Here is a 57,671-nt window from a genome sequence, read left to right as displayed (position 1 = left end):
TGCTGTAATTGCTACAGGTTCAAAACCATCTTCTTTACCGTTTATCAAAATTGATAAAGAAAGAATTATCACCTCTACTGAAGCTTTGGCTTTAAAAGAAGTTCCAAAACACCTTGTAATTATTGGTGGTGGAGTAATCGGAATCGAGCTTGGACAAGTTTACCTTCGTTTAGGATCGCAGGTTTCTGTAGTGGAATTCATGGACAGAATTATTCCAGGAATGGATGCTTCTTTGTCTAAAGAATTGACTAAAGTATTGAAAAAACAAGGAATGAAATTCTACGTTTCCCACAAAGTAAAATCAGTTGAAAGAAATGGTGATGCTGTTGTGGTGCAGGCTGAAAATGCAAAAGGAGAAACCATTACTTTAGAAGGAGATTATTCATTAGTTTCTGTGGGACGTCGTCCTTACACAGACGGATTAAATGCTGACAAGGCAGGAGTGAAAATTTCAGACAGGGGACAAGTAGAAGTAAACGATCATTTACAAACTAACGTTCCTAATATCTACGCAATTGGTGATGTTGTTCGTGGAGCAATGTTAGCACACAAAGCAGAAGAAGAAGGAACTATGGTTGCTGAAATCTTAGCAGGTCAAAAACCACATATTGATTATAACTTAATTCCTGGTGTAGTGTACACCTGGCCAGAAGTTGCTGCAGTTGGACAAACAGAAGACCAGGTTAAGGCTTCAGGAACCGAATATAAAGTAGGAAGTTTTCCTTTCAAAGCGTTAGGTCGTGCAAGAGCAAGCGGAGACTTAGACGGATTTGTAAAAATCATTGCTGATGCTAAAACTGATGAGGTTTTAGGTGTTCACATGATTGGAGCGCGCACAGCTGACTTAATTGCTGAAGCTGTTACTGCAATGGAATTTAAAGCTTCTGCAGAAGATATTTCAAGAATGAGTCATGCACATCCAACTTTCGCAGAAGCGGTAAAAGAAGCGGCATTAGCAGCAACAGATAATAGAGCATTACACGTATAATTATTACGTTTTTTACTAATATCAAACCCGACATTTTAGTGTCGGGTTTTTTGTTTGAAAAGAGTATTTATTTACGATATAAAATGTAAAAACCAGGCATAATTCTGTAAAAATAGTTATCCGTTCAGTTGCTACCTTTGTTTCAATAAATAGATAACATCATGAAAAATAGATATATAATTCCGATTTTAATTGGAGCAGGAATTGCTTTTGTGTTTCATTCTTGCGGTTCAACTATACCAAAAAAGGCAACTGCAATCAGAAATTTTGACAAAACAAAGTATTTGGGAAAATGGTATGAAATTGCCAGATTAGATTATAAATGGGAAAAAAACCTGAACAACGTAACGGCGGATTATTCGTTAAATGGTGATAGTACAATAAAAGTTGATAATAAGGGATATAATGTCAAAAAAGGCAAATGGGAAGAAAGTGTCGGCAAAGCTAAATTTGTTGAAGAAGATACTGTTGGAATGCTGAAAGTCTCCTTTTTTGGACCTTTTTATTCCGGATATAATGTCATTGCCACAGATACAGAATATAAATACGCACTTGTAGCTGGTGAAAGCTTAAAATACATGTGGATACTTTCAAGAGAAACAAATATTCCAGAGAGCGTAAAAACTGATTTTTTGATGAAAGCCCGGGAAATCGGATATAATACTTCGGAGTTGATATGGGTAAAACACGACCAAGCAAACTAAAATAAGAAACCCGACATTTTGAAATGCCGGGTTTTTATTTTAACTCAAAATATATTTATGGAGTAAACACAGTTTTGTAGTTATCCCAATATCTGTAAATCAAAAATAAGTTGCCAAGGAATAATAATGCAGCAATTGGCAGACCTTCAGGTGCCAGAAAATAATTGATAAACAATATATTGATCGTAATCGGTAAGATCAATATATTGGCCAATGTTACAAAACGGCCTGTTACAAATGAAATACCACAAAGCAATTCTATCGTTTTTGCCAGGGGCAATAAATAAGTTGAGGCAACTAATCCCATATTGAAAGCCTTGAAATTACCTGTTGTTTCTGGTTCAGGAGCAAGTTTAAAGAAAAAACTAATCGAGGCAAAGAGCAGTAAGAGACCAATTAATACACGGACAATAATGGTAGCAATTTTCATAATACTAGATTTAATAGGTTAAAAAATATAATTTATTTGCTGATAAACATTTTTAAATCTAAACCTCGAATAAGAACAAAATCTGATTTAATTATGTTTTTATTGAGAATTTTACAATCAAAAGAATCCATTTTTAGGATTAATGAAGTACTATATCAAATATAATGAATTTTTTCTTATGAAATTGCTACTTATAATTTTGACTTTCTATTCCTTACTGTATTTTTTATAAAGGAAGAATCCGCCAAAACCAATCAAAATAAAAGGCCAAAGATTAATTAAGAACACAAAAACTGACTCAATAATGTACCAGCCATTTTTTAAAGAATCAAGAATTTGAATTCCTAAATTTGGCTTATAAGCATTGCTGTTTTTTTCACTTGCCATTATTTCTTGCCTGATGGTTTCGTTTTGGTAAAGCTGTAATGTTACTGTGCTAAAATTTATCTGATCTTGTAAGGATAAATTATCAATGGTACGATTGTCATTTGCTTCTTTTTGGTTTGCCAAAGTGTTTTCGGCTTCCATAATATCATTTATTTTTTTGCCTTTTTCATCAATTGCTTTTTCAACTCTTTTTTCGGTATTGGCACTTCTTTTTTGAGAAAGTTGATTTGATAATAATTTTAAAGAAATATCATCTGCCTTGATAATTCTAAAATCAAGAAAGTCAATTTGCTTAGCAATAGTTTTAATAACGGTATCAAGCTGCGTATTCGGAATACGGATCGTAATATTATTTTCTACTGTATACTTAGTAGTTTCGAGCGTACTGTCCTGACTGATTTTAGTTTTAATCTGATCATGGATATTGCTCTGTAAATTGGTGTAAGTAACAAAACCTCCAAATTTTGACACGGCATTTTCAATTGCATAAGTTGACTTGACGACGTTTTTAACCTTGAATTTGATATCAGCGGTTCGAATGAATTTGTGTTTACTGTCTTTTCTTTCGACAGCAGCCAAAGAGGATATTGCGGTGCTGTCAGTTGTAGTTGTGTAATCTAATGTTTCTTGGGAAGTGTCTGCTTTTTTACAGGAAAATAATACTGCTAGAATGATAAAGGCAGTCAGACCTAATTTTGCAATTGTTTTCATAAAGGTTTTTAAAGTTTGATTAATAAATAAAATATTTACACCATGTAAATGCAATTTTGCTGGTTAGAAATGCATGAGTAATTTTTCAATAAATAGACAAGAAAAGTTTTAAGAATTAGTGTTAATCCGATATACTAAAAAGTGTGCCAATAATTTTTTAGAATTGTTTTATTGAAGGATTTTTTTTGTCGTAATTTTGAAATCTAAAATTCATTCATTTTTGAGAGTTTCCATTCACAAGTACATTTCGGACCCAAGTCAGTTTAAGCAGCAACTTTTAAGTTGGTCACAACAATTTCGCGAAGTTGTTTTTTTAGATAGCAATACATATCCACAAGAATATTCAAGCTTTGATTGTATGTTGGCTGTTGATGCTTTTACGTCTTTAAAAACCGATTTTCATAATGCTTTTGAGGATTTAAAGCAATATCAGCAGACTACAAAAGACTGGCTTTTCGGTTATTTATCTTATGACCTGAAAAATGATACAGAACCTTTGAAATCATCCAATTTTGATGGGTTGCATTTCCCGGATTTGTTTTTCTTTCAGCCAAAAAAAATCTTTTTATTGAAAGAAAATCAACTCGAAATTCAATATTTGTTACTTTGTGATGATGAGATTGAAGATGATTTTAATGAAATAGTCGAAAGTCGAAAGTTAAAAGTCGAAAGTGAAGAATATTTAAAAATTCAACAACGTATTTCTAAAGAGTCATATCTTGAAAAAGTAAATAAAATACTTGAACACATTCACGCAGGAAATATGTATGAAGCGAATTTTTGCATAGAGTTTTTTGCTGAAAATGCCATTATTAATCCTTTGGAAAAGTTTCAAAAACTGAATGAGATTTCAAGAGCACCATTTTCAGTTTTTTTTAAAACCAACAAACATTTTTTGCTTTCAGCTTCACCGGAACGATATCTGAAAAAAGCTGGTGAAACCATTATTTCACAGCCGATAAAAGGAACTTCAAAACGATTTTCAGATATAAATGAAGATGAAAAGTCAAAACTAGATTTGGAATTTGATTCAAAAGAACGCGCAGAGAATATCATGATTACCGATTTGGTTCGGAATGATTTATCTCATACTGCACAAAAAGGATCAGTAGAAGTGGTAGAATTATGCAAAATTTACTCGTTTTTGCAAGTGCATCAAATGATTTCAACTATAACATCAAAGCTGGATCCTCAATATTCGCCAATTGATGTTTTAAAAACCACTTTTCCAATGGGAAGTATGACGGGAGCCCCTAAAATTTCGGTAATGAAAATTATTGAAAAGATGGAAGAAACGAAACGAGGTTTGTATAGTGGGGCAGTAGGTTATTTAACACCACAAGGAGATTTTGATTTTAATGTTGTAATCAGGAGTATTTTGTATAATCAGGAAAATCAGTATATTTCGTTTTCAGTAGGAAGCGCTATTACGGCTCAGTCTGTTCCGGAAAAAGAGTATGAAGAATGTTTACTTAAATCGAAAGCAATGTCTAAAGTATTGCAATCTTTCGATGTTATTTGAAAAATAATAACTTAAAAGTGTTTGTATATGAAGTTAATCTTAAGAACTTATAATTTAAAATTAAAACACACTTTTAGGATTTCAAGAAAAACTATTGATTTTCAGCCTTCACTAATTGTGGAATTACAAGAAGATGGAATTTCAGGGTTTGGAGAAGCAACTTCAAATCCGTATTATAATATTTCCATAGAAACTATTCAAAACGATATTGAAAAAAATAGAAATATTGTAGAGACCGCTTCAAATGAAACGCCCGAAGAGTTTTGGTCAAAGATTAGTTCGTTTTTTCAGGATAATCCTTTTGCTTTATGCGCATTAGACAATGCTTACAATGATTTGTATGCGCGAAAAAAAGGAAAAAAACTGTATGAATTATGGAATTACAATATTACACAGAATCCGCTGACTAATTATACAATTGGGATTGATAACATCGACAACATGATTGCTAAAATGAAAGAACTTCCATGGCCTATTTACAAAATAAAACTAGGAACTTCTGAAGATATAGCCATTGTAACCGAATTAAGAAAACACAGTGATGCTGTTTTCAGGGTTGAAGCCAATTGCGCCTGGACAGTTGATGAAACATTAGCAAATGCTAAAATTCTAAAAAAATTAGGCGTTGAATTTATTGAACAGCCTTTAAAATCAAATGATTGGGAAGGACAACGGGAAATTTTTAAAAATTCTGTTTTACCAGTTATTGGCGATGAGAGTTGTATTGAAGAAGGTGATGTTGCTAAATGTTACAATCATTTTCATGGCGTTAATATAAAGCTGATGAAATGTGGAGGAATTACGCCTGGCAGAAGAATGATTGCAGAAGCCAAAAAACTGGGTTTAAAAACAATGGTGGGCTGTATGACAGAATCTACGGTTGGGATTTCTGCCATTGCACATTTACTGCCCGAATTAGATTATGTGGATATGGACGGTTCGCTACTTTTGTCCGAAGATATTGCCAGAGGCGTTACGATTAAAAACGGCAAAACATATTATGCTGATGGAGCAGGCACCGGAGTAATTTTGTTCTGATATTTGCGTTTAAAATAATGTACCTTTGTAAAAAATTAGACAATGACAAATAACGATATCTTAAAAAAACTTCGTGTAGCTCTTATGCTTCGCGATGATCAAATAGTTGAAATTTTAGAATTGGTAGATTTTAGAATTTCAAAATCAGAATTGGGTGCTTTTTTCAGAGCTGAAGATCATGAAAATTATATGGAATGTGGTGATCAGGTTTTGCGTAATTTCTTAAACGGATTGGTAATTCATTTAAGAGGAACCAAGGAAAACCCGAAAAACCCAAATGACGTTTTAGCGAAACATAAGGCTGAAATACCGAAGAAAGAAACTTCTAAAGAAAGACCAGAATTTAAAGCGACTCTCAAAGATGCTGAAAAAGGAAGAGGCGATCAAAAACCTTCAAAATCAGGATCTGCAACTAAAAAGCCTTTCAAGAAAAACAATACGAAAACAGCCCCTAAAGTACAGGTTGTAGAAAAAGTAGTTTACAAAAACGGCAAGAATAAAAAATAATTAACCCTAAGTAGGTTAATCGCAAAGAGCCCAAAGGTTTACGTGAAGTTCGCAAAGCTATATTAATAAAGTTTTGCGAACTTTGCGTTTATATAAAATCTTGTAAGTATGAAATCCTTGCGAACTTTTTTGATAAAATAATTTCACAAAAAAATCCACTCCGTAAAACGGAGTGGATTTCTATATATAGCTAATTTCTTATTTGATTAAGATAATGCAGCTTTAACCTGGTCAGCAGCTTCCTGAAATTGAACAGCTGATAAAATTGGCATACCTGAATTGTCAATTAATTCTTTTGCAATTTCAGCATTTGTTCCTTGCAAACGAACTATAATTGGCACATTGATAGCGTCACCCATATTTTTGTAAGCATCAACAACCCCTTGCGCCACACGGTCACAACGAACGATTCCACCAAAAATATTAATTAAAATAGCTTTTACGTTAGGATCTTTTAAGATAATACGGAAAGCAGTTTCAACACGTTTTGCATCAGCAGTTCCACCAACGTCTAAGAAGTTAGCAGGTTCAAAACCAGCATATTTAATTAAATCCATAGTTGCCATTGCAAGACCTGCTCCGTTTACCATACATCCTACAGTACCGTCAAGATCTACATAGTTCAATCCTACTTCTTTAGCTTCAACTTCGATTGGGTTCTCTTCACGGATATCTCTCATTTCAGCATATTTTGGTTGTCTGTATAAAGCATTATCATCGATATTTACTTTAGCATCAACAGCCATAATTTTATTATCAGAAGTTTTCAAAACCGGGTTGATTTCAAACATAGAAGCATCTGAACCAATGTAAGCATTGTATAAAGAATCGATAAATTTCACCATTTCTTTGAAAGCATTTCCGGAAAGACCTAAGTTAAAAGCAATTCTTCTTGCCTGAAAACCTTGTAATCCAACAGATGGATCAACTTCTTCTGTAAAAATTAAGTGTGGTGTGTGCTCAGCAACTTCTTCGATATCCATTCCACCTTCAGTAGAATACATAATCATGTTGCGTCCTGTAGCTCTATTCAATAAAACAGAAACATAAAATTCAGAAGTTTCACTTTCACCAGGATAGTAAACATCTTCAGCAACTAAAACTTTGTTTACTTTTTTACCCTCAGCAGAAGTTTGAGGTGTAATTAATTGCATTCCGATAATTTGTCCTGCAATTTCTTCAACTTGCTGCAAGTTTTTAGCTAGTTTAACTCCACCACCTTTTCCACGACCACCTGCGTGAATTTGTGCTTTAATTACATGCCATCCTGTACCAGTTTCGGCTGTTAATTGTTTTGCAGCGGCTACAGCTTCAACTGCATTATTAGCTACAATTCCGCGTTGAATGCGTACTCCGTAACTTGCTAAAATTTCTTTTCCTTGATATTCGTGTATGTTCATAATATAGAATTTGTCTGGTTCTGAATTTATTTCAGAATAAAAGTGCGACAAAAGTAGCAAAATTGAACTGAAAACTAAAATCTTTTTTAATTAATAATAAACCAATCTCACTTTGTTAAATAAATTTCCTGTAAAGTCAAATAAAGGTTAAATAAACGAACATCAATTGTTAATTTTAAATCACTACATCGTTTTAGAATTAACATAAAAGCAACGTATTTTTACTACGAATTGTTGATTTTTCTTAATATAATTTAAAACGAATTGTGATTTTGGTAATTCACAATGCTTTCTGTAAAATTATTATCATTTAAGAAGCGTTTTTCTAATATTCCTATAAAAGTGTAAGGCAAAGTGTAATTTTGGTACATTATGTTTAACGAAATCTCTATTTTTGTAAAAAAAAAATATCAAGAATGAAACTAAAAGAACAAGGCCTTTATTTGCCAGAATTCGAGCATGAAAATTGCGGAGCTGGTTTTATCTGCAATCTTAAAGGAGAAAAGACAAACCAAATTATTCATGACGCTCTTGAAATTCTAGTTAAGCTGGAGCACAGGGGTGGAGTGAGTGCTGATGGAAAAACAGGAGATGGAGCTGGACTTTTAATTGACATCCCTCATGAATATTTCAAAAGGATATGTGATTTTGAATTACCTGCTGCACGTGAGTATGCTGTTGGAATGGTATTTTTACCAAAAATAAGAAATCAATATGATTTTTGTAAAGATATTTTTGAAAAAGAAGTCAAAGCACAAGGACTTTCTGTTTTAGGATGGAGAGAAGTCCCGGTTGACTCTTCTCAACTTGGTGAAATTGCATTGGCATCTGAACCAACCATCGAACAAATATTTATTGGAAAAAACGAAGCAATTGATGATGCTGTTTTTAAAGCTAAATTATACGCAGCACGTAAGATTACGGAGCATAATATCAGAAACTCAAAGATATCGCAAAGCTCATATTTTTATCTTCCAAGTTTATCTACTACGACTATAATATATAAAGGTATTATTATGCCTGAAGATATTGGTCCGTATTATACCGATTTACAGCAAACAGATTTGGTTACTCGTCTTGCATTAGTACACCAGCGTTTTTCTACAAATACAATGCCTACCTGGGAACTGGCTCAGCCATTTAGATACATGTGTCAAAATGGAGAAATCAATACTTTGCGTGGGAATGTGAGCAGAATGCGTGTTCGTGAAGAGATTATGAAAAGTGAGGTTTTCGGACCACAAATTGATAAATTGTTCCCTATCATTTTACCTGGAAAATCAGATTCTGCTTCTATGGATATGGTGGTAGAATTGTTAACGCATACCGGAAGATCATTGCCTGAAGTAATGATGATGATGATTCCTGAGGCTTGGGAAAAACACAAAACAATGTCTCCAGAGCGTAAAGCATTTTATGAGTATAATGCTTGTATTATGGAGCCATGGGATGGCCCTGCTTCCGTGCCTTTTTCGGATGGTGATTATGTTGGTGCTTTATTAGATCGTAATGGACTAAGACCTTCAAGATATACTGTTACCAAAAGCGGTAAATTAATTATGGCTTCTGAAATTGGAGTTGTAGATATTGATCCTGAAGATGTAGAAAGTCATGGTAGATTAGAACCGGGGAAAATGTTCCTTGTGGACATGAACGAAGGACGTATCATTAATGACGAAGAAATTAAAAGCAAAATTGTTTCTGAAAGACCTTATCAGGAATGGTTAGACCAATATAGATTACACTTAAGAGATGTTCCTTCAACTTCGGAGGTTTGTCCTATAGAAACTATTGATTTACCTACAAGAGAACGTCTTTTTAATTATACACTAGAGGATATTCAGGATATGATTACGCCAATGGCCCAAACTGGTAAAGAAGCTTTGGGATCAATGGGTATTGATACACCTCTTGCAGTATTATCAGACAGACCACAGTTAATTCCTAATTACTTCAAACAATTATTTGCGCAGGTTACCAATCCGCCTTTGGATGGTATTCGTGAGGAAATTGTAACCGATATTGCTTTAAACTTAGGTCAGGATCGTAATATTTTTGATATTACAAGTAAACAATGCCGTAAATTAAGAATCCAGAATCCTGTTATCTCCAATGGAGATTTAGAGAAAATCAGAACGATTTCTATAGATAATTTCAAAGCAGAAACTTTCAAAATTTTATATCCTAAATCAGAGGGTATGAATGGTTTGGAAAATGCTTTGGACGCTATTATTGTTCAAATCACAAAAGCGGTAGAACAAGGTACAAATATCATTATACTTTCTGACAGAGGGGTTAATAAGGAGTTTGCACCAATTCCTGCTTTATTGGCTTGTTCGTATGTAAATCATCAAATGAACCGTTTACGCAAGCGTTCTTATTTTGATATTATCATGGAATCTGCAGAGCCGCGTGAGCCGCATCATTTTGCTACTTTATTTGGATATGGCGCCAGTGCGATCAATCCTTATATGGTAAATGAAATTATTCGTGTTCAGGTTCAGGAAGGATTTATTACCGGAATTCCAGAACAAAAAGCAGTTGACAATTTCAATAAAGCGATTGGTTCAGGAATTTTGAAAATCATGAATAAAATTGGAATTTCAACATTACACTCATACAGAGGTTCTCAGATTTTTGAAATTGTTGGATTCAATTCCAAATTCGTTCAAAAATATTTTCCATATACCGCTTCAAGAATCGAAGGTATCGGATTGTATGAAATTGAAAAAGAAATTACAGAAAGATATAAATATGCTTACCCTGATAAACTAATTGCAAACCGATTGGGATTAAATATTGGAGGAGAATACAGATGGAGACGTAATGGAGAAAGACACTTGTTTAATCCTACTACTATTGCCAAATTACAGCAAGCTGTTCGATTGAGTGATCAGGATAGTTATGATGTGTATTCAAATACAATTAACGATCAGGCTAAGAGTTTAATGACAATTCGTGGATTATTCGAATTTGACAACTTAGATCCGATTCCGTTAGATGAAGTAGAGCCATGGACAGAAATTGTGAAACGTTTTAAAACGGGAGCAATGTCTTACGGATCTATTTCAAGAGAAGCACATGAGAATTTAGCAATTGCTATGAACCGTATTGGAGGAAAATCCAATTCTGGTGAGGGAGGGGAAGACAGAAAGCGTTTTCAGCCGGATGTGAATGGAGACAGTCGTAATTCGGCTATCAAACAAGTTGCTTCGGGACGTTTTGGGGTTACTTCTCACTATTTGTCAAGCGCAAAAGAAATTCAGATTAAAATGGCTCAGGGAGCTAAGCCTGGAGAAGGTGGTCAGCTACCTGGAGAAAAAGTATTGCCATGGATTGCAGAAGCACGTAATTCAACTCCTTTCGTAGGATTGATTTCGCCTCCGCCACACCACGATATTTACTCTATTGAAGATTTAGCACAATTAATCTTTGACTTGAAAAATGCCAACAGAGAAGCCCGTATCAATGTGAAATTGGTTTCTGAAGTTGGAGTTGGAACAATCGCTGCCGGTGTTGCCAAAGCAAAAGCAGATGTTGTTTTAATTGCAGGCTATGACGGTGGAACAGGAGCTTCTCCTTTAACATCATTGAAACACGCAGGTCTTCCTTGGGAACTTGGATTGGCAGAAGCACAGCAAACTTTGGTCTTGAACAATTTAAGAAGCAGAATAGTTGTTGAATGTGACGGTCAGTTAAAAACAGGTCGTGACGTAGCTATCGCTGCTTTATTAGGAGCTGAAGAATTTGGTTTTGCAACTGCACCTCTTGTAGCTTCTGGCTGTATTATGATGCGTAAATGCCACCTGAATACATGTCCGGTTGGAATTGCAACTCAGGATAAAGAGTTACGTAAAAACTTCAAAGGAACACCAGAACATGTTATTAATTTCTTCTATTATGTTGCAGAAGAATTAAGAGGTATTATGGCGCAATTAGGATTCAGAACTTTAGGTGAAATGGTGGGGCAAACCCATAAAATCAATTCTAATAAGGCGATTGATCATTATAAAGCAAGAGGGTTAGATTTATCTTCTATTTTGTACAGACCAGCTGCATATAAAACAATGCCAGTTTCAAATACAGAAAAGCAGGATCATAATTTAGAAGGTGTATTGGATTTCCAGATCCTGAAAGATTCTCACCGTGCTTTGTACAGAAAAGAAAAAATGACTTTAGCATATCCAATTAATAATATAAACCGTTCTGTTGGTGCTATCGTTAGTAATGAAATTTCTAAAATATACGGTCACCTTGGATTACCTGAGGATACGCTGAATATTAATTTTACTGGTTCTGCAGGTCAGAGTCTAGGTGCTTTTAGTGCGCATGGACTAACATTTACTGTAGAAGGAAATACGAATGATTATTTAGGTAAAGGGTTATCCGGAGCTAAATTAATCATTAAAAAACCTGCAAAAGCAACTTTTGTAGCTGAGAAGAATATCATTGTTGGAAACGTTTGTTTATTTGGTGCGATCGAAGGAGAAGCTTATATCAATGGTATAGCAGGAGAACGATTTGCAGTACGTAATTCTGGAGCGATTGCTGTAGTGGAAGGTGTTGGAGATCATGGTTGTGAGTACATGACCGGAGGTAAAGTGGTTGTGCTGGGTAGTACCGGACGTAACTTTGCTGCAGGTATGAGTGGTGGTATCGCTTATATCTATGATCCTCTAAACAAGTTTAAAAACGGATTGTGTAATGCGGAAACAATCGAATTTGAAACAGTGGAAGGCGATGATGCTGACGACTTGAAAAATTTGATCCAAAGACACGTTCTGTACACAAATAGTACAAGAGGAAAAGAATTATTAAATGAGTGGGAATCAAGCTTGGACAATTTCGTCAAAGTGATGCCTACAGAGTACAAAAAAGCATTAAAGCGTCTGGAAACAGAAGAACAAATGGTAGAAGAATTAACAGCATAATACAATGGGAAAAGTAACAGGTTTTAAAGAATTCGAAAGACAAGACGAATCATATCTAGCGGTTAAAGAGCGTGTAGGAAATTATAATGAATTTACGATTCCTTTGAGTGAAGCTGAAATTACGACTCAAGGTTCTCGTTGCATGGATTGTGGTATTCCTTTTTGTCACAGTGGTTGCCCTCTTGGGAATTTGATTCCCGATTTTAATCACATGGTATACCAGGAAGAATGGCAAAAAGCCTCATGGATTTTGCATTCAACCAATAACTTTCCAGAATTTACAGGTCGTTTATGTCCGGCACCATGCGAAAAAGCATGTGTATTAGGACTTATTGAAGAGCCGATCGCTATTGAAAATATAGAGAAAAATATTGTGGAACGTGCTTTCGCAGAAGGATGGATCAAACCACAGCCGCCAAAAGTAAGAACTGGTAAAACAGTTGCGGTGGTAGGATCAGGTCCTGCAGGATTGGCAGCCGCTCAGCAATTGAACAGAGCAGGTCACACCGTTACTGTTTTTGAAAGAGACAATGCAATTGGAGGTTTATTACGTTATGGTATTCCAAATTTCAAATTAGAAAAAGGAATTATCGAAAGACGTGTGGCTATTTTAGAGGCAGAAGGAATTACTTTTAAAGTAAATACCAATGTTGGTGTAAACTATTCAATTGAAGATTTAAAAGCATTCGATTCTATTGTTCTTTGCGGTGGTGCTACAGAAAGAAGAGGTTTGCCTACTCCTGGAGCTGATGCTGATGGTGTAGTTCAGGCAATGGATTTTTTAACACAGCAGACTAAAGTAGTTTTTGGAGAGAAAATTGAAAATCAGGTATTGGCAACCGGAAAAGATGTTATTGTAATTGGAGGAGGAGATACAGGTTCTGACTGTGTTGGAACATCAAACCGTCACGGTGCAAAATCGGTAACTAACTTTGAGATCATGCCGAAACCACCGGTTGGAAGAAGCGCATCAACTCCTTGGCCTTACTGGCCGTTGCAGTTAAAAACATCTACTTCTCACAAAGAAGGCTGTGAAAGAGACTGGTTAATCAATACCAAAGAATTTATTAAGGATGCAAGCGGTAAATTAATAGCTTTGAAAACCGTAAAAGTAGAGTGGAAAATGGTTCCGGGACAACGCCCAGAATTACTTGAAGTTGAAGGTTCAGAAAAAGTTTGGCCTTGCGACTTAGCTTTATTGGCACTCGGATTTACAGGTCCTGAAAAAACTTTAAGCAGTCAGTTAGGATTGGAAATTGATTTTAGAAGCAATTACAAAGCACATAATTACCAGACAAATGTTCCAAACATATTTACAGCGGGAGATATGAGAAGAGGACAATCATTGATTGTTTGGGCTATTTCTGAGGGTAGAGAAGCTGCTCGTCAGGTAGATATCTACTTAATGGGTAAGTCTGATTTGCCTACTAAAGAGGGTGGAGACTTACCTGGAGTATAATAATTATATACAAGAAATTTTAAACGGCTGTCATTATTGATAGCCGTTTTGCTTTTTTTGTAAGTAATGTGTAATAAATTTTCTAAATGTTTGAAATCTAAATAAAACTCACAGAAAGTTTAAAAAACAAACAATTTGTTATATTTTGTTATTTTTCTACAATTAATTTTTTTACTCTCAAAAGAATAATAAATTTGTCCAAAATAGTTTAATAATGCAAGCAAAAGATTTACTGCAGTTAGCAGACCAATTTGGAAGTCCATTATATGTTTATGATGCCGAAAAAATCCAATCACAGTACAATAGGTTAACAAAAGCTTTCTCTAAGGTAGAAAACCTGCGAATTAACTATGCCATGAAGGCTTTGTCTAATGTTGCGATTCTTCAGTTGTTAAAGAACATGGGTTCAGGCTTAGATACTGTATCAATTCAGGAGGTTCAATTAGGGCTTCATGCTGGCTATGAACCTGACAGAATCTTCTTTACACCAAACGGTGTTTCTCTTGAAGAGATTGAGCAAGTTGCCGAAATGGGGGTTCAGATCAATATTGACAACCTTTCTATATTAGAGCAATTCGGAACAAAATATCCAACCGTACCCGTATGCATTCGTATCAATCCGCACGTAATGGCGGGTGGAAACGAAAATATCTCGGTAGGACATATCGATAGTAAATTCGGGATTTCTGTACACCAGTTACCTCATTTAGTGCGTATTGTCGAAAATACCAACATGAATATCGTAGGTATCCACATGCACACAGGATCTGATATTTTAGATATTGAAGTGTTTTTATATGCAGCCGAAATATTATTCGACGCCGCTAAAAAATTCAAAAATCTGGAATTCTTGGATTTCGGAAGCGGATTCAAAGTACCGTACAAAAAAGACGATATCGAAACGGATATTGAAGAATTAGGTAAAAAATTATCAAAAAGATTCAATACTTTCTGTGCCGAATATGGTAAAGATTTAACCCTGATTTTCGAACCGGGTAAATTTTTGGTGAGTGAGGCAGGTTTCTTTTTGGCAAAAGTAAACGTAGTAAAACAAACAACTTCAACGGTTTTTGCCGGAATCGATAGTGGATTCAACCATTTGATTCGTCCAATGTTTTACGGTTCACAGCACCACATCGAAAACATCTCCAACCCAAAAGGAAAAGAGCGTTTTTACTCCGTAGTAGGATACATTTGCGAAACCGATACGTTTGCAAGCAACAGAAGAATCCCTGAAATTGCAGAAGGTGATATTTTAGCGTTCAGAAACGCAGGAGCGTATTGTTTCTCAATGGCATCGAACTACAATTCAAGATACAAACCGGCTGAGGTTTTATGGAAAGACGGTCAGGGAATCCTGATTCGCCAACACGAAACATTCGAAGATTTGCTTAAAAATCAAATTCCGTTGCCAGTAGAAGCAACAGTTTAAAATAAAAAAAAAGAGAATATCAATGCAAAAGTCCCATTCCCGAAAGGTGAATGGGATTTTTTTTGCACAATTTTGTCATTCCGACGAAGGAGGAATCTCCGCAAAGTAACCACAAAGTAAAGATGTTGTTGCTAATAAACAATGGTATGTCAGGTTGGAACACGCTTAAATATTATGAAGAAGAAAGTATTGATTTTTATGATGATCTTGCTACAGGCTATAAGTTAATCAATGAGAATGATTTGCCTAAAGAATTTGACAGACTTTTTATTCAATCATGGGTAGAGTTTCCATTTCGGTTAATAACTGGAATTAAGATAAATGAACTTCAGATTGAATCACTTATTAATTACTCAAAAGAGAATTTTGAAATCCTGAATAATCTGGAAGATGAAAATACAAGTATACATATACATCGGGATGGCAAGAACTTTGAATCTTGGTTTACAGATCAGAAAAGAATGAAGACTATTAGAAATATAATAGAATGAAATAAAATTTTACCTTCACTATCTCTATTAGTATCTCTATTAATATTATTACCTGTACTACGTTTAGTATCTCTATTAGTATTATTAGTTTGTTCTATGTTTTCATTACGTTTAGTATCTCTATTAGTATTATTATGTATTACCGTATTATTTACTATATTTGTAATTGTATTATTTGTACATTTGTACAAAGTAAAAAACCACCAGATCCTCAAAAAGAATCCAGTGGTTAAAAAGTTTTTACTTTTTCCAAGCAAGCACGAATTTTCTAAATTGCTTGATAACACGTGGTAGCAAATATAATATCAGCGATAACCCAATAATGTTTTGTATTTCCATCTATATCGAAATAACGGATTAAACAATCCACCTTAAAACCAAAAGTCGGAAGCTTTTGGTTTTTTTATGGCTTCAGGTGACTTACTCACTTGCTTTACAAATATACTTCATTATTAGAGAAGAGGCAAGGCTTCAATATTACCTAATTTTCGATAATAAAATGCCCATAAATGGCACTTCTGATGAAAAAATCAGTTCTAAAATTTATTCTTTTACTACATTTTTACGCCACTTTTGACCACTTTTTGCAACATCAAGTTATTAACAAATTTATTAACATTTTAGAAAACAAAAGCACTGTTATTGAATCAGTTAGTTACTATTTTTTATAATTTTGGTTCAAAACAAATACGATATGACTGAAACTGGAACAGAACCTACCCGATATCGCGGATTTGAAATCCGTGCCCACAAAGTGAAATCATATATTTTTAACCCATTTTTAACTTTACAAAAAATGAAAAGAGAAATTCAATTGATATAGTGCGAGGAATTGTTATGATTATTATGGCATGAGACCACGTTCGTGATTTGATGCATATTAAATAGAGTACAATACTTTTAAGCATTAAAAAAATAACAAAGTCAACTAACCTAAAAATGACAATTAAACAATTAATCGAAAAAATAAATACTATTGAAAATGACTATTCTGTAGCGTTCGCAAAAAAAATAGATGGCGAGTTTAAAAGTGATTCGATTGTAATTATAGCGGATATTGATGAAGAGTCTGATGAAGATATTTGTAAAAGTATCATTGAAAAAAATCCTGAGTTCAACTATTTCTTAGAAGTTTTTTTAATTAAAGATTTGGTAGAAGATTTAAAAGATGACTTAAGTAATATTTGCGAATTAGTAAACAGAGTAATTTATTATGCTAAATACGATGCATAATGTTAAATTGCTCTACTATATAAATTATAATTATGAATTCATTTGAGATAATTTATGATTCCCACTCGTCCTCGTTTGCCATGATATCTGGTGCTCGTTTGCAACGAGTACCCAAGTAAATTAAAAAATAAATCGTAGCGTTTGTAACGCGGATCAGTAAAACAGAAGTATTTCTTAAAAACAAATACTTCTGTTTTTTATTTTGTATTGTCTCACAAATTATACCCCTCCGCTGGCGCGAGCGTCCCGCACTATGTCAATTGAATTTTCTCTTTTCATTTTTTATACAAGTTTAAAAATGGCTTGGAAATATATCTATGTGGTTTTTATAAACTTTCTCATATGCTAGCGCGAGCGTTCCGCTCGTGCCTACAAAGTTATCTTATCATAATTTCAATGTTTGCGCTTGTGTTCACGTGCGGGGAATTGTAATAATTATTATGGCATTAGACCACGTTCGTGATTTGATGCATATTGATTCTATTACCAAAAGACAGATAGAATCGATTTACAATCCGTATAAATAAATCAAACCAATTTTAAAAAATCCCATTTCCGAAAGGTAAATGGGATTTTTGCTTCTTGATATAAATTAAAATGACAATAAAACCTGCTTTTAATTATGATATTTTTATTTTCGGTAAACATCTGATATCATTTAAATTATAATTTAGGAGAATTTTTAATTCATTAAAATTCTTACATTTTTTTTCGTTATATTTGAGATAAGCCCCTGATTTTTGATTTCAAGATATTGATTTTTAATGTCTTGTGTGAAATATTTTTTTGGTTACGATTAATTACACTCATGGGTATATTTTAAATAAATTTTAATTTAAAATTATTTATTATGAAATTTTTCAATGTAATCTTTTTTAGCCTACTATCGATTTCGTGCTTTTCTCAGGAAGATACTTTAAAGATAAAAAAAGATAATCGATTCAAAGTAGCCGGTTCCGTTTGGGCAGACAGCTTTCTGAGTGTTCCTGGAGATTTCTCGGCAATGGGACATACCATTTCAAGTGACTGGAAAAGAACAGCTCTTTACACAGCAGGAATAATTGGTTTAATAGCTGTTGACAAGCAAACTACCGGTTTTTTGCACGATCATGTAGAACCTAATATTAATTATAGTCTGCCTGAAATTAAAAGCACAATACCTCATGTAATCGGGACCGACTCTTATATTGTTTATCCAATTATTGGGCTTTACGCCGGTTCCTTAATAATTAACAACGAAAAAGGACAGGTTGTTGCTGTTAATGCGGCTAAATCTTTAGCCTATTCTTATGTTATAACTCAAATAGTTTTAAAAACGTTATCATCAAGAAACAGACCTCAAAGAAAAATAAATGATGATAATCCGGTAGTGGAGCCGTGGACAAAAAATCCATGGGACTTTGGAGACTACGATAATATTCACTTTGGACACGGAGGTACTGGTACTTCATTTCCGTCTTTTCATGCGACCTCTTATTTTGCCGTTGCCAAAGTATTTCAAATGGAATACAACAACTATTGGATACCGTATACATTTGTAACTGCGGTATTTCTTTCAGATATAAAAAGCCATGAACATTGGGTTTCAGACTTGTTGGTAGGCGGACTAGTAGGGACAATAATAGGAAGATCTATAGTAATCAGCAGTCGTAAACAGAGGGCAAAAAAAGAATCTAATGGGCTTACTTACAATCCTAAAAAAAATACAATACACAAACAATTGATTCCTCAGGTTTCAAATTCTATGATTGGATTTCATTTTATTGGAACTTTTTAGTATCCCATTATATAAAGTTATTAAAACCAAACTTATATAAAATTACGTATCGAAAATACATAACTCCAAATTACAAATAGTAAACAGAATGAAAAAATAATTAAGCCAATTGTAATAAGAATTATTTTTTTATTTGTTTCGTCATGGTTTTGTAATAGATTAAGTTCCTGTCTTCCTCTTATTTCTTGATATTTATTACTCATGGGTAAGTGTATTTTATTGGCATTTAGTTATTTACGAAAAAAAATAGCAATAGGTTTTATATCTGGAGTAAATTAACTTTTAAGTCAAATAAAAATATTATTTTAGCGAAAGTACAAATTCATTACTGCTAAAATAGAAGCCTAAAGTTTTGTACTTGCCCTAATCCCAAAAACAAAACCTAAAACCATGAAAATCACGATTCCCCTATCGGTATTATTCCTGTTATTGACTACTAATTTACTCAGCCAGACTATTACTGATTTAAAGCTAACAAGCAAAGAAATTCCCAAAAGCTACTTTTTAAGCGATGGCAACAACTGTATTTCTATTCAGGCCTGCACTTTTTATAATGATATTGAAACTTACAGCAACATTGTTGGGAAGTTAAAGAGTAAGGCAATTCAAAGTTTTAAAAGTAAAACTGATAGTGGTTCAATTATGTATTTTGAATTCGAAAACAGATTCAAAGGCGATAGATTTCTGCAAGGATTGCTATGGGGAAAAGACAATGAACCAACAGATGCTCATCCAGAGGAGTATCTTGCAAAGGGAAACTTTTTGATTATCTGGAGCTTTCATCCGGATAGTACCATAAAAGAAAAATCAGAAACTAAAATTGATGCGATTTTGCAATAAATAACAAAAACTTTCACTCTGGCCCAGACATAATAATTTTATTTGCCTTACGGATTATAATGAAAGTAAGTAAAAAGTCATGAATTACAATTTAAATTCCGAAAGCGTTTAGCATTATATTGAGAGTCAAAATGAAAGAGGTAATTTTCTTTAACGAAAGCGCAGAGAATAATAATAAAATTGTAAAAAATGTACTGAATATGATTATTAGCACAGAAATCACAAAAGACATAGTTGTTGAAAGCTAAAAAAATATATTTATACCATAAAATGATACCTATGCAAAAAAATATTTTACTATTTTCTATCTTATTTTTAGTTTTTTCCTGTGGCGTAAAAACTACCCAATCCCTTATTAGTGATGGTAATTATGACGCAGCTATAAATCGCGCTGTTGAAGCATTAAAGTCCAACAAGGATTCTAAAGGAAAACAAGATTATGTGTATTTGCTCGAAGAAGCTTTTGCTAAAGCGAAGGATAGAGATTTGCGAAATCTTGAAATGAAGGAAAAAGAAAAAAATCCTGCCAATCTTGAACTTATCTATGACACATATGTACAATTACATAATCGTCAGGAAAAAATCAGGCCAATATTACCGCTTCAATTATTAAAGCAGGGGAAAAATGCTCAATTTATTTTTGATAATTATTCAGATCAGATTGTAAGCAGTAAAAATGCATTATCTAAATATTTATATGAAAATGCACAGGTTCTCTTAAAATCACCTAATAAACTTGATTCCAGAAAGGCTTATGATGATTTAGGTTATATAGAAAGTATAAATCCTAATTACATGAATGTTAAAAAGTTAATGGATGAAGCGCAGTTTAAAGGAACAGATTTCGTAAATGTTTACGCTATAAATGAAACTAATTTAGTTATTCCTAAGCAATTGCAAAACGATTTATTGGATTTTAGTACTTATGGATTAAATGACAAATGGACGGTTTACCACAATGTAAAACAAAAAAATATTTTGTATGATTACAGTGTGGTTGTTAATTTCAGAGAAATAATTATATCTCCGGAACAAATTAAAGAGAAGGAATTTATTAAGGAAAAACAAATTAAGGATGGTGTAAAAACACTTTTGGATTCAAGAGGCAATCCTGTAAAAGATAGTTTGGGAAGACCGATTAAAGTAGATAAATTTAAAAATATCCAAATCAATATATTTGAATACAGGCAATTTAAATCCTGTCAGATTATGGCAAAAATTGATTATGTAAGTGCCAGAACTAATCAATTGCTGCAATCTTTTCCGGTAGTTAGTGATTTTGTTTTTGAATCACTCTATTCAACCTACAAAGGCGATAAAGCTGCTTGTGACGAAAGTTATCTTCCAAATTTTAATAAAAAGGCAATACCGTTTCCTAACAATGAGCAGATGATTTATGATACTGGCGAAGATTTAAAAGTTAAGTTAAAAAATATAATTGTTCAGAATAGATTTAAAAATTGATTAAATAAGCTGTTTTAGGTATTCGAGATAAACGTGTTTAAGTAAGGATAAAACGGGGGTTTTAGGCGAGGTCTAATTGAAAACCAAATAAAAATTATTAACTCTTTTTTAACAACTATAATACAACAAAAATAGTCAGCAATTGTTAATGAAGTATATAAATTACAGAAGATGATTATAAAAAAAATCAGCACGTTTGTTATTTTTATTACTACTTTGATTTCATTCTCTCAGGAAAAATTTACGTTAAGTGGTACCATAACTGACTTTAAAACTAATGAGACCTTAATAGGAGTTAATATTTATATTCCAGCGTTAAAAATTGGAACATCTACTAATAAATACGGGTTTTATTCACTTACACTTCCAGCTGGTGAACATCAATTAGAGATAAACTATTTAGGATATCAAAATGTCGAAAAAATAGTATTGCTCGATCAGGATACAAAATATAATTTATCCTTAAACGAAAGTAATGAAGAACTTCTGGAGGTTGTCATTAAAGGAAATAGAAGCAAGGTTGATATTAAGTCTCCTGAAATGAGCATTAATAAACTATCTATTTCTACCATCAAAAAAATGCCTGTGGTTTTTGGAGAAGTAGATGTTTTGAAATCTATTTTACTGCTCCCGGGAGTTACAAATGCTGGCGAAGGAGCTTCAGGATTTAATGTTAGAGGAGGAGGAGCTGATCAGAATTTAATTTTATTAGACGAAGCTACCATATTTAATTCTTCACATGTCTTCGGTTTTTTCTCTGTTTTTAATTCCGATGCCATTAAGAATTTAAAATTATATAAAGGAGGAATTCCGGCACGTTACGGCGGCAGGGTATCTTCTGTTTTGGATATTTATCAGAAAGATGGAAATAGTAAAGAGTTTCATGTAAATGGAGGATTAGGATTAATTTCAAGCAGAATTCTTGCAGAAGGGCCAATAGTAAAAAATAAAGGTTCTTTTTTGATAGGAGGAAGAGCATCTTATGCACATTTATTTCTTAAATTGTCAGAGGAGCAAAAAAACAATGCAGCTTATTTTTATGATTTGAATACCAAGTTAAGTTATAAAATAAATGATAAAAACAGTTTGTTCTTGTCAGGTTATTTTGGTCGTGACGTTTTTAGACTGAATGACCTTTTTATGAATACTTATGGAAATTCTATTTTAAACTTACGCTGGAGCCATTTGTATTCAGATAAATTATTTGCAAATTTATCATTGATCTATAGTGACTATTATTATGGACTTGATCTAAATTTTGTAGGTTTCAAGTGGGATTCCGGAATTAAAAATTATACTGTTAAATATGATTTTGAGAACTATATTTCAAATAAATTCAAATTGAATTATGGATTAAACGGAATTTATTATCAGTTTAATCCCGGAACAATTAAACCTTTAAATGACGAATTCACTATTAATCCTCAACAATTAGATGAGAAATATGCACTTGGAGTTTCGCCTTACATTGATGCAGAAAGCCAGTTATCAAAAAAAATAACGGTTTATTACGGACTGAGATATAGCATGTTTTATCGTTTGGGAGCATCGACAATTAATTTGTATGAAAATAATAATGCAGTTGTCTTCAATTCAGATATGCAGATTTATGAAAAAGCGACACCAATAGACACAGAATACTATAAAAAAAATAGGGTTATTGAAAGTTATGATAATTTTGAACCACGTTTTTCAATTTCCTACCAACTGAACGATGAGCAGGCCATAAAAGCCAATTATAACAGAATGGCACAATATCTTCAGTTAATTTCAAATACTTCATCCCCAACACCGCTTGATGTCTGGATGCCAAGCGATACTTATATTAAGCCTCAAATTGCAGATCAGGTTGCTTTAGGGTATTTTAGAAATTTCAATGATGGCAGTTATTCTCTTGAAACAGAAGTTTATTATAAAAAAGTTAAAAACAGACTGGATTATATTGATGGTGCTGATTTGATTGCAAATAATGCCATAGAGCAGGTTGTTTTAAACGGAAGAATGAGATCTTATGGACTAGAAATCATGTTTAAGAAAAACGAAGGTAAATTAAACGGCTGGGTTTCTTATACACTTTCAAAATCAGAGCAGCAGACTCCAGGCAGGACTCCTGAAGAAACTGGAATTAATAATGGTCAATGGTATAGTTCAACTTATGATAAAACGCATAATTTAGCTATTACATCGTCTTATAATTTAAATGAAAGATGGTCATTTGGAACTAATTTCGCATTACAGTCCGGCCAGCCTGTAACATACCCAAACAGTCAGTATGAGTATTTGGGAATTACTGTTCCGGGTTATGGATTGCGAAATGAAAACCGTTTGCCGGCTTATCACCATTTGGATATTTCGGCCACTTTATCCCTTGAAAAAAATAAAAAAAGAAAGTGGAAAGGAGAGTGGGTTTTTAGTATATATAATTTATATAATCGCCAGAATGCAGCTTCTATAAACTTTCGCCAAAATGCAGATACCGGTTATAATGAAGCGGTAAGGACATCTATTTTTGGAATTGTGCCAGCTGTCAGTTACAATTTTAAGTTTTAAAAACCATTTTCTGAAAAGAAATAACATTAGAAAGTATGAAAAAAACAATTTTATTAATAGTGTTTTTTATATCCTTATTTTTTAGCGGCTGCGAAGAGGTTGTAGATGTCGATTTAACTACGGCTCCTCCAAAATTAGTAATAGAAGCGGCTATCAGATGGAAAAAAGGAACTTCAGGCGCTCAACAGACTGTAAAACTAACAACAACTACGGGCTATTTTGAAGAAGAAATTCCAGTAGTTACAGGAGCTGTTGTTTATATTAAAAATAGTGCCAACCAACAATTTAATTTTACTGAAGTAGCAAATTCAGGCAGATATGTTTGTACTGATTTCAAACCGGTAATCGAAGAAATTTATACTTTGATTGTAATTAATGACGGTTCTACTTACACGGCAAGTGAAACTTTAAAATCGGTGACTCAAATAACACATATTACACAGGAAAATGCAGGTAGCATTGCAGGTATTGTAGTTAGAGCTTTTTATAAAGATCCTCAAGATGCAGACAACTATTATTTATATAATTATGTATATTCAAATAAAGTTACTTCTACCTACTATGTGGATAGAGATGAATTTTATCAGGGAAACGAATTTTTTAGTGTTTCTGACGACGAAGATTTAAAAAAAGGGGATCAACTTGAAGTAACTCATTATGGAATTTCAAAGCAATATTATAATTATATGAATATATTAGTAGGTATTGCTGGCAGTAATGTAGGTGGGCCTTTTCAAACTCCTCCGGCCACAGTAAGAGGGAATATTATCAATACAACTGATAAAAGTAACTATCCTTTAGGTTATTTTTCTCTTAGTGAAATTGTAACTGCAAAATATACCATTCAATAATTCCATAAATGAAAGTCAGAATTGAAATCTTAACCGAGAAAAAACTTATAGGCAAACACATTACAATGTCTTTTGTCGATAATAAAACATTTCAGTTATGGAGTAGTTTTATGCCCGTGCGAAAAGAAATTAAAAGTTCTATTGACTCTAATTTGTATTCACTTGAAGTTTTTCCTGTTGAATATTTTGATCATTTTAATCCAAAAAATACTTTTGAAAAATGGGCGGCTATTGAAGTTTCTGATTTTGATGAAATTCCATCAGTTACGGAAGCTTTAATAATTCCTTCCGGTATGTATGCTGTTTTTATCCATAAAGGGCCCGCGACTGAAGCAGATAAAACCTGTCATTTTATTTTTACAGAATGGCTTCCAGATTCGGAATATAATGTTGACGACAGACCTCATTTTGCTGTAATGGCAGAAACATATAAAAAAGATGATCCGGATTCTGAAGAAGAAATATGGATTCCTGTAAAAAATAAAGTTTAAAATTATGCTAATACAAACGCTAAAATCACTTTTTAATCGTGATCTGAACAAGTTAAAAGAAGAAATCGAAGCGTATCAATCTGAAAGTCAGCTTTGGGTAATTGATAAAAATATTTCCAATTCTGCAGGAAACCTCTGCCTGCATCTAATAGGAAATCTCAACACTTACATTGGAGCTGAACTCGGAAAAACGGGTTATATTCGGGATCGCCCTTTGGAATTTTCAGCAAAAGATATTCCGAAAGCGCAGTTAATCAGTAAAATTGAAGAAACTATTTTAGTGGTAAACAATACGCTGGATTCTTTAAAGGAATCTGATTTAGAACATATTTATACCCAAATTGTTTTCGAAAAAGAAATGACAACCGGTTTTTTTCTGGTTCATCTTTCCACACATTTAGCGTATCATTTAGGGCAAATCAATTATCACAGACGATTATCTTAAAATACATTTGTAAACCAGAAATCTAAAAGCGTTAATCAATATTCAAAAATCCCTTTCTTTTGTACATTTGTACCACATTCAAAAATAATAATTCAGCATGTCATCACACCATATAGTTCGAGACGATCAGGAACCCGCTTTAATTATCGCTAATGGAGCTGCCTGCAATCCTGAATTATTAGGACAGCTTCTGGAATGGTCACCTCTTGTTGTTGTACTGGATTCTGCAATGGAACGCGTTATTGATTTAGGAATTAAAGTTGATGTACTTTTGGGAGATTTCGATAATGGTTTTGATCCCGAAATTTACAAAACCTCACAATATCCAATCGAAATTGTGTACACCCCGGATCAAAACAAAACCGATTTAGAGAAAGCTTTTGATTATCTGATCGATAGAAAAATTCCAGCTGTAAACGTGGTTTGGGCCACCGGAAAGCGTGCAGATCATACGATTACCAATCTTACCAATATTGTTAGGTATCGCGATTTACTAAAAATCGTAATTCTGGATGATCACTCCAAAATATTCTTGCTGCCTAATAAATTTGAAAAATGGTACACGGCAAAAACGCCAATTTCACTGATTCCTATTGGTGTTGTAAACGGAATTTATTCTACTAACTTAGAATATCCGCTTCAAAATGATACGCTAACAATGGGGTACAGAACAGGCAGCAGCAATTCTGTTGCTCAGGACGGAATGGTTACCATTACCCATAACAACGGCGATTTGTTGCTGATGGAATGCATAGACTAATAATTGAATTTTGAAATTGCCATTGCCATTGAATTCTATATTACTATTTGGTTTTATGGAGCATTTCCTGCTATCCGTTACAATATTTTATGCCAAACACTGGCACAAAATGATTTTCACTTCTATCAGGGCTCAGAGCAGTCATTTTCATAAATCGATTGAGGTAGGTGATAATCTTTAAATTTCTAAAATATTTACTTTGTATCTTTGTACCTTAGAACTATTGAAGAAATAAAATGCGAATTGATATTATTACGATTTTGCCGGAACTGCTAAAAAGCCCTTTTGAGGCTTCGATTATGAAACGTGCCATTGACAAAGGCTTGGTCGAAGTTCACTTTCATAATTTACGTGATTACACAACCAATAAACAAAAAAGCGTAGACGATTATCCATTTGGCGGAGGTGCCGGAATGGTCATGACAGTGCAGCCTATTGATGCTTGTATTACGCATTTAAAAAGTGAACGCGAATATGATGAAATTATTTATATGTCGCCTGACGGAGAAACTCTAAATCAAAAAATGGCCAATACCATGTCGATGTATGAAAACATTATTATTTTATGCGGACATTATAAAGGTGTAGATCAGCGTGTTCGCGATCATTTTATTACAAAAGAAATTTCGATTGGCGATTATGTTTTGTCCGGAGGTGAATTAGGAGCTTTGGTTTTATCTGATGCCTTAATCAGATTAATTCCCGGTGTCTTAAGCGATGAAACTTCGGCATTGACAGATAGTTTTCAGGATAATCTGCTTTCGGGACCTATATATACAAGACCTGCAGATTATAAAGGTTGGAAAGTCCCGGAAGTCTTAACAAGCGGTCATTTTGCTAAAATTGACAAATGGCGTGAAGATATGGCCTACCAACACACTAAAAACAGACGTCCCGATTTACTGGAAGAATAATGTTTTTTTTATAAAATGATTTTATTAGAATGTAAAACATTTATTATCTGATTAATTGGTTTTAAATTTTCTTTTTTTTTACACTTTTAGCTTTTTTTTCTTACATTTAAACTGTTGGAAATCAATAAAAAAACAAATTAAAACTTTAATTATGAAAGAGATAATAATAAAATTAAGTTTTTGCCTTGCCTTTTTAATTTCATCAGCAGGTTTCGCACAAGGATTGAGTAAAAAATCATTAGTGTCAGCATTAAATAAAACAGAAGGAGTAACGCTTGATGCTAAACAAAAAAGCAGTTATGAAAAGGCCAATAATGATTTAGCAACAGGCTTAATGGACCTGGATAAAAAATCATTATCAAAATCTGACCGTGATAGTAAAATTGACCGACTGTTTAATAAAAGAGATACAGATTTACAATCGTCTCTGGGAAAGGACAAGTTCATGGATCTTAATAAAAAAACGAATAAAAACATCAAACAATTACAACGAAAAGTAAAGTTAGCAAAACTTGTTATGTAATTAAAAATTAGAAAATTAGCCTTATTTTAAACTTCGGTAAAATAATTCATAATTTTCATTCATAATTTATAATTATTTTCTACATTTGCACCCGAATTAGACTAACCTCTGGCGAGATCCGTGAATGTTGCTCTATTGTAAAACCATAATTATAAGATATCATGGCAGATTTAATGAAATTCGTTCAAACCGAATTAGTTGCTAAAAAAGATTTCCCTGTTTTTGGAGCTGGAGATACTATCACAGTTTTCTACGAAATTAAAGAGGGTGAAAAAACAAGAACTCAGTTTTTTAAAGGAGTTGTTATTCAAAGAAGAGGTTCTGGTAATACAGAAACTTTTACTATTCGTAAAATGTCTGGATCTGTTGGTGTTGAGCGTATCTTCCCTGTAAACTTGCCAGCTTTGCAAAAAATTGAAATCAATAAGAAAGGTGCTGTCCGTAGAGCTAGAATTTTCTACTTCAGAGAACTTACTGGTAAAAAAGCTAAGATTAAAGATAAAAGAAGATAGTCATTTATCTCTTTGTTATAAAAAACTCGTTTCAGATAATTTGAAACGAGTTTTTTTTTGGGACTCATTTTCGAAATATCAAAACCGTAATTTTGTACTGCAAAAATCATTAATTTAATAATTTTAAGACTTCGAAATAATAATTTGTTAATTTCGGGATTTGTGTTGAAAACTACACCGTTTTCGGAGCGTTTTTATTATATTTGCTCCGCTCATTTTGAGCCGACTATACCTTGAAAATTGCTGATTCCGGCAATACGATTATAAAAAAAAAAAAAATGACACAGAATTCAAAAATTTTTTACACCTTAACTGATGAGGCGCCATTATTAGCGACTTATTCTTTATTACCAATTGTTCAGGCTTTTACTGCTACAGCAGGTATTGCTATTGAAACGAGAGACATCTCTTTAGCAGGTAGAATTTTATCTAATTTTCCTGAATCATTAACAGATGCTCAAAAAACAGGTGATGCTTTGGCTGAACTAGGTCAATTGGCCACTCAGCCTGAGGCTAACATTATCAAATTACCAAATATTTCTGCATCAGTACCGCAATTAAAAGCGGCTATTGCTGAATTGCAGTCACATGGTTACAATATCCCTAATTTTCCTGAAGATCCTCAAAATGATACTGAAAAGGAAATAAAAGCCAAATATTCTAAAGTTTTGGGTTCTGCTGTAAACCCGGTTTTACGTGAAGGTAACTCAGACCGTAGAGCGCCAAGAGCCGTTAAAAACTTTGCAAAAGCAAATCCACATTCAATGGGTGCTTGGTCTGCTGACTCAAAAACTAAAGTAGCTTCAATGGCGAATGGTGATTTTTACGGTAGCGAAAAATCACTTACAGTAGCTGATGCTAACGATGTTAAAATTGAGTTTACAGGTAAAGACGGAACAACAACAGTTCTTAAAGCAAGTACACCGCTTAAGGCTGGTGAAATCATTGACAGCTCTGTTTTAAATGTTAAAAAATTAAAATCCTTTGCTGCTGATGCAATTGCTGAAGCAAAAAAAGAAGGTGTTTTACTTTCTGTGCATTTAAAAGCTACCATGATGAAAGTTTCAGATCCAATTATATTTGGTGCTATCGTTGAGGTTTATTTTGCTGATCTTTTCAAAAAATACGAAGCCTTATTTAAGGAATTAAACATTGACACAAAAAATGGTTTAGGTGATGTTTACGCAAAAATAGCCGGAAGACCTGAGCAAGCAGAAGTTGAAGCTGCTATAGATGCCGCTATCGCAAACGGACCAGCTTTGGCAATGGTAAATTCTGATAAAGGAATTACAAACTTACACGTTCCTTCTGATGTTATTGTAGATGCTTCTATGCCGGCAATGATTCGTACTTCTGGTCAGATGTACAATAAAGAAGGAAAACAACAAGATACAATTGCTATTATTCCGGATCGTTCTTACGCTGGAATTTACACTGCAACTATTGATTTCTGTAAAAAACACGGTGCCTTTGACCCTAAAACAATGGGAAGCGTTCCTAACGTTGGTTTGATGGCTCAAAAGGCTGAAGAATACGGATCTCATGACAAAACTTTCCAATTAAAAGCAGACGGAGTTGTTCGTGTAGTAGATACAAACGGAAACGTATTAATGGAGCAAGCTGTTGAAGCAAATGACATATTCAGAATGTGTCAGGCAAAAGATGCTCCAATTCAGGACTGGGTTAAATTAGCTGTAAACAGAGCTCGTTTATCTGAAACTCCTGCCGTTTTCTGGTTAGACGAAAACAGAGCGCACGACAGAGAATTAATTAAAAAAGTAAATACTTACTTAAAAGATTATGATACAACTGGATTGGATATTCGTATTTTGAACCCAATTGCCGCAACCGAATTTACTTTAGAAAGAATTATTAAAGGATTGGATACTATTTCAGTTACTGGAAACGTATTACGTGACTACTTAACAGATTTATTTCCAATTTTAGAAGTAGGAACTTCTGCTAAAATGCTATCTATTGTTCCGTTAATGAATGGTGGTGGATTGTTCGAAACTGGCGCTGGAGGTTCTGCTCCTAAACACGTTGAGCAATTTACACAAGAAGGTTACTTACGTTGGGATTCTTTAGGAGAGTTTTTGGCTTTAGGTGCATCATTAGAACATTTAGGACAAACTTTAAACAATTCCAAAGCAATTGTTTTAGCTGAAACTTTAGACGAAGCTAATGATAAATTCTTAGCGAACGATAAATCTCCAGCTCGTAAAGTAGGTCAAATTGACAACCGAGGGTCTCACTTTTATTTAGCGTTTTACTGGGCTCAGGCTTTAGCGGCTCAAACTAAAGATGCAGAATTGAAAGCGATCTTTACTCCAATTGCCGCTGAATTTGAAGCTAACGAAGCTAAAATTGATGCTGAATTAATTGGTGCTCAAGGTAAACCTCAAACTCTTGGTGGTTATTACCAGCCAACTCCTGAATTGGTAAGTAAAGCAATGCGTCCTAGTGAAACATTCAATTCTATTTTGGCTAAAATAGTATAAGACAGCTAAATAGTATATCTAAAAAAGGACAATTGGAAACAGTTGTCTTTTTTTTTGTTTTATACTCTTATTAAATCAAAAAATTAAATTAGCCGTAACAAAATGATTTCCAATTGAGGTTTTGAATATTCGCCAACATTCAACAAATTGTTTAAAATAAAGGCTGAAATATCATTCGTGAAATTTGAGAATCATTCAATTAAATGTTTATAATTTTTCGGCTACAACAAAATACTTTTCGACTACAAGACTACAGCAGGAAAGCCTGAACTTTGCGTCATTAAATTATATGAAAATGAAAGTATTTGTAACAGGAGCTACAGGTTTTGTAGGGACAGCAGTAGTACAGGAATTATTAGGCGCAGGTCATCAGGTTTTGGGATTGGCCCGTTCTGAAAAATCAGCGAATAAATTGATTGCAGCCGGAGCGGAAGCACACCAGGGAGATTTAAATGATTTTGAAAGTCTGAAATCCGGAGCTTCCGCTTCAGATGCTGTTATCCATCTGGGATTTGTCCATGATTTCACAAGATTCGAAGAAATGTGTCAACTTGATGAAAAAGTAATTGAAACTATCGGTGAAGCTTTAATGGGAACTGATAAACCTCTTCTCATCACATCCGGAACAGCACTTTTTTCCAAAGACGGAATTACCACAGAGGAAGACCTTAATGCTAACAATCCACACCCGAGAATTGCAACAGAAAATGCTGCCGATGCTGTAGCTGCAAAAGGGATAAAAGTTGCTGTCATCAGACTGTCACCATCGGTTCACGGAAAAGGGGATATTATTGGTTTTGTCCCAACCTCAATTCATATTGCAAGAGAAAAAGGAATATCAGCAATCATTAATGATGGTAACAATTTTTGGCCGGCAGTTCACAGATTGGATGCAGCCAAATTATACCGATTGGCTTTGGAAAAACCTTTTGAAAGCGGCACAAGATATCACGCCGTTGCAGAACAAGGTATTCCATTTAAAGACATTGCAACATTTATCGCTGAAAGATTGCAGATTCCAGTTGTTTCCCTTACAAATGATGAAGCAGCAGGACATTTCGGTTGGTTTGCCCACTTTGCAAAGCTTAATAATCTGACATCAAGCGAAAAAACTAAAGCAGCTTTGAACTGGGAACCGCAACATTCAACTTTGTTGGAAGACTTGCAGGGCGATATTTATTTCCCTGAACTACAATAATCTGTATTTATATATTTATTAAATTTGATTAAATATTAAGCCAATGTCTGACACTCCGATAAGAATAAAAACCATCTCTCAATTTCACAGCTTACGGGGACTGCCAACACCAAAACATCCGCTGATAAGTGTAATAAATTTTGAAGATATGGAACAAACTTCAGAAATCGGAAAGCAGAGTTTGATATTTGATTTTTATATGATTTCCGTAAAAAGAGATATGGATCATAAATACAGATACGGTCAACAAGATTATGATTTTGATGAAGGTATCATGTTTGGAATGGCTCCTCATCAGGTTTTAGGTGTGATCAGAGAAGAAAATGGTAAAAACCCTTCCGGATGGATGATCATGATTCATCCTGATTTTCTTTGGAATACGCCTATGGCAACTGCCATCAGGAAATATGATTTTTTTAATTATTCGGTGAATGAAGCTTTATTTTTATCAGAAGATGAGGAAATAAAAATTCAGCAAATCACCGAAAACATCAAGCAGGAATATCAGACAAACATTGATAAATTCAGTCAGAATATCATCATTTCTCAGTTAGAAACTCTTCTCAATTATTCCGAAAGGTTTTACGAGCGACAGTTTATTACCCGTCAGAAAGCACATCATCAGTTTTTGGAAAGACTTGAAACTTCTCTTAATAATTATTTTGAAGAAAATAATCTCAAAGAACAAGGATTACCGAGTGTACAATATCTTTCGGATGAATTTAATATGTCGCCTCAGTATATGCGCAATCTACTGAAAACATTGACGGGACAAAACACCCAGCAAATTATACATGAAAAACTTATTGAGAAAGCCAAAGAAAAGCTATCAGCAACTGAACTTTCTGTAAGTCAAATTGCTTATGAATTGGGATTTGAACACTCCCAGTCTTTCAGTAAATTATTTAAAGCTAAAACGGATATTTCTCCTTTGGAATTCAGAAAGTCTTTCAATTAACAACCGTACTTTGCATACGATAATCATCATTTTGCATACATTCAGTTCTTCATTTCTATTCATCTTTGTAATATAAAAATCAACACTATGCAATTGAATCAAGTAAAATTAGGAAGTCAGGATTGATCATTCCGAATATCGGTTTAGGCTGCATCGGAATGACCGGTTTTGGAGATGCGGATATGTATGGCAAAACGGATGCGAAAGAAGCAATCGCAACGATTCATCGTTCTTTAGAATTGGGTGGAAATTTCCTCGATATCGCCGATTTGTATGAGCCTTTTAAAAACGAGCAGCTCATGGCAAAAGCCATTTAGAATAAAAATTGCTACAAAATTTGGTTAGAAAATCGACGACAATGAGGAAGTGACGTGGAAAATCAATGGAAAGAAAAACTATGTAAAAAATCAGTTGAACGTTCCCTTAAAAATCTAAAAACGATTATATCGACCTTTATTATATGCATCGTCTCGATAAAAATGTTCCTATTGAAGAAATAGTTGAAGCCACTCGATGTCGGAGTTGGTAAAAGAAGGGAAAATTGGCTACATCGGATTATCCGAAGTGTCTTCTGAAACTGTAAGAAGAGCGCAGGCTGTTCATCCAATTTCAGCTGTTCAAAGTGAATATTCTTTGTTTGAAAGAACCGTTGAGGAAAAAGGTGTTATTAAAACTTTGAATGTGTTGGGAATTGGTTTTGTAGCATATTCAAGTTTAGGTAGAGGATTTTTATCAGGACAAGTCCGTTCGATTGATGATTTGCCTGAAAATGATTACAACCGAACTTTCGATAAGCGAAATTGCTTATGAGCTTGGTTTTGATCATTCGCAATCATTCAGTACATTATTCAAAAAGAAACAAAAATGTCACCGTTAGAGTTTAAACAATCGATTAATTAATGTCAAACACTTTTTTGCCAAATGACAAATTCACTACAAAAAACTTTTATTAATTTTCCGAAATGAAAGAACTAATAGAATATTTTTTACTGTTTGGAAATTTAAACCAACAACAAACCGACTTAATTTCTAATAAAGCCACGGAATTAAATCTTTCAAAAGATGAGTATTTTTCGGAAGCAGGTAAAATTGCTCGACAAGTTGGCTTTATCATAGAAGGAATTACCCGCGTTTGCTATTACAATAATAAAGGCGAAGAGGTAACTAAATATTTCATTGACGAGAACAATCTTGTTGTAGATTTTGAGAGTTTTGATAACGAGATTTGTTCAACTGCCTATGTACAGGCAATAACAGATTGTAAACTCATTGTTTTTTCAAAAAAAGATTGGCAGGAACTCTTAGATACTATTGTTGGTTGGGATACAATTGTACATAAAATTATTTCAAAAGCATTGATGCAAAAAGTGGCACGAAGAAGTCCATTAGTGACAGAAGATGCGACCGAACGCTATTTGAAGTTCTTAGAAATATACCCGAATGTTGTCAACCGTGTTCCGTTGTCTTACATAGCTTCGTATTTGGGTATTACCCAGTCTTCATTAAGCCGAATTAGAAAAAATATTCGATAAATTGCTTTTTGCCAAATGACAAATGGTTTCCTTTTTAAACGTTGCAGCTTTGCATTATTAATTTTAAAAGAGGTAAAAATGAAAACAGTATTAATAACCGGTGCCAACAGAAGCATAGGTTTGGAAACAGCAAAACAACTTTCAAGAAAAGGTTTAATCGTCTATTTAGGAACACGGGATCTTCAAAAAGGGGAAGCAGTTGTCAAAGAATTATCAAACAATGGATATGAAAACATCAAAGCAATTGAAATAGATGTCACTAAACCTGATACTATTTTAGCAGCTAAAAACATTATCGAAAAAGAAGAAGGTAAGTTGGACATTTTAATAAATAACGCAGGAATAAGTGGCGAATATCCACAAAGTGCTTTAGACGCTCCTATCAAAGAAATTCAAACAGTATTTGATATCAATTTCTACGGTGTTATTAGCGTTACGCAAGCTTTTGTAGAATTGCTTAAAAAATCCGAAAGTCCGAGGATTACAAACATCACTTCGGGTCTTGGTTCTTTAACTTTACACAGTGATCCCAACTGGAAATATTACACTTTTAAGGCAACAAGTTATGTCACTTCAAAAGCAGCTTTGAATGCCTTCAGCATCTTATTGGCTTATGAACTTAATGATTTTGGTTTTAAAGTAAATGTAATTGATCCAGGTTACACTGCTACTGATTTCAATCATCACAGTGGCCCGGGAACTGTAGAAAGTGCGGCAAGTTTTATAATCAAACATACACTTACTGACCAGAATGGTCCAACAGGAAAATTTTTCAGTAATGACATCGAAGACGAAACAGGGGTAAGTCCTTGGTAAAATAAGTTACAACTCCAAAAATCAATTAAATGCTCAACAGTTAAAAGGCTGTTGAGCATTTAATTTTTTTAAAATGTATTTTTTAACTCATAAATAAGCGAACATTCATTTATATTTTATATTTTCGTATCGTAAAACCTAATCTAATGCGAACAAGAGATACTAACAAAGAGGAGCTGGTTAAGAAGAAAGCCATTGAAATGCTTGTAAAATATGGCATTGAAGGCTTTGGAATGAATCGACTGGCAAAAGAAAGTGGAGTTTCTGTAGCGACGCTATACATTTATTATTCGGATAAAGAAGATTTGATAAAGAAAATTGGGACAGAAATTGGACAAACCTTTTTTAGTGAAATGGTAAAAGATTTCTCTCCAACGATGTCATTTAAAGAAGGTTTAAGAAAACAATGGGAAAACAGAGCTCGTTTTGCTCTAAAAAACCCTTTGAAAGTTGCTTGTTGGGAAGCTTTAAGCCATTCCAGTTACCGGGATGATATTTTAGAAGAAAGCCTTGCGAATTTCAAAAAAACGATGTGGAGTTTTATTGAAAATGCGTTAGAAAAAAAAGAACTGCTCCCTATTTCTATTGAGGTATTTTGGAGTGTGGCTTATGGTCCTTTGTATGCTTTACTTCGTTTTGAAAATGAGGGGAAAAGCTTTGGTGACACCCCTTTTAAACTCACAAAAGAAAAAATGGATGAAGCATTTGAATTAGTAATAAAAGCATTAACACCATAATACTATTAAGATATGGAAAATACACTAGACATATTGGTATTTGCAACCAACATTAGAACCAGTAAAGACAAGCAAATAATAAGTCACACACTTAACGAAAATTCCGAAATTCATCAATGGAATATTGATCAGGAAGATATTGATTGTGTTTTGCGTATTGTAAGCAATACAATATCTGAAGAACAAATAATAAATATTGTTACTAAACACAATTTCAATTGCACACCATTAGACTAAGCTAAATAATGAAAGAACAAAAACAATCGATACCCTTTACAGGCTATCAAAAATTTGCAGTTTTTATATTGGCCATTACTCAATTTACAGTAATTCTGGATTTTATGGTAATGTCTCCATTAGGCGATATCTTAATGAAAGATTTGGATTTAAAGCCAACCCGTTTTGGTTTAGTGGTTTCTGCCTATGCTTTCAGCGCAGGAATTTCGGGACTTCTTACTGCTGGATTTGCAGATAAATTCGACAGAAAAAAATTATTGTTATTCTTTTATATTGGTTTTATAGGGGGCACAATTCTCTGTGGAATTGTTACTTCATATACTTTACTTGTCGCAGCCAGAATTGTTACAGGTTTATTTGGTGGTGTTATTGGTTCAATTTCTATGGCAATTGTGGCAGATTTGTTTACTCTTCAACAGCGCGGACGTGTTATGGGATTTATTCAAATGGGTTTTGGAGCAAGCCAAATTTTAGGTATTCCTATTGGTTTATATCTGGCTAATTTTTGGGGATGGCATGCTCCATTTTTATGGGTCGCAGGTATGGCGGCAATTGTGGCAATTTTAATTGCAGTTAAATTACAGCCCATCAACAAACATCTTTTGATTCAAAATGACAAATCAGCTTTTAAACATTTAATCCATACACTCACCAAAAAGGACTACAGAATTGGATTTACTGCTACTGCCTTACTATCGGTTGGGGGTTTTATGCTAATGCCTTTTGGGAGTGCTTTTGCCATCAACAACTTACATATTACGCAACATGAATTACCCATTTTATTTATGATTGCAGGATTATCAACATTAATAATTATGCCTATCATTGGAAAATTAAGCGATAGCATGGATAAATTCAAAATATTTGCTTTCGCATCCATCTGGACAATTGTTACTGTAGCTGTTTATACCAATCTTAGTGTTACACCGCTTTGGTTAGTCGCGATTTTTAATGTATTGATGATGGCAGGTGTAATGAGCCGTATGATACCTTCTACAGCGTTGGTTACCGCAATACCTGCAGCAGAGGACAGAGGTGCTTTTATGAGTATTAATTCTTCTTTACAACAAATAGCAGGAGGAATTGCAGCAGCCTTCGCAGGAATGATTGTCGTTCAAAAAGATAAATTCAGTCCACTGGAACATTACAATACATTAGGTCTTATAATTATTGGAATTTCGATTTTATCTATACTTCTTATGTCCCGTGTGAGTAAGCTTGTGAAAAAACACATGTCAGGAACAGCACTAAACATTACTGTGATAAATGAAATTTAAGCTTTAAGAAAACGAATAGCTTAAATATAAAAGACAGCTTTTTTAGAGCTGTCTATTTTTATAATAGATTTTTTTATCTATCCCAACCAGCCGTCCCTGTCTAAACTACGATACTGGATAGCCTCAGCAATATGTGAAGAAACTATTTGTGGGGCAGCATCTAAATCGGCAATAGTTCGGGAGACTTTCAGAATACGGTCGTAGGCTCTTGCTGAAAGATTCAACCGTTCCATTGCTGTTTTCAGTAAGTCTTTAGATTGTTGATCCAAAACACAATACTCCCGAATTAATTTACTGCTCATTTGTGCGTTGTAATGAATATTTGGCAATTTTTCGAATCGAACAGATTGAATTTCACGGGCCGCCGTAACTCTCTCTCTGATAGAAACACTGCTCTCTGCTTTATTATCATCTGATAATTTTTCGAAAGGTACAGGTGTAACTTCGATGTGAATATCAATTCGGTCTAATAAAGGACCCGAAATTTTACTCATATAGCGTTGCATTTCATGTGGAGAAGAAGTATTTGGCATAGAAGGATCGTTAAAAAAACCACTCGGACTTGGATTCATACTTGCTACTAGCATAAAAGAGGAAGGGTAGGTTACTGTAAACTTGGCTCTTGAAATTGTAACTTCTCTGTCTTCCAAAGGTTGACGCATTACTTCTAAAACATCTCTTTTAAATTCTGGTAATTCATCCAGAAATAAAACGCCATTGTGCGCCATCGATATTTCGCCCGGCTGAGGATAGCTTCCGCCTCCAACTAAGGCTACGTTCGAAATAGTATGATGGGGACTTCGAAATGGTCGTTGATTCATTAATCCGACTTCTTTTAATTTGCCTGCAACACTATGAATTTTTGTAGTTTCTAATGCTTCGCGCAAGGTCATTGGAGGCAAAATACTGGGTAAACGTTTGGCCAGCATTGTTTTTCCTGCTCCGGGTGGGCCAATTAAAATAATGTTATGTCCTCCGGCAGCTGCGATTTCCATACAGCGTTTAATGCTTTCCTGGCCTCGAACATCTGAAAAATCGAACTCAGGAAAATCCAGCGTTTTATAAAATTCTGCTCTTGTATCAATAGTTGTGGGTTCCAAAGTTCCTTTTCCTTCAAAGAAATCAATGACTTCCTGAACATTTTCAACCCCATAAACATCTAATCCTGCTACTATAGCAGCCTCTTTTACATTTTGTTTTGGCAGAAAAAAACCTTTATAACCTTCTTCTTTTGCTTTGATTGCAATAGAAAGTGCACCATTTATGGATTGTAAACCGCCATCCAATGAAAGCTCTCCCATAATAATGTATCGGTCAATTTCAGATGCTTTTATCTGATCTGAGGCTACCAAAATTCCAATGGCTAACGTTAAATCATAAGCAGAACCTTCTTTCCGTAAATCTGCAGGTGCCATATTGATGGTTATTTTTTTTCCCGGTAAGGAATATCCGTTATTTTTCAGAGCTGCCGCAATTCGATAGCTGCTTTCCTTTATCGCATTATCAGGTAAGCCAACTAAATGATAGCCAATTCCTTTGTCAATATTTACTTCAACAGTAATTGTTGTTGCTTCTACTCCAAAAACCGCACTTCCATAAACTTTTATTAGCATAAAACACAGTGTTAAAATGATTGAATAGCTTCTCCGATTTAAATAGAAAAATCCAATCCTATTTGGTTTTTAACTTTATCAACAAGCTGGATTAGCTCTAAACTATTTTGATGCGACCATAATTGGCTTTCAATGGCATTATTTCGAAGGCATTGATGGCATTCTTCAATTTCATAAGTATATCCCATTCCATTGGTTGGTAAATCATAATTGGTTTCTTTTTCTTTCTTTATCATCGTAAAAGATTCAGCCATGTGCCAAGTTTTATTCAAATTAATTTGACCTTCCGTTCCACTTATAGTGGCTATCATATCTGAAGTATGTGAAATTCCCGAGTACAAAACAGCTTGAGCATCTTTGTAATTCAAAATCATTGCTGTTTGGCTATCTACTCCAGAAGAATGAAAATTTGATTTTGCCAAAATGCTATCAGGAACACCTAGAATAGTATAGGCTAAAAATAATGGATAAACACCAATATCCATCAATGAACCACCTCCTAATTTTAAATCAAACAATCTGTTTTTCTCCTTGTCATTAGCACAAAAAGCAAAATCGGCATTGATATAACGAATTTCACCAATTTCACCTTTTTTTATTTTGGCGAAAGCCGCCCTAAAAGATGGGTTAAATCGGGTCCAGAATGCTTCCATGAAAAATTTATTGTGTTTTCTTGAAGCAGCAATCATTTTTTCGGCATCTTTATAGTCTAAAGCAATCGGTTTTTCGCACAATACATGTTTGTTTTTTTCTAATGCTTTTATAGATAATTCAGCATGTGAATCGTGGGGAGTTGCAATATAAAGAATGTCAATAGTTGTATCATTCATAATGTCTTCATAAGAATCATAAGTCTTTTTGCAGTGATAATTAGCAGCAAAAGCAATTGCATTATCTTTGCTTCGGGAAGCTACTGCTACCAGTTCAGCTCCTTTTACCAATTGTAATTCTTTGGCAAATAGATGTGCAATAGCACCTAATCCAATAATTCCCCATTTAATAGTAGGCTGGTCTTTCATAATAATTATTTACTTAAAAATGAACCCATTTTTTTATTGTAGTCCATTTTTTAAAAATAATTAAATTTTAGTTATAAAAACAATTTTTATTGTATTATTTTTATTACAATGTGAAGTAAAAGTTGGAATTCTAAGTATAAAATAATTCGGATTTTAATAGCTTTTTAATGCTTAATTGAAATGCTGAGATTTTTAAAAAATACAGTAATGTTATAAAAAAGATGGTTTTTGGCTCTTTTTTCATATATTTGCCGATATTTATTTGGTTTTTAGGGGTAAAAAAATAATTTATTGATACTATTTTATCTTATCCATTTCTGATTTTAAAGTCTTGAAATCATCATTAAAAATCATCCTTTTTGCAGTTCGCTGCATCTTTTGTCCTTTTAGAAAAATTCTATATGCGGACTATTAAATAATCTTGAAAATTTAAAAAAATGCACATAATAGATTATGTAATCTTTTTTGTTTATATGCTAGCAATGCTAGGAGTTGGACTTTATTTCTTTAACAAGAACAAAACAGCCGAAGATTTTTATGTAAGTGGAAGAAGCATGAGTAGCTGGCATATTGGATTGTCGGTTGTGGCTACCGATGTTGGTGGTGGATTTTCTATAGGATTAGGAGGTCTGGGTTTTACCATGGGATTATCAGGTTCTTGGATGCTTTTTACAGGTGTAATTGGAGCTTGGCTTAGTGCTGTTTTTTTGATTCCTACCGTTAGTAGATTAGGACATAAGTTTAAGTTTTTCACCTTTCCTCAAATTTTTAGTCATTTTTACAATGGTAAAGTGGCGTTTTTAGCTGGAATTATTTCGGCAATTGGATATGTTGGTTTTACCAGTTCTCAAGTTTTGGCTGGAGCCAAATTAGCTTCGGCAACAATTCCCGAATTAGACATTCAAACAGCATTGATTGTTATGGGCGTTATTGCAGTGGCTTATACCTCAATTGGAGGGTTAAAAGCGGTTATTTATACCGATACCATTCAGTGGTTAGTACTGATTAGTGGTTTGGTTTTTATTGGAATTCCTGTTGCTTACAATGCGGTAGGTGGCTACGATGCGATCAAAAGTACTTTAGCACCCGAATATTTATCGTTAACCAATGTTTCTATTTACCAAATTATAAATTGGTCGGTAACTATTATCCCAATTTGGTTTGTGGGAATGACATTGTATCAACGAATTTATGCCAGCAAAGGAGAAAAAGAAGCTAAAAAAGCTTGGTTTATAGCAGGGGTTTTTGAGTGGCCTATCATGGCTTTTATGGGCGTAATTTTAGGAATGCTTGCTAAAGTAGCTGCTACTAAAGGAATGTTTGATGGAGTAGTTGATGCTGCAAATATGGATAGCGAAATGGGATTACCTATTTTATTAGCCACCATTTTGCCTGTTGGACTAATGGGATTAATGCTTTCTTCTTATTTTTCGGCGATACTTTCTACAGCTGATAGTTGTTTAATGGCTGCTTCAGGAAATATTGTAACGGATATTATTTCTAAATTTTCTAAAAAAGAATTAACTCATAAAAAAGAATTGCAATTATCGCAAATAGTAACTTTATTAGTCGGTTTATTTGCCATTTTATTAGCTTCACAAATGCAAAATGTATTGGAACTCATGCTGTATTCTTATGCTTTTATGGTTTCGGGATTGTTTGTTCCAGTGCTTGGTGCTTTATTTTGGAAAAAAAGTCATCCCATTGCTGCTTTTTGGAGCATGCTCTTAGGAGGAGGAACTACCATATTGTTAATAATCACCAAAAATAAACTACCTTTAGGGATACAACTTTCTGAAAATTTAGATGCTAATATTTACGGAATAAGTGTTTCACTTATTTTATTCATCACATTATCAATTTATCATAATAACAAACAAAATAAAAATGGACTTCAAGCAAATTAATTATACTTCAGGAGAAGACAAAATATATTCAAATCAAGTTATAGCCGAATTTCTTTGCACTCATTTAGAAGAGTACGGTGATAAAATTGAAGATATTTTAAAATGTATCGCCTATGTTATGAATCCTCAAAAAGGAGGGAATATTATTGTAGGACTTGACAACGATGCCATTGTTGGGGCAGTGATTTTGAATAATACCGGAATGAAAGGTTTTATTCCCGAAAATATCTTGGTTTATATTGCTGTGGATAATAGCCAACGCGGAAAAGGATATGGGAAAAGTTTAATGCAAAAAGCAATTTCGGTTGCCGATGGAGATATTGCCTTGCACGTAGAGCCAGATAATCCAGCTAAAAAATTATACGAAAAATTAGGATTTACCAACAAATACTTAGAAATGCGTCTTATCAAATAGTTCAAATGGAACATTTTAATTACCATTTAGATACATTAGTTTCGCTGCGCAAAGAGCTGCATCAATATCCTGAAGTTTCAGGCAAAGAAGTTGCAACTGCCCAACGAATTCAATCTTTTTTGGAAAAATTTCCTCCAGATGAAATAATTAGCCATATTGGAAAAACAGGTATTGCAGCTGTTTATAATGGAAAAGAATCAGGAAAAAAAGTATTGTTTAGAGCAGAACTGGATGCCTTGCCTATTGATGAAGTCAATGAATTTGAGCATCTTTCACTCAACAAAGGTGTTTCTCATAAATGCGGACATGACGGACACATGACTATTTTATGTGGTTTGGCCATGCAATTACATTTTAAAAGACCTAAAACTGGCGCTGTGATTTTGTTGTTTCAGCCTGCTGAAGAGGATGGAAGTGGCGCGCAAAAAGTGATCGCTGATCATCGATTTTTAAATCTCCAACCTGATTATGTTTTTGCCTTGCACAATTTACCAGGTTATACAAAAAATCAAATTGTTATAAAAAATGATACTTTTAGCTGTGCAGTAAGTAGTATTATAATCAAATTAAAAGGAATTACAGCTCATGCTGGCGAACCTGAAAAAGGCGTAAATCCAGCCTTAGCCATTGCTGCTATTATTTCGAAATACAACCAACTCATTCAATCTGATATTTCTAAAAAAGACTATCTTTTGATTACTCCCATTTATATTCAAATGGGGAACAAGGCTTATGGCGTTTCGGCAGGAGCAGGGGAGGTTCATTTTACAGTAAGAAGTGATAGTAATAATAGAATGGAAAAAACTACTATTCTTTTGGAAGAAATTGCCAGAAAAATAGCCCATGTCTACCAACTAAAAATAAAAATGAATTGGATTCAGACTTTTCAAGCCAATGAAAATAAGCCAGAGGCAGTAAGTTTTATTCGAAAAGCGGCAAAAAGTAATCAATTGGAATTGTTAGAAAAAGAAACTCCTTTTAGTTGGGGAGAAGATTTTGGATTGTTTACCCAAAAATATACTGGAGCGATGTTCGGAATTGGTTCTGGAACGGATATTCCTGCGCTTCATAATCCAGATTATGATTTTCCAGATGAGATTCTTAAAACAGGAATAAGTATTTTTTATCATATTAGTAAACAAATTACAGATGCAAACTAATTCCATTGTAGAATTGAGCCGTTCGGCTTATCAAAAAAATATAGTTTTTTTAAAACAACTCTTTGGTAAAAAAGTAATTCTTTCTTCGGTTGTAAAAGGAAATGCGTATGGTCATGGAATTGCCGAATTTGTAACTATGGCATCAGAATGTGGAGTGAGTCATTTTTCAGTTTTTGATGTGGATGAAGCCAGACAAATTAAAGCAGCTTTACAAAAGGAAATTACTATTTTGATTATGGGTTTTGTTGATGAAGAAAACCTAGAATGGATCATTGAAAATGATATAGAGTTTTTTGTTTTTGATAAAAAACGATTAATTCATGCTGCTAAAACGGCTAAAAAACTCAAAAAGAAAGCCATTGTGCACATCGAAATTGAAACTGGAATGAACCGAACTGGTTTTGAAAAAAATGAGTTAAGTTCAGTAGTTGCAATTCTGAAAAAAGACAAAGAACGGCTCCTCTTTAAAGGACTTTGTACGCATTATGCAGGTGCCGAAAGTATTGCAAACTATGACAGAGTAGCAAAACAAATCAAACGTTTTCAAGAAATTGAGCAATATTTTATTGAAAAAGAACTAAAGCCAGAATTGTTACATTCTGCCTGTTCTGCGGCTTCGATCATGTTTCCTGAAACCAGAATGAATCTGGTACGAATTGGAATTATGCAATATGGATTGTGGTCTAGCCAAGAAGTTTTTATCACTTATTTGAATTCTAAAAAAATAAAATCCGATCCACTGCATCGAATAATTACTTGGAAAAGTGCTGTAATGAACATTAAAAAAGTAAAATCAGGTGATTTTATAGGTTATGGAACAAGTTTTATGGCTAAAAAAAACATGAAAATTGCAGTGATTCCTATTGGTTATGCACATGGATATAGTAGGTCGTTGAGTAATCATGGACGTGTGCTTATTAAAGGGCAGCGTTGCATGGTGGTTGGTTTGGTAAATATGAATATGATAGCAGTCGATATTACAGATATTGAAAATGTTGAAAAAGAGGAAGAAGTAGTATTAATAGGAAACCAAAAAGATTTGGCGATTTCAATAGCTTCTTTTAGTGATTATAGTAATCAACTGAATTATGAATTATTAACTCGAATTTCTAAAACAATTCCAAGAAAAATTATAGAATAATGGCATTTGTAAAATTATATAGAAAAAAACTAGAAGAAAATTATCAATTCTTAGATGCTATTTTTAAATCTAGAAACATTCAGTGGGGAGTAGTTTCTAAAATGTTGTGTGGTAATGAAATTTATCTCAAAGAAATTATAGCATTGGGTGTCAAAGAAATTCATGATTCGAGAGTGAGTAATTTAAGAAAAATTAAAGCTTTGGATCCTGAAATACAAACGGTATATATAAAACCGCCAGCAAAAAGAAGTATTGAAAGCATTGTGCGGTATGCTGATGTAAGTTTCAATACCGAATTTTATACTATTCAGTTGCTTTCTGAAGAAGCTAAAAAGCAAAACAAAATCCATAAAATCATTATTATGATTGAAATGGGAGACCTTCGCGAAGGAGTTATGGGTGAAGAATTAATTGCGTTTTATGGTGCAACTTTGAGTTTACCAAATATCGAAATTCGAGGAATAGGAACCAATCTGAATTGCTTAAGCGGTGTGATGCCTACTCAAGACAAATTGATTCAGTTGAGTTTGTATAAACAATTAATCGAAGCTAAATTTGATATTCAAATTCCGTGGGTTTCTGGTGGTACTTCTGTAGCAATTCCGCTAATTTTAAAAAATGCACGTCCTATGGCGGTGAATCATTTTAGAATTGGTGAAGCCTTATTTTTTGGTAAAGATTTGTTTACTGGTGAAACCATTGAAGGAATGCATAATGATGTTTTTAAAGTATTTACTGAAATTATAGAAATAACCGAAAAACCAGATGCACCAACGGGTGAATTAGGTGAAAATGTAGCAGGAAATACTTTTTCTATGACTGATACTGAAGATTTTGGTAAAACCTCTTTGAGAGCTATTTTAGATATTGGTTTGTTGGATATGCAACCACAATATTTAAGTCCAGACGACGACGATATTACTATAATAGATGCCAGTTCTGATATGTTGGTTATCGATATTTCTCATTCTAAAAAGAAGTATCAAATAGGAGATTTGGTTTCTTTTAATTTAAGATATATGGGAGCGCTTTATCTTTTAAATTCTAATTATATTGAAAAGAGTATTGAGTAAAATAAATACGTTTTTAGAAATCCAATCCTATCTGATTTTTTACTTCTTCAACTATTTTACTGAGCTCTAAACTATTTTGATATGACCAAAGTTTGCTTTCAATTTGATTATTTTTAATGCAAGAATGGCATTCAATGGATTCATGTGCATAACCTTTTTTCGATATTAGGCATGCTGAATTTTTCTTCCTGCTCATTTACAATAATGGAAAAACCCTTCTGTCATAAACCAGGGAGAATAAATATCAATTCTTCCTTTGGGACCACTAACGGTAGCTTTCATGTCAGAAGCAGAAACTAAGCAAGCATGTAAAACTGCCTGAGCTGATTCATATTGTAAAATCATATTCGTTTGTAAATCGACACCTGTTGTGTGATAAATAGATTTTGCAATGATTTCTTAAGGAATTCCGAGTATGATATAGGATAAAACAGAGGATAAACCCCAATATCATAAAGAGCTCCCCCTCCTAATTTTTTGTCCGTTAATCTAGTTCCTAATACGCTATTGTAATAAGCAAAAATCAGCTTTAAGATATTTCAATTCGCCAATTTCTCCGCTTTTCACTTTTGATAGTACTTCCTGAAATGATGGCAAAGGCTTACATGAAAAATTTATTATATTTTTTTGATGTTTTTGTCATTCGTATAGCATTACTGTAGGATAATGACAAAGGCTTTTCGCACAGTACATCTTTTCCGTTTTGCATTGCAAGAATCGACAATTCAACATGAGAATCATGAGGCGTGGCTAAATAAACAATATCAATTTGGGCATCTGCAAAAAGTTCTTCATAGGCACCATAAAATCTATTGCAATCAAAAAAACTTTCCTGCAAATTCATTTGCTTTAGTTATATCTCTTGAAGCTACTGCAAATAACTCAGCATCCTCTATTAATTTTAAATCGGTTGCAAATTGATTAGCTGTATTTCCCAATCCGATTATTCCCCACTTTATTTTTTATTTATATTCATCTGGATTATTTAATTAAAAATGTTAAAACAATCAAATATAAACTAGCCTAATTAAATAATAAGCGTCTTTTTTAAGCATTAATATCCCAATTAGCGTGAATAAAAAAATAAAAAAGTATTATACATCTTAAATAAGGTTTAGTAAATCATAAAATTAAATATAATTTTAGTAAATAGGCATAAAACAAAGGGGTGTAAAATAGAAAAATGATAAAAATTAAGTTTTAGATATTATTTTTAAAAGGGGTGTTGAATGATTTTATACTTTTATCGAAATTTTAAAAACTATATAACCATGCGAAAAATTATTTTAAGTGTGATACTAATCACAATTCTGTTACTGTCTATTTTTTCTATTTCATTTATCACTGAGTCAAAAATATTAGGAGCACACGTTGTTGAACTAAAAATGGATTCAGGCGATACTGCCTGGATGATTGTTGCTACTGCTTTTGTATTATTAATGACTCCGGGATTAGGTTTCTTCTACGGAGGGATGGTAGGTAAGAAAAATGTAATTAGTACTATGTTGCAGAGTTTCATGGCAATGGTAATTGTTACAATTCTATGGGTTGTTATTGCTTTTGGATTATGCTTTGGACCATCAATAGGTGGGTTTATTGGAGATCCTACTTCTAATATTTTCTTTAACGGCGTGAGTGCAAATACAGCGTGGGATATGGCACCAACAATTCCTTTCCTTCTTTTCGCTTTATTTCAGGCAAAATTTGCGATTATTACACCAGCTTTAATAACAGGAGCCTTTGCAGAGCGTGTTCGTTTCTGGGCTTATTTATTATTTATGGTTTTATTCATACTGATTATTTATGCTCCATTATGCCATATGACCTGGCATCCTGACGGGTTATTCTTCGGGTGGGGAGTTTTAGATTTTGCAGGAGGAACAGTAGTTCACATGAGTGCCGGATGGGCTGCATTAGCTGGAGCTATGTTTTTAGGAAAAAGAAAAATACAAAAAGTTAGTCCTGCCAGAATTACTTATGTGTTATTAGGTACTGGTCTATTGTGGTTTGGATGGTTTGGTTTCAATGCAGGTTCAGCTGTTGGAGCAGGAAGTCTGGCTGCTCAGGCCTTAGGTACCACAACTGTTGCAGCAGCTTCTGCTGCTATGGCTTGGGTTTTCCTAGATAAAATTTTAGGTCATAAATTATCTGCTATGGGGGCCTGTATCGGTGCTGTGGTAGGCTTGGTTGCTATCACGCCTGCAGCAGGTTTTGTAAGCATGCCTCACGCTTTAGCAATTGGTATTATTGCTGCAGTAATAAGTAATCTTGTAGTGAGCAAATTCCCTAAAGGAAAAATTGATGATGCTTTGGATGTTTTTGCTTGTCACGGTGTTGGTGGTATGGTTGGAATGTTATTAACCGGAGTTTTTGCCTCAAATGCTGTGAACACAGCTGTAGGAGACAACCAAGGTTTAATTTTCGGAGATGCTACTCTATTCTTAACACAATTAAAAGCATTAATATTGGTTTCTGTCTTTGCTTTTGTAGGTTCATATATTTTGTTCTTCATTGTAAACAAAATTACACCTCTAAGAGTTACTGAAGAAAAAGAAGAATTAGGATTAGATATCTCTCAACACGGAGAATACCTATAAGAATTTAATTTTCGACTTTGCCTTTTATAAAAAAAGCACTCTAAATTATTTAGAGTGCTTTTTTGCTTTTGAATTAATTTTAACCTCAATGTATATATTCAAAATAATTAGCAGCAGGATGTTTCGTTTATTTTAGACCAATAGTCCCGCTTTCGGCTATATCTTGTTCCGTAAACTGCACAAGGATAACGCCTCTATCGGGGCTAGATTACTACAGTCAGTTTTTTTAGGCCTTCTAAAAAAACAGATAAGAAATTACTTGAATTTTGAAATCCCTTGTTTCAGCCAGATTAAGTATTCTTCAACATCAACATAACTAACGGATGGTTTTGAATCATTTAAATTATTTCCTTCCAAATCAGTAATGACATATAAAGGCTGTGTGTTTGTTCTGTATTTTGAAATCATGAACTCTGTCCATTTATCGCCAATTGTTTCAATTTTATCTCCAGAAGCTGTTACAAATTGTTTATCAGCTGGCAATTCACGTTTATCATCCACATACAAAGAAATCAAAACCACATCATTTTTTAAGATCGGCAAAACTCTTTCGTCAGACCAGACATTGTTTTCCATTTTTCTGCAATTTACACAGGCATAACCTGTAAAATCGAGCATAATTGGTTTCTTAACTGATTTTGCATACGCTGAACCATCTTCATAATCATGAAAAACCATAATGCCATGCGGACCTAATTCTGCTCCTTCCGGCAAGCCTTTTTCATTACCTATACTTGAATTACCTGACTTTCCTACACCAAACGGACTTTCGCTATAAGTGGGCGGCGGAGGAAAAGCACTAATCAATTTCAAAGGTGCTCCCCAAAGTCCCGGAATCAAATAGACAGTAAATATCATAGTAATCAATCCTAAATACAATCTCCCAACTGAAATATGCTGCAGTGGACTATCGTGTGGCAATGTTATTTTTCCGAATAAATACAAAGCTAAAGCTCCAAAAATAGTAATCCATATCGCGATAAAAACTTCTCTTTCAAGAAAATGCAATTGCAAAACCAAATCGGCATTTGATAAAAATTTGAAAGCAAATGCTAATTCTAAAAACCCTAAAACTACTTTAACAGTGTTTAACCAGCCGCCTGATTTTGGTAATGAATTTAACCATCCCGGAAACATGGCAAATAGCATAAATGGCAAAGCTAATGCTAATGAAAATCCAAACATTCCAACGATTGGACCGACAACACCATTCGTCGCCGCTTCAACCAAAAGTGATCCAACAATAGGTCCTGTACAGGAAAAAGAAACAATAGCCAAAGCCAAAGCCATAAACAATATTCCAATTATTCCACCTCGGTCTGCTTGCTGATCAACTTTATTCGCCCATGAATTAGGAAGCATAATCTCAAATCCTCCCAAAAAGGACGTAGCAAAAATGATTAACAAAATAAAGAAACCAATATTAAACCAAACATTTGTAGCTAAAGAATTTAAGGCATCAGCTCCAAAAATCCAGGAAACTAAAAATCCTAATGAGACATAAATTATAATAATAGAGATTCCATATATAATTGCATTTCTAATTCCGGCAGCTTTTGTTTTACTCTGTTTAGTAAAAAAGCTTACCGTCATAGGAATCATTGGGAAAACACAAGGTGTCAACAATGCCGTAAATCCAAATAAGAAAGCTACCAAGAATACAGACCATAAGCTTCTTGCTGCTGCAGGCTTTTGCACATCATTTACAGCTTTTGTCGTAGCATTATCTGTTTTTTCTGTCTGAATAACTTCGGCAGTGGCAACTTTAGATGTAGTATCAACAGCAATTCCGGTTACTTTAGTTTCGTCTAATTTCGCCTCAGTTACTGTTGGAATTGTAACAACCATTTTTTTTATAGGAGGAACTGTAATAGAGAATTTTTTATTTGAATTGATGCAAACCTCTTTACAAACCTGAAAATCAAAATCAATTTCAACAGTTTTTAAATTAGGGTTTATTACCTTAATTTCCTGTTCAATATGAGCTTTTCCTTCAAAAAAAGTTTCGTTTACTTCAAAAATATCGTTATAAGCTGTTTTGGTTTTTCCTTCTTTGGCTTTGCCAACTAAATCATAATTTCCTTTTTGATTTTTAAAAGCAATTTCCAAAGCCAAAGGACCGCCTTCCGGAGTGAATTGCGAATACATATGCCAATCTTTTTCTATAACTGCATCAAAAACCAAAACAAAATTGGTTTCAGATTTCTTTTCAATTTTAGAGGTCCATTTTACGGGTTCTAAAATCTGGGCGTTTCCTTTTGCAAAAGCAAAAATAAAAACCATTAAAAATACAAAAGTTTTATTCCAAAGATTTTTCGACATTATTGCCTGAAGATTTAAGTTTGACTTCATTATTGTAGTTCTATTTTAAGTATTTTATTTGAGGTATTTTCTATTTTAAATCTTTCGTCCTGCCTTATGCCGACAACCCATACAATTTTATCATTTGAACATAAAAGCCAGATGTTTTCTTTTTCAATTTGAGATAACTTCTCATCCTTAAAAAGTTTACTGACTTTTTTTGACTTACCTTTCATACCAAAAGGCATGAAAGAATCACCTTCTTTCCATTTACGCAAAATTAATGGAAATTGGATTTTTTCAGCATCCACAAATATAGACTTATTTGAAGCTATAGTTATGTGACTAACGTTACAAAGACTCAATTTTAAGGGAAAATTAACTTGTGTATCGTTTTCATTGATTTCAAATTCTTCCTTTTCAGACATTTCAGAAATAGGACATAAAATCAATGTATCTCTGTTTTTCAATAATCTGAATTCTGTCGAAAATATCTGTTTACCGGATTGGCCGTCAACTAAGTCATAAATATCATTCCATGCCAAAAATCCAAATTCATTTAGCCATTGATACAAATACGATCTGTAATTAGGAAGTTTTTTAAGTTGATTTAAATCGAAATGTATTTCTTCCCCGGCTTCTTTCGCTACCTGCTGATAAATCATAATCGCAGCATCTTCTACCATTTCATTCGATTCCTGCAAATAAGACTGTGTTTTTTGAAACGCTTTCAGAAAATTAGGATTGATTTCTTTTAAAATTGGAACTAAATCATGACGAATTTTATTTCGCAAATATTTATTTGAAGCATTACTACTGTCTTCACACCATTCAATATTATTTTCCTTTGCATATCTTAAAATTTCTTCTCTGGAGAAAGGTAAAAGCGGACGAATAATTTTATCATTTTGCTCCGGAATACCAATTAAACCTTCTAATCCTGTACCACGACTCAGATTGATAATAAAAGTTTCCAGATTATCATCTGCGTGATGAGCTGTCAGAATATAATCGAATTTATGAATAGCAAGAAGTTCGTAAAACCAATTATATCGTAGTTCACGAGCTGCAATTTGAGTTGAAAGCTTGTAATCTTTCGCAAAAGCTTCGGTATCAAACTGAGTGGTAAAAAAAGGAATATTATTTTCTTCACAGTAATTTTGAATAAAATCCTGATCACCAAAACTTTCTAATCCGCGAAGCTGAAAATTACAATGCAAAACTCCAATTTCATATTCTAATTGCTGAAACAAATGCAGCAAAACGATACTGTCCAAACCGCTACTAACAGCAAGAAACAGTTTTTTGTTTTCCAAAAACGGAAATCGTATACCAAGATGATTTTTAAAGTTTGAGAGCATTTATAAAATTAAAAGATGAGTATGTTTAAGAAGTACAAAATTAAGCTTTTAATATGAATCAGCTGAAATCATCAAAAACAATCAAATTTTAATTTTTTAAGGTAGTTGCTCCTGTAATTTTTTAATATCATCACGTAGTTTGGCTGCCTGCAAAAAGTCTAATTCTTTTGCTGCTTTTTCCATTGATTTACGTTTTTCACGAATTAATTTTTCAAGTTCAGGCTTAGATAAATATTTCGTTTCCGGTTCTGCAGCAGCAGATAAAGTATGGCCTAATTCATATTCCACCAAAGGATTTTTGGTGAATGCACTTTCAATTTTTTTGTTTAAGGCCTGTGGTACAATATTATTTTCGATATTGAAATTAATTTGTTTCGTTCTGCGATAACTGGTTTCGTCTATTGTTTTTTGCATGCTCGCCGTAATTTTATCGGCGTACAATATTGCTTTTCCGTTTAAATTTCTGGCGGCACGGCCAATAGTTTGCGTTAAAGATCTGTGATTACGAAGAAAACCTTCCTTGTCAGCATCTAAAATAGCAACCAGTGAAACCTCCGGTAAATCCAGACCTTCACGAAGTAAATTAACACCAATCAGGACATCAAAAATTCCTTTTCGCAAATCCTGCATGATTTCAATACGTTCTAAAGTATCTACTTCTGAGTGAATGTAACGACAACGAACACCTACTTTAGTTAAATATTTGGCCAATTCCTCTGCCATTCTTTTGGTCAGAGTAGTTACTAAAACCCTTTCATCCAGTTCACAGCGTACCTGAATTTCTTCTATCAAATCATCTATCTGGTTCAGACTAGGTCTTACTTCAATAGTTGGATCCAATAAACCTGTAGGACGGATCACCTGTTCCACTACAACACCATCTGTTTTTTGCAATTCATAATCAGCGGGAGTTGCAGAAACGTACACTACCTGATTTTGCATGGCTTCGAACTCTTCAAATTTTAAAGGGCGATTGTCCATTGCAGCAGGCAGACGAAAACCATATTCAACCAGATTTTCTTTACGGCTTCGATCGCCTCCATACATAGCGTGTACCTGCGAAACGGTAACGTGACTTTCGTCTACCACCATCAAATAATCGCTTGGAAAGTAATCTAACAAACAGAAAGGCCTTGTTCCGGCTTCTCTTCCGTCAAGGTATCGGGAATAATTTTCGATTCCGGAGCAATACCCTAACTCACGAATCATTTCTAAATCGAAATTAGTACGCTCTTCGAGACGTTTGGCTTCAAGATGTTTTCCGATTTCCTTAAAATAGTCAACTTGTTTAACCAAATCCTGCTGAATTTGCCATATAGCACCCTGCAGCACATCCGGAGAAGTCACAAACATATTGGCAGGATAAATGGTCAGTTTTTTAAATTTCTCGATGACTTGAGAAGTCTTCGCATCAAACGATTCAATTTCTTCTATTTCATCTCCAAAAAAATGAATCCGGTAAGCATCATCGGCATAACTTGGATATACTTCGACAATATCTCCTTTAATTCTGAAAGTTCCGGGATTAAAATCAGCTTCAGTTCTGGCGTATAAACTCTGCACCAGACTGTGTAATAATTTGGTTCTTGAAATGACCTGATCTCTGTAGATTTCGATTACATTTTTTTTAAATTCAACAGGATTTCCTATACCATACAAACAAGAAACTGAAGCTACTACTAAAATATCTCTCCGTCCTGATAGTAATGAGGAAGTTGTACTTAAACGCATTTTCTCCAGTTCTTCATTGATAGACAAGTCTTTTTCAATGAAAACGCCTGTGACCGGCATAAAGGCTTCCGGTTGATAATAATCGTAATACGAAACAAAGTATTCTACAGCATTATTAGGAAAAAATTGCTTGAATTCTGAATATAATTGCGCTGCCAAAGTTTTATTATGAGCCAAAACCAAAGTAGGTCTTTGTACTTCCTGAATAACATTGGCAACTGTAAATGTTTTACCAGAACCGGTAACACCCAATAATGTTTGATACTTTTCTCCATCAACGATACCTTGTGCCAATTTTTCGATCGCCTGAGGCTGATCTCCCTTTGGACTATATTCTGAGGAAACTTGAAAATTCATTTGTGAATGGTGAAAAATTTAGTGTTGTAAAGATACAAAGTTTGAATTCTATAAATAGAGTGTCACAACTAAAAACCTGCTTACTCTAAAAAATTAATCATTGTCTCATTCACAATTTTTGATTGGTCAATGCTCAAAAAATGCCCTGCATCCTTTATCATTTTAGTTTTGCTGTTTGGTAAAAATTCTTTTGCCTTTTCTAAACTTTCTTCAGAGTTAATAACATCATGATCGCCAATAAGAACTAAAACCGGATTCTTTATAGATTGTAATTCGTCATTAGAGAAAGGCATCATTTTTAACATGCTTGAATTCGATTTAGCATATTTATTTGCCAAATAGAATTGTCTTTTGTAAACAGGGCTAATTTTTTCCGGATGGGTTGAAAAAGTTTTTAAAGTTTTAGTGAATTTCTTTTCACTTGGAAAAAGTTTTAGCATTAATGCTGAAGAAGTTTTCCCAACTTTATCAATAAATTTAAAAGTTTGGGCAGGGCTCAATAAAACGATTTTATCTATAGCATTTGTTTTTTGAGTTGCCAATAAAGTTGCTATCCATCCGCCACGGGATGCAGCTACTATATTCAATTTTTTTAATTTATAATGACTAAAAATTTCATTGTAAAAAAGCACGATTTCTTCTTTTGAAAGCGGATTTGCTGTTAAGGTAGATTTTCCGGGTTCCATCAAAAAGTCGATGGCATATACACGATGATTTTTTGCCAGAGCTTTAATGTTTGGATACCACATGGTTGAACTCGCATCCATTCCGTGTAGTAATACCAAATCTTTTCCATTTTTAGGACCTGCCAAAATAACATGTGCAGTTCCAAAACTTGTTTTTATATTTTCTTCGGTATACGGAATTTCCCAAAGTTTTAAAGCTTTATCGTATGAACTTATATAGCTCTGTTTTTCCTTTTTAGTTTTAAAGACGTAATCGTCTAACTTTTCTTTTTTTGAAGCGCAACCAGTTATTAGAAACAATGATAGAAAGGGAAATAATAATTTTGACATAGTAATAAAATTCAGTTTGAGATAAAATTACCACTTTAGTACTATTAATTTCTATCAGAATTTTGATTAAAACTACTATAATTACAACCTTTTGGGATTTTTGCCAGATGACATATTTATATAAATGCTAAATCTACAAATACAAATAATAAAAAATTTTAATACTAAAAATCAAATCCTTAAATTTTCCAAGATTTTCGTTGATTTTCACTTAAAAAAGTCCAGGCTATAATTCGGCTTGTTTTTTGGCCCTGAGCCATATCTATTGTTTTTATCGATGCGGCATTTACTTTGTTTAGGGTTTTGTAAATGCTCGAAAGGTTATCTCTTTTCGAAACTAAAGTCGTAAACCACAAACATTGCATGGCGTATTTGGCGCTCTCATAAATCATTTGAGTTATAAAACCAATTTCCCCGCCATCGCACCATAATTCGGCATTATGACCTCCAAAGTTCAAAACAGGGTTTGTTATTTTCTTTTCCTTTGGATTTAAATTTGAAACTTTACGTATCGTACTTTGGTTAGCATCCTGAGCAGAAGAATGAAAAGGAGGATTACACATTGTGAAAGTAAACCGGTCTTCGGGTGTGATAATATTTTTGAAAATAAAACGGGATTCGGTTTGCTGCTGTAAACTAATTGCGTCAATTAATTTTGGATTTTCTTCAATAATTTTTGCGCAGTTTTCTATTGCCTTTTCATCAATATCGGTACCTACAAAACCCCAATCATAAATAGCATTTCCTAAAATTGGATAAATACAGTTTGCTCCGGTTCCTATATCTAAACCTAAGACCGATGAACCTTGAGGAATAATTCCGTTGTTGGTTTCAGCCAATAAATCGGCGAGATAGTGAATATAATCTGTTCTCCCAGGAATGGGCGGACAAAGATAATTTTTTGGAATATCCCAATTCTGAATTTCGTAATAGGTCTGTAATAAAGCTTTATTGAGCATTTTTACAGCATCAGGATTACTGAAATCAATGGTTTCAATTCCGTGAATGTTTATGGCAACATGTGCTTTTAAATCAGGACAATTTGAAATAAGAAGGTCGAAATCATAGCGTGAACGATGAAGATTTCGTGGATGTAAATTGTTTTTTTCAGAATTGTCTGTTGTTTTCATTTTATGAATTTGGGTGCAAAGATAGTCATTCCTTTTTTAGAAAAGATTTGATAAAATTGATACATAGTGAGTTCAAAGCGTTGATATTTTAATATTATAAGAAAAATTTTATAAAAAATTACGATTTTAGGTTTCTATTATTTATTTTTGGCTGAAAAAGGATATACGTAGATGAAAAAAATAACACTTCTGATTTTTATAATTTTCTGCTCATGCAGTAAACAGAAAGAAAATGAATACTTCGAACTGACCAAAAAGAATGATATTGAATTGGGAAAACCTGTTGAAGGGGAGTGGTTATATTCTCATAAAGAAAAAGGACAGAGTTTTGAGCAGTTCCTAAATTCAAAACATATTGTTCCAACCAGCGAGTCTAATATTATTTATATCAGACCTATTGGAAGTTTTAATTCTTTACAAAACAAACAAATAGAATTACTTAGGGAATATTTGGAAATTTACTTTCAATTGAAAACAAAAACTTTGGAAACTGTTTCTAATGATGTAATTCCTGAGTCTTCCAGAAGAATTGGATATGAAAATAACCAGCAGTTTTTAGCAGGATATATTTTAGACAATGTTTTAAAAAAAGATAAACCTTTGAACAGAATTGCGTTAATGGGATTGACAGAAGTAGATTTGTATCCTAAACCGGAATGGAATTTCGTTTTTGGATTAGCATCTTATCGTGACAAGGTTGGGGTAAGTTCTATTTATAGATTACAAGATGGAAAACTGACTTCTGATAATTTTAATTTGTGTTTATCAAGGATTCTTAAAATAAGTTCGCATGAGATTGGTCATATGTTTGGTTTACATCACTGCATTACGGCAGATTGTGTAATGAATGGAACCAATAGTATGAGTGAAACAGATAAAAGTTCTATAAGATTATGTTCTGTTTGTCAAAGAAAATTAAATTCGGGTATAAAATACGATAATAAAAAAAGGCTGACAGATTTAGAGCAATATTTTGAGAGGAATAATTTAATACCAGAACTTCAATTAATAAAAAAAGATATTGCTGTAATTCAATAAATACTTTTAGAGGAATTATTCTGACCTATTTGTATTTATTATATTTACAAATCAAACCGTTTGTAAATACATGTTCTAAGAATTAAAAATGTCAAAAAATAAAATAAAAATATTTGCCATAACAGCTAAGGGATTCGTTGCGTGCGTAGCACGAACAATGAAGCCCGTGTTGAACGGAACCGCTGAGATTCCGCAA

At 33.6% G+C, this 57,671-nt stretch carries 51 protein-coding genes and 1 pseudogene (1 of these 52 running past the window's edge); 40 read left to right on the top strand and 12 right to left on the bottom strand.

Annotated elements, in window-relative coordinates:
- Together lpdA and ACEN2I_RS16810 are read left to right on the top strand one after the other, a co-directional pair.
- On the top strand, nt 1–988 hold the 3' portion of the coding sequence (gene lpdA, locus ACEN2I_RS16815) for a dihydrolipoyl dehydrogenase (RefSeq protein WP_441767268.1). The gene continues 416 nt to the left of window position 1, outside the view; 988 of the gene's 1,404 nt are visible here — the last part of the coding sequence; its start codon lies beyond the left edge, outside the window; the stop codon is at nt 986–988.
- Nucleotides 989–1,149: 161 nt separating this feature from the next.
- Nucleotides 1,150–1,692 carry a lipocalin family protein gene (locus tag ACEN2I_RS16810; protein ID WP_441767267.1) on the top strand — a complete coding sequence of 181 codons (543 nt, stop codon included), beginning with the start codon at nt 1,150–1,152 and terminating at the stop codon, nt 1,690–1,692.
- Nucleotides 1,693–1,747: 55 nt separating this feature from the next.
- Here ACEN2I_RS16810 and ACEN2I_RS16805 read toward each other — a convergent pair whose 3' ends face one another.
- Entirely contained in the window at nt 1,748–2,122 is a 375-nt protein-coding gene (locus tag ACEN2I_RS16805) for a DoxX family membrane protein (RefSeq protein WP_441767266.1), read from the bottom strand.
- Nucleotides 2,123–2,329: 207 nt separating this feature from the next.
- On the bottom strand, nt 2,330–3,220 hold the full coding sequence (locus ACEN2I_RS16800; protein ID WP_441767265.1) for a DUF4349 domain-containing protein: 891 nt from the start codon (nt 3,218–3,220) through the stop codon (nt 2,330–2,332).
- A 220-nt stretch (nt 3,221–3,440) separates the two neighbouring features.
- Here ACEN2I_RS16800 and ACEN2I_RS16795 point away from each other — a divergent pair, with 220 nt between their 5' ends.
- Genes ACEN2I_RS16795 through ACEN2I_RS16785 form a run of 3 tightly spaced genes read left to right on the top strand, consistent with a single transcriptional unit; the run spans nt 3,441 to nt 6,287 of the window.
- Nucleotides 3,441–4,742 (top strand): anthranilate synthase component I family protein, encoded by a 1,302-nt coding sequence (locus ACEN2I_RS16795; protein ID WP_441767264.1) that lies wholly within the window; start codon nt 3,441–3,443, stop codon nt 4,740–4,742.
- Nucleotides 4,743–4,769: 27 nt separating this feature from the next.
- On the top strand, nt 4,770–5,780 hold the full coding sequence (locus tag ACEN2I_RS16790) for a dipeptide epimerase (protein ID WP_441767263.1): 1,011 nt from the start codon (nt 4,770–4,772) through the stop codon (nt 5,778–5,780).
- A 42-nt stretch (nt 5,781–5,822) separates the two neighbouring features.
- Nucleotides 5,823–6,287 carry a DUF1456 family protein gene (locus tag ACEN2I_RS16785; RefSeq protein WP_441767262.1) on the top strand — a complete coding sequence of 155 codons (465 nt, stop codon included), beginning with the start codon at nt 5,823–5,825 and terminating at the stop codon, nt 6,285–6,287.
- A 206-nt stretch (nt 6,288–6,493) separates the two neighbouring features.
- Here the strand turns inward: ACEN2I_RS16785 and sucC are convergent, their stop codons facing one another.
- The gene (sucC, locus tag ACEN2I_RS16780) at nt 6,494–7,687 is read right to left on the bottom strand and encodes an ADP-forming succinate--CoA ligase subunit beta (protein ID WP_035684436.1); all 1,194 of its coding nucleotides are present in this window, start codon (nt 7,685–7,687) and stop codon (nt 6,494–6,496) included.
- Nucleotides 7,688–8,103: 416 nt separating this feature from the next.
- Here sucC and gltB point away from each other — a divergent pair, with 416 nt between their 5' ends.
- From gltB to ACEN2I_RS16640, 28 genes and pseudogenes are all read left to right on the top strand, one after another.
- A complete protein-coding gene (gene gltB / locus ACEN2I_RS16775; protein WP_441767261.1) occupies nt 8,104–12,618 on the top strand; it encodes a glutamate synthase large subunit in 4,515 nt (1,504 codons plus the stop codon).
- A gap of 4 nt (nt 12,619–12,622) precedes the next feature.
- A complete protein-coding gene (locus ACEN2I_RS16770) occupies nt 12,623–14,077 on the top strand; it encodes a glutamate synthase subunit beta (RefSeq protein ID WP_441767260.1) in 1,455 nt (484 codons plus the stop codon).
- Between the two features lie 214 nt (nt 14,078–14,291).
- Complete coding sequence (gene lysA / locus ACEN2I_RS16765) at nt 14,292–15,509, top strand: diaminopimelate decarboxylase (protein ID WP_441767259.1); 1,218 nt, start codon at nt 14,292–14,294, stop codon at nt 15,507–15,509.
- 146 nt (nt 15,510–15,655) lie between these two features.
- The gene (locus tag ACEN2I_RS16760; protein WP_441767258.1) at nt 15,656–16,000 is read left to right on the top strand and encodes a hypothetical protein; all 345 of its coding nucleotides are present in this window, start codon (nt 15,656–15,658) and stop codon (nt 15,998–16,000) included.
- Between the two features lie 939 nt (nt 16,001–16,939).
- Complete coding sequence (locus tag ACEN2I_RS16755; RefSeq protein ID WP_441767257.1) at nt 16,940–17,233, top strand: hypothetical protein; 294 nt, start codon at nt 16,940–16,942, stop codon at nt 17,231–17,233.
- Nucleotides 17,234–18,083: 850 nt separating this feature from the next.
- On the top strand, nt 18,084–19,010 hold the full coding sequence (locus ACEN2I_RS16750; RefSeq protein ID WP_441767256.1) for a phosphatase PAP2 family protein: 927 nt from the start codon (nt 18,084–18,086) through the stop codon (nt 19,008–19,010).
- 390 nt (nt 19,011–19,400) lie between these two features.
- Nucleotides 19,401–19,850, top strand: a complete 450-nt coding sequence (locus ACEN2I_RS16745; protein WP_441767255.1) for a hypothetical protein — start codon at nt 19,401–19,403, stop codon at nt 19,848–19,850.
- Between the two features lie 279 nt (nt 19,851–20,129).
- Nucleotides 20,130–21,314 carry a hypothetical protein gene (locus tag ACEN2I_RS16740; protein WP_441767254.1) on the top strand — a complete coding sequence of 395 codons (1,185 nt, stop codon included), beginning with the start codon at nt 20,130–20,132 and terminating at the stop codon, nt 21,312–21,314.
- Nucleotides 21,315–21,485: 171 nt separating this feature from the next.
- The gene (locus ACEN2I_RS16735) at nt 21,486–23,864 is read left to right on the top strand and encodes a TonB-dependent receptor (protein ID WP_441767253.1); all 2,379 of its coding nucleotides are present in this window, start codon (nt 21,486–21,488) and stop codon (nt 23,862–23,864) included.
- A 35-nt stretch (nt 23,865–23,899) separates the two neighbouring features.
- Entirely contained in the window at nt 23,900–24,715 is an 816-nt protein-coding gene (locus ACEN2I_RS16730) for a DUF4249 family protein (RefSeq protein WP_441767252.1), read from the top strand.
- An 8-nt stretch (nt 24,716–24,723) separates the two neighbouring features.
- Entirely contained in the window at nt 24,724–25,206 is a 483-nt protein-coding gene (locus ACEN2I_RS16725) for a GyrI-like domain-containing protein (protein WP_441767251.1), read from the top strand.
- A gap of 4 nt (nt 25,207–25,210) precedes the next feature.
- On the top strand, nt 25,211–25,651 hold the full coding sequence (locus tag ACEN2I_RS16720) for a DinB family protein (protein WP_441767250.1): 441 nt from the start codon (nt 25,211–25,213) through the stop codon (nt 25,649–25,651).
- 97 nt (nt 25,652–25,748) lie between these two features.
- On the top strand, nt 25,749–26,411 hold the full coding sequence (locus tag ACEN2I_RS16715) for a thiamine diphosphokinase (RefSeq protein ID WP_441767249.1): 663 nt from the start codon (nt 25,749–25,751) through the stop codon (nt 26,409–26,411).
- Between the two features lie 3 nt (nt 26,412–26,414).
- Nucleotides 26,415–26,564, top strand: a complete 150-nt coding sequence (locus ACEN2I_RS16710; RefSeq protein WP_441767248.1) for a hypothetical protein — start codon at nt 26,415–26,417, stop codon at nt 26,562–26,564.
- 83 nt (nt 26,565–26,647) lie between these two features.
- Nucleotides 26,648–27,325, top strand: coding sequence for a tRNA (guanosine(37)-N1)-methyltransferase TrmD (trmD, locus tag ACEN2I_RS16705; protein ID WP_441767247.1), 678 nt, complete (start codon nt 26,648–26,650; stop codon nt 27,323–27,325).
- A 151-nt stretch (nt 27,326–27,476) separates the two neighbouring features.
- Complete coding sequence (locus tag ACEN2I_RS16700; protein WP_441767246.1) at nt 27,477–27,848, top strand: hypothetical protein; 372 nt, start codon at nt 27,477–27,479, stop codon at nt 27,846–27,848.
- 161 nt (nt 27,849–28,009) lie between these two features.
- Nucleotides 28,010–28,360 (top strand): 50S ribosomal protein L19, encoded by a 351-nt coding sequence (gene rplS / locus ACEN2I_RS16695; RefSeq protein ID WP_441767245.1) that lies wholly within the window; start codon nt 28,010–28,012, stop codon nt 28,358–28,360.
- Nucleotides 28,361–28,638: 278 nt separating this feature from the next.
- On the top strand, nt 28,639–30,861 hold the full coding sequence (locus tag ACEN2I_RS16690) for an NADP-dependent isocitrate dehydrogenase (protein WP_441767244.1): 2,223 nt from the start codon (nt 28,639–28,641) through the stop codon (nt 30,859–30,861).
- Between the two features lie 295 nt (nt 30,862–31,156).
- Complete coding sequence (locus ACEN2I_RS16685; RefSeq protein WP_441767243.1) at nt 31,157–32,059, top strand: SDR family oxidoreductase; 903 nt, start codon at nt 31,157–31,159, stop codon at nt 32,057–32,059.
- A 43-nt stretch (nt 32,060–32,102) separates the two neighbouring features.
- Nucleotides 32,103–33,017 carry a helix-turn-helix domain-containing protein gene (locus ACEN2I_RS16680; protein WP_441767242.1) on the top strand — a complete coding sequence of 305 codons (915 nt, stop codon included), beginning with the start codon at nt 32,103–32,105 and terminating at the stop codon, nt 33,015–33,017.
- Nucleotides 33,018–33,139: 122 nt separating this feature from the next.
- Nucleotides 33,140–33,334 (top strand): aldo/keto reductase, encoded by a 195-nt coding sequence (locus tag ACEN2I_RS16675; protein ID WP_441767241.1) that lies wholly within the window; start codon nt 33,140–33,142, stop codon nt 33,332–33,334.
- A gap of 196 nt (nt 33,335–33,530) precedes the next feature.
- Entirely contained in the window at nt 33,531–33,827 is a 297-nt protein-coding gene (locus tag ACEN2I_RS16670) for an aldo/keto reductase (protein ID WP_441767240.1), read from the top strand.
- Nucleotides 33,784–33,917, top strand: a pseudogene (locus ACEN2I_RS16665) (helix-turn-helix domain-containing protein); the annotation flags it as partial. The gene ACEN2I_RS16670 and the pseudogene ACEN2I_RS16665, both read left to right, overlap by 44 nt.
- 62 nt (nt 33,918–33,979) lie before the next feature.
- Nucleotides 33,980–34,549: a Crp/Fnr family transcriptional regulator gene (locus ACEN2I_RS16660; protein ID WP_441767239.1), complete on the top strand. Its 570-nt coding sequence runs from the start codon at nt 33,980–33,982 to the stop codon at nt 34,547–34,549.
- 78 nt (nt 34,550–34,627) lie between these two features.
- Nucleotides 34,628–35,365 (top strand): SDR family NAD(P)-dependent oxidoreductase, encoded by a 738-nt coding sequence (locus tag ACEN2I_RS16655; RefSeq protein WP_441767238.1) that lies wholly within the window; start codon nt 34,628–34,630, stop codon nt 35,363–35,365.
- A gap of 146 nt (nt 35,366–35,511) precedes the next feature.
- Nucleotides 35,512–36,102 (top strand): TetR/AcrR family transcriptional regulator, encoded by a 591-nt coding sequence (locus tag ACEN2I_RS16650; RefSeq protein WP_441767237.1) that lies wholly within the window; start codon nt 35,512–35,514, stop codon nt 36,100–36,102.
- Between the two features lie 12 nt (nt 36,103–36,114).
- Nucleotides 36,115–36,339, top strand: a complete 225-nt coding sequence (locus ACEN2I_RS16645) for a hypothetical protein (RefSeq protein ID WP_441767236.1) — start codon at nt 36,115–36,117, stop codon at nt 36,337–36,339.
- Between the two features lie 8 nt (nt 36,340–36,347).
- A complete protein-coding gene (locus tag ACEN2I_RS16640; protein WP_441767235.1) occupies nt 36,348–37,616 on the top strand; it encodes an MFS transporter in 1,269 nt (422 codons plus the stop codon).
- Between the two features lie 77 nt (nt 37,617–37,693).
- Here the strand turns inward: ACEN2I_RS16640 and ACEN2I_RS16635 are convergent, their stop codons facing one another.
- On the bottom strand, nt 37,694–39,229 hold the full coding sequence (locus ACEN2I_RS16635) for a YifB family Mg chelatase-like AAA ATPase (RefSeq protein WP_441767234.1): 1,536 nt from the start codon (nt 39,227–39,229) through the stop codon (nt 37,694–37,696).
- Nucleotides 39,230–39,267: 38 nt separating this feature from the next.
- The gene (locus ACEN2I_RS16630) at nt 39,268–40,248 is read right to left on the bottom strand and encodes a Gfo/Idh/MocA family protein (protein ID WP_441767233.1); all 981 of its coding nucleotides are present in this window, start codon (nt 40,246–40,248) and stop codon (nt 39,268–39,270) included.
- A gap of 437 nt (nt 40,249–40,685) precedes the next feature.
- Between ACEN2I_RS16630 and ACEN2I_RS16625 the strand changes: the two genes are divergently transcribed.
- From ACEN2I_RS16625 to ACEN2I_RS16605, 5 genes are read left to right on the top strand one after another with little or no spacing between them, the layout of a single operon-like run.
- Nucleotides 40,686–42,155 carry a sodium:solute symporter family protein gene (locus ACEN2I_RS16625; RefSeq protein ID WP_441767232.1) on the top strand — a complete coding sequence of 490 codons (1,470 nt, stop codon included), beginning with the start codon at nt 40,686–40,688 and terminating at the stop codon, nt 42,153–42,155.
- On the top strand, nt 42,136–42,570 hold the full coding sequence (locus ACEN2I_RS16620) for a GNAT family N-acetyltransferase (RefSeq protein ID WP_441767231.1): 435 nt from the start codon (nt 42,136–42,138) through the stop codon (nt 42,568–42,570). The genes ACEN2I_RS16625 and ACEN2I_RS16620 overlap by 20 nt, the downstream gene beginning before the upstream one ends.
- Before the next feature lie 5 nt (nt 42,571–42,575).
- Nucleotides 42,576–43,730: an amidohydrolase gene (locus ACEN2I_RS16615; RefSeq protein ID WP_441767230.1), complete on the top strand. Its 1,155-nt coding sequence runs from the start codon at nt 42,576–42,578 to the stop codon at nt 43,728–43,730.
- Nucleotides 43,720–44,871, top strand: a complete 1,152-nt coding sequence (alr, locus tag ACEN2I_RS16610; protein WP_441767229.1) for an alanine racemase — start codon at nt 43,720–43,722, stop codon at nt 44,869–44,871. The genes ACEN2I_RS16615 and alr overlap by 11 nt, the downstream gene beginning before the upstream one ends.
- Nucleotides 44,871–45,944: an alanine racemase gene (locus ACEN2I_RS16605; protein ID WP_441767228.1), complete on the top strand. Its 1,074-nt coding sequence runs from the start codon at nt 44,871–44,873 to the stop codon at nt 45,942–45,944. Before alr ends, ACEN2I_RS16605 begins: the two co-directional genes overlap by 1 nt.
- A 192-nt stretch (nt 45,945–46,136) precedes the next feature.
- Here the strand turns inward: ACEN2I_RS16605 and ACEN2I_RS16600 are convergent, their stop codons facing one another.
- The gene (locus ACEN2I_RS16600; protein ID WP_441767227.1) at nt 46,137–46,289 is read right to left on the bottom strand and encodes a hypothetical protein; all 153 of its coding nucleotides are present in this window, start codon (nt 46,287–46,289) and stop codon (nt 46,137–46,139) included.
- Between the two features lie 256 nt (nt 46,290–46,545).
- The gene (locus tag ACEN2I_RS16595) at nt 46,546–46,788 is read right to left on the bottom strand and encodes a Gfo/Idh/MocA family protein (RefSeq protein ID WP_441767226.1); all 243 of its coding nucleotides are present in this window, start codon (nt 46,786–46,788) and stop codon (nt 46,546–46,548) included.
- 427 nt (nt 46,789–47,215) lie between these two features.
- Between ACEN2I_RS16595 and ACEN2I_RS16590 the strand changes: the two genes are divergently transcribed.
- Entirely contained in the window at nt 47,216–48,541 is a 1,326-nt protein-coding gene (locus tag ACEN2I_RS16590; protein WP_441767225.1) for an ammonium transporter, read from the top strand.
- Between the two features lie 255 nt (nt 48,542–48,796).
- Here the strand turns inward: ACEN2I_RS16590 and ACEN2I_RS16585 are convergent, their stop codons facing one another.
- The 5 genes from ACEN2I_RS16585 to rlmF all read right to left on the bottom strand — a co-directional run bounded on the left by ACEN2I_RS16585 (nt 48,797) and on the right by rlmF (nt 56,437).
- Nucleotides 48,797–50,893 (bottom strand): protein-disulfide reductase DsbD family protein, encoded by a 2,097-nt coding sequence (locus ACEN2I_RS16585; protein ID WP_441767224.1) that lies wholly within the window; start codon nt 50,891–50,893, stop codon nt 48,797–48,799.
- Nucleotides 50,893–52,203 (bottom strand): tRNA lysidine(34) synthetase TilS, encoded by a 1,311-nt coding sequence (gene tilS / locus ACEN2I_RS16580; protein WP_441767223.1) that lies wholly within the window; start codon nt 52,201–52,203, stop codon nt 50,893–50,895. Before tilS ends, ACEN2I_RS16585 begins: the two co-directional genes overlap by 1 nt.
- A gap of 96 nt (nt 52,204–52,299) precedes the next feature.
- Nucleotides 52,300–54,291 carry an excinuclease ABC subunit UvrB gene (gene uvrB, locus ACEN2I_RS16575; protein ID WP_441767222.1) on the bottom strand — a complete coding sequence of 664 codons (1,992 nt, stop codon included), beginning with the start codon at nt 54,289–54,291 and terminating at the stop codon, nt 52,300–52,302.
- An 80-nt stretch (nt 54,292–54,371) separates the two neighbouring features.
- Nucleotides 54,372–55,307 carry an alpha/beta fold hydrolase gene (locus ACEN2I_RS16570; RefSeq protein ID WP_441767221.1) on the bottom strand — a complete coding sequence of 312 codons (936 nt, stop codon included), beginning with the start codon at nt 55,305–55,307 and terminating at the stop codon, nt 54,372–54,374.
- Nucleotides 55,308–55,486: 179 nt separating this feature from the next.
- Nucleotides 55,487–56,437, bottom strand: coding sequence for a 23S rRNA (adenine(1618)-N(6))-methyltransferase RlmF (rlmF, locus tag ACEN2I_RS16565; protein ID WP_441767220.1), 951 nt, complete (start codon nt 56,435–56,437; stop codon nt 55,487–55,489).
- Nucleotides 56,438–56,608: 171 nt separating this feature from the next.
- On the opposite strand from rlmF, the gene ACEN2I_RS16560 reads away from it, so the two are divergent.
- Nucleotides 56,609–57,475 (top strand): archaemetzincin, encoded by an 867-nt coding sequence (locus tag ACEN2I_RS16560; protein WP_441767219.1) that lies wholly within the window; start codon nt 56,609–56,611, stop codon nt 57,473–57,475.
- Nucleotides 57,476–57,671 lie beyond the last annotated feature (196 nt).

The sequence above is a fragment of the Flavobacterium sp. W22_SRS_FK3 genome, from assembly GCF_052113665.1.
GTDB lineage: Bacteria > Bacteroidota > Bacteroidia > Flavobacteriales > Flavobacteriaceae > Flavobacterium.
This window is presented reverse-complemented; position numbering and strand designations above follow the sequence as displayed.

Bases quoted from the DNA above. Each gene is read 5' to 3' on its own strand.
- ACEN2I_RS16810 (WP_441767267.1), top strand. From the start codon at position 1,150: ATGAAAAATAGATATATAATTCCGATTTTAATTGGAGCAGGAATTGCT.
- ACEN2I_RS16805 (WP_441767266.1), bottom strand. From the start codon at position 2,122: ATGAAAATTGCTACCATTATTGTCCGTGTATTAATTGGTCTCTTACTG.
- ACEN2I_RS16800 (WP_441767265.1), bottom strand. From the start codon at position 3,220: ATGAAAACAATTGCAAAATTAGGTCTGACTGCCTTTATCATTCTAGCA.
- ACEN2I_RS16790 (WP_441767263.1), top strand. From the start codon at position 4,770: ATGAAGTTAATCTTAAGAACTTATAATTTAAAATTAAAACACACTTTT.
- ACEN2I_RS16785 (WP_441767262.1), top strand. From the start codon at position 5,823: ATGACAAATAACGATATCTTAAAAAAACTTCGTGTAGCTCTTATGCTT.
- sucC (WP_035684436.1), bottom strand. From the start codon at position 7,687: ATGAACATACACGAATATCAAGGAAAAGAAATTTTAGCAAGTTACGGA.
- gltB (WP_441767261.1), top strand. From the start codon at position 8,104: ATGAAACTAAAAGAACAAGGCCTTTATTTGCCAGAATTCGAGCATGAA.
- ACEN2I_RS16770 (WP_441767260.1), top strand. From the start codon at position 12,623: ATGGGAAAAGTAACAGGTTTTAAAGAATTCGAAAGACAAGACGAATCA.
- lysA (WP_441767259.1), top strand. From the start codon at position 14,292: ATGCAAGCAAAAGATTTACTGCAGTTAGCAGACCAATTTGGAAGTCCA.
- ACEN2I_RS16760 (WP_441767258.1), top strand. From the start codon at position 15,656: ATGTCAGGTTGGAACACGCTTAAATATTATGAAGAAGAAAGTATTGAT.
- ACEN2I_RS16755 (WP_441767257.1), top strand. From the start codon at position 16,940: ATGACAATTAAACAATTAATCGAAAAAATAAATACTATTGAAAATGAC.
- ACEN2I_RS16750 (WP_441767256.1), top strand. From the start codon at position 18,084: ATGAAATTTTTCAATGTAATCTTTTTTAGCCTACTATCGATTTCGTGC.
- ACEN2I_RS16745 (WP_441767255.1), top strand. From the start codon at position 19,401: ATGAAAATCACGATTCCCCTATCGGTATTATTCCTGTTATTGACTACT.
- ACEN2I_RS16740 (WP_441767254.1), top strand. From the start codon at position 20,130: ATGCAAAAAAATATTTTACTATTTTCTATCTTATTTTTAGTTTTTTCC.
- ACEN2I_RS16735 (WP_441767253.1), top strand. From the start codon at position 21,486: ATGATTATAAAAAAAATCAGCACGTTTGTTATTTTTATTACTACTTTG.
- ACEN2I_RS16730 (WP_441767252.1), top strand. From the start codon at position 23,900: ATGAAAAAAACAATTTTATTAATAGTGTTTTTTATATCCTTATTTTTT.
- ACEN2I_RS16725 (WP_441767251.1), top strand. From the start codon at position 24,724: ATGAAAGTCAGAATTGAAATCTTAACCGAGAAAAAACTTATAGGCAAA.
- ACEN2I_RS16720 (WP_441767250.1), top strand. From the start codon at position 25,211: ATGCTAATACAAACGCTAAAATCACTTTTTAATCGTGATCTGAACAAG.
- ACEN2I_RS16715 (WP_441767249.1), top strand. From the start codon at position 25,749: ATGTCATCACACCATATAGTTCGAGACGATCAGGAACCCGCTTTAATT.
- trmD (WP_441767247.1), top strand. From the start codon at position 26,648: ATGCGAATTGATATTATTACGATTTTGCCGGAACTGCTAAAAAGCCCT.
- ACEN2I_RS16700 (WP_441767246.1), top strand. From the start codon at position 27,477: ATGAAAGAGATAATAATAAAATTAAGTTTTTGCCTTGCCTTTTTAATT.
- rplS (WP_441767245.1), top strand. From the start codon at position 28,010: ATGGCAGATTTAATGAAATTCGTTCAAACCGAATTAGTTGCTAAAAAA.
- ACEN2I_RS16690 (WP_441767244.1), top strand. From the start codon at position 28,639: ATGACACAGAATTCAAAAATTTTTTACACCTTAACTGATGAGGCGCCA.
- ACEN2I_RS16685 (WP_441767243.1), top strand. From the start codon at position 31,157: ATGAAAGTATTTGTAACAGGAGCTACAGGTTTTGTAGGGACAGCAGTA.
- ACEN2I_RS16680 (WP_441767242.1), top strand. From the start codon at position 32,103: ATGTCTGACACTCCGATAAGAATAAAAACCATCTCTCAATTTCACAGC.
- ACEN2I_RS16670 (WP_441767240.1), top strand. From the start codon at position 33,531: ATGTCGGAGTTGGTAAAAGAAGGGAAAATTGGCTACATCGGATTATCC.
- ACEN2I_RS16660 (WP_441767239.1), top strand. From the start codon at position 33,980: ATGAAAGAACTAATAGAATATTTTTTACTGTTTGGAAATTTAAACCAA.
- ACEN2I_RS16655 (WP_441767238.1), top strand. From the start codon at position 34,628: ATGAAAACAGTATTAATAACCGGTGCCAACAGAAGCATAGGTTTGGAA.
- ACEN2I_RS16650 (WP_441767237.1), top strand. From the start codon at position 35,512: ATGCGAACAAGAGATACTAACAAAGAGGAGCTGGTTAAGAAGAAAGCC.
- ACEN2I_RS16645 (WP_441767236.1), top strand. From the start codon at position 36,115: ATGGAAAATACACTAGACATATTGGTATTTGCAACCAACATTAGAACC.
- ACEN2I_RS16640 (WP_441767235.1), top strand. From the start codon at position 36,348: ATGAAAGAACAAAAACAATCGATACCCTTTACAGGCTATCAAAAATTT.
- ACEN2I_RS16635 (WP_441767234.1), bottom strand. From the start codon at position 39,229: ATGCTAATAAAAGTTTATGGAAGTGCGGTTTTTGGAGTAGAAGCAACA.
- ACEN2I_RS16630 (WP_441767233.1), bottom strand. From the start codon at position 40,248: ATGAAAGACCAGCCTACTATTAAATGGGGAATTATTGGATTAGGTGCT.
- ACEN2I_RS16625 (WP_441767232.1), top strand. From the start codon at position 40,686: ATGCACATAATAGATTATGTAATCTTTTTTGTTTATATGCTAGCAATG.
- ACEN2I_RS16620 (WP_441767231.1), top strand. From the start codon at position 42,136: ATGGACTTCAAGCAAATTAATTATACTTCAGGAGAAGACAAAATATAT.
- ACEN2I_RS16615 (WP_441767230.1), top strand. From the start codon at position 42,576: ATGGAACATTTTAATTACCATTTAGATACATTAGTTTCGCTGCGCAAA.
- alr (WP_441767229.1), top strand. From the start codon at position 43,720: ATGCAAACTAATTCCATTGTAGAATTGAGCCGTTCGGCTTATCAAAAA.
- ACEN2I_RS16605 (WP_441767228.1), top strand. From the start codon at position 44,871: ATGGCATTTGTAAAATTATATAGAAAAAAACTAGAAGAAAATTATCAA.
- ACEN2I_RS16600 (WP_441767227.1), bottom strand. From the start codon at position 46,289: ATGATTTTACAATATGAATCAGCTCAGGCAGTTTTACATGCTTGCTTA.
- ACEN2I_RS16595 (WP_441767226.1), bottom strand. From the start codon at position 46,788: ATGAATTTGCAGGAAAGTTTTTTTGATTGCAATAGATTTTATGGTGCC.
- ACEN2I_RS16590 (WP_441767225.1), top strand. From the start codon at position 47,216: ATGCGAAAAATTATTTTAAGTGTGATACTAATCACAATTCTGTTACTG.
- ACEN2I_RS16585 (WP_441767224.1), bottom strand. From the start codon at position 50,893: ATGAAGTCAAACTTAAATCTTCAGGCAATAATGTCGAAAAATCTTTGG.
- tilS (WP_441767223.1), bottom strand. From the start codon at position 52,203: ATGCTCTCAAACTTTAAAAATCATCTTGGTATACGATTTCCGTTTTTG.
- uvrB (WP_441767222.1), bottom strand. From the start codon at position 54,291: ATGAATTTTCAAGTTTCCTCAGAATATAGTCCAAAGGGAGATCAGCCT.
- ACEN2I_RS16570 (WP_441767221.1), bottom strand. From the start codon at position 55,307: ATGTCAAAATTATTATTTCCCTTTCTATCATTGTTTCTAATAACTGGT.
- rlmF (WP_441767220.1), bottom strand. From the start codon at position 56,437: ATGAAAACAACAGACAATTCTGAAAAAAACAATTTACATCCACGAAAT.
- ACEN2I_RS16560 (WP_441767219.1), top strand. From the start codon at position 56,609: ATGAAAAAAATAACACTTCTGATTTTTATAATTTTCTGCTCATGCAGT.